Source organism: Myxococcus sp. CA039A (assembly GCF_013336645.1).
Taxonomy (GTDB): Bacteria; Myxococcota; Myxococcia; order Myxococcales; family Myxococcaceae; genus Myxococcus; species Myxococcus llanfairpwllgwyngyllgogerychwyrndrobwllllantysiliogogogochensis.
In genome coordinates this window covers 1-42,642 of record NZ_JABUMQ010000049.1, presented here as the reverse complement: position 1 = coordinate 42,642, position 42,642 = coordinate 1, and the positions used below count along the sequence as shown (strand labels likewise).

Sequence of the window (42,642 nt, the reverse complement as noted above, 5' to 3'; positions counted from 1 at the left end):
TCATGGTGCGGGTGCATGCCTACCTCGCTGCTCGCAACGCTCAACGCTCTGCCAGTCCATCCCTGCGCCGAGCCGACCTCAGGCGTGCCGTCTGAGGCCGTTCGAGAATCATGAACTCTGGTTTAGGAGCCCAGAAAGCCGAGAGGCCGGGTTCCCTGGATGGGAGCCCGGCCTCTGCGTGGCTTGGCGCGCCGATGACGGAGCGCGAGCTTCAGCAGGGTACGGGCGGAGGGCCGCCAAGCCGGTCAAAGCCCGCGGGGGACTTCGAGGCGAAGCTCACAAGGGAGCAGGAGGCGGCGCCGAACTGGGGCCAGAGGCGGTTGCGATAGCTGCGCTTCATCGGGTTCGTCCGCACCGTCAACGTCGTCATGGTCGCCGCTCCTTTCTCTGGGGACCTACGGTGATCGAATTTCGTCCCTGACAAGATGCGATCTTTTCCTGCGCTTCTGCGGGAGCTTGGAGCTTGGAGCTTGGAGCTTGGAGCTTGGAGCTTGGAGCTTGGAGCTTGGAGCTTGGAGCTTGGAGCTTGGAGCTTGGAGCTTGGAGCTTGGAGCTTGGAGCTTGGTGGACAGGGGGCCCGACTCTCTACAAGTCCCTACGTGCCGATGTTGTAGGTGTTCCTAGTTGACTTGAATACAGCGGGAGTGCGCAGAATGTGGCCCAATGTATGTCACGCAAAGTGCTGAACTAGCCGGCCGTTGTTCGGCGGATGTGGCGGACCAATCCCAGGAGCGGCTACCTTGCTGGCGAGGCTGGAGGTTCTGGTGAGGGGCGCGAACGGTGGGCTTCGTGGGGTAGGACGCTGGACTTCGCTCAGCGCTCATTCTCGTTACCGAAATGCGCTTCCTGCCGTGTGCGAGGGACTGCCTGATGCTTCTGAGCAAAATGCATGGGGGCGCTAGTGGGGCGTGTGGACGGGCAGGCGGACCGCTGGACTTCGACGTGAGGAGAGTCTGGCTCCGCCGCGCCGGACTATGCGATGCGACCGCATGCGTCATGCACTCCGCATGGCCCATCGTTCTCGGTAGGTCCCCCCGGCGGTTTCGCTCGCACTGATAGGTTGTCTTGCTGTACAGGCCTTCCCCAAGGAGTGGTCCTACGGTCAACTGGTTCCAGCAGACGTTCTTGCCCTGGTTAAGCTCCCTCACTTGGGCGGAGGCGCTGAGCCTCTGTGCCGACGTCCTTGCCGTGGTCGGGGTTCTCTGGGCAGCCAGCAATCGTAGTCAAATAAGGAAGGTACGGGAGACACTGCAGCAGCGCATGCGCCTGGGGGACCTCCGCAAACGGATAATGAAGGCAGAGAAGACAATCCGAACGCATCTCGAGGACCATGCTCAGTACTCAGACGTAATTCGCCAGCAAATTGAAGGTTGTGCTGCATGCCTGGCGAAAGTCCGAGAGCTGGTTGGAGCTGCCGACCACGAGACTATTGATGGTGTCCTTGAGGTCATTGCTGCCTACCGTGCAGCTTCTACTGAAACAACGGGGCGCGACGTCGTCAACAAGCTGACGTACTTGTGTACTTACTTAGGCGAGCGTGTTGCCGACATAAACTGGGAGAAATGACGTGAGCGTCACGCGTGACGACGCAGAAAAGCTGTATCTGGTTCTCATGAGGGCGACGCAGTCGGGAGAGGTCGCTTGGTCCCGAAGGCCAATCGGAAGCTTGGCGACGCATGTGGCTTCTCGAATCAACGGCTTCTTTACCACAACGCATGAGGAGGCCGACTTCGGTCTGCTGGAACTGGTGAGTCGTGCCTATAATGCGGATACAGACGAGTACTTCGACGTCGACGGGGCGGAACTAGTGCTGCTCGATGGCAAGCAGCAGGTCATCACGTACACGTTCCCATTTGCTGAGTCGCTCCCTCGCCTGTTGAGCGCGGTGAAGGCGCAAACATCAGACGCAGAGAATGTGCTGAAGCGTATTCTGAATGCTGCCAAGGGGCCGAAGTAGGCCTGCACTGTGTCCCGCATAAGAATGCTGCGGGCTTAACTGCGGAGTTTCTCCGTTAGGTCGGCTCCCGCTCGCTTTGTCTGGCGGGCCCCGAGGCGGAAGCGGCGCTATCCCCCGTGCCATGGAAGTCGCCTCAGTCGTGCGCGCCGCGAGCGCTCTAGTTGGCGCCCTGCCGGGAGCTCTTGGCTCATTCAGGACTCAGAGACTGTGCTTTGTAGGGGCGAGGCTGCTTGGTGCACCCGTTCTCATTGCCCAGCGTGTGAGAATACCAAGATTGATTCGAGATCCAACGCGGGTGTTCGGAACCAGAGAAGGCCTTTGTAGGGCCCGTTCATCCGTTCTGCTGATGGGCAGAATTGGAGTTTCGCGATGACGTGGTCTCTACCACTCTGAGCCGTGTGGAGATGCAATTCCGCCACGTCGTTTCCGGCCAACTCTGAACCATACGCAATGAGGTACCCACCACCCTCACCTGCGAGTTTCATTCGTCGCACCTCCCGGAACGAGAAGTCGCGAAGGTCCTCGCCCTGCTTTTTAAAGTCGTCGAAGAAGAGCCTCGCAGCGTCTTCCGATACGAACGCATGGAGAACCGGCGGCGATTGCTCCTCCACCATTGAGGGGACGAAGGGCACGTACAGAAACACTGTCGGACGATCTGCTGGAGGAGGTCGTCCTGGTCCGTGGTCCGGGAGTGCCCAAACGTTGAGGATGTCCTCAAACGCTGCCATGGCTCCCGATTCGATATCGCGAACCAGCGTGTCGAGCCATTTTCTCTCGCGATAGGTCCACTTGTCTGGGCGCGCACCTTGTCTTAGCGGACCTAGGTCGGGCACCAGCATGACGTTGTGGAATGGGTCATTTGCTTCCGGGGCGGTGTCGCTGCGGTCGAAGTATCCGAAGGACTGTTCGTGCCAGCCGCGATGAGCCATGCAGTTGCGGTAGTGGTTAAGAGTCTCGAACCAGTCCTTGTGTCGCCGAAGTGCGTTGATGTCAGATGTGTCATGTTTTTTCGGCGGCGAGGCTGGTTTGCTGCAAATTAGCTTTGTTGCCCCCCAGCTATCGGCGTTAGCAGCGCTTGCCCCAGTGCGACGTGCAGCTACGTACACGATGATGTCTACCGCTGTTCGTAGAGCGCTGAGGTAGCTTGCTGCCTCACAGTAGAGTGCTCGTGCAGGGGCTGGATCGCCAACAGTTGGACCGCCTACGAGCCTTCTGCGAGTTTTCAGGAGCTCTAGGACTGAAACAAACCGTTCGTGGTGATACTCGGCCCGCCTAAGCTCACCAGAAATGACCGAGAGGTGCGTCATCCATTCCTCAATCGGCATTCGGCCAAAGTTGCCCGACTCAGCAGGACTGCTCGTGCAAAAGCGCTTCCCTAATGAGGCTCGGACTGGAGGGACTCCCGGGATCGATGGGAAATTGAATCCTAACAAGTGGTCCCGTCCGCCAGCGGGATCAACGTGGAAGTTCGGCTGAGGACATTCGCTGGGGACGCCAAGAAGGACTAGTTCCCCAGTTTCAACCTTGGATTCCATGCCGTCTCTTCCTATGGGTACAGGTGAGGGTCGACCCATGACGGTGTGCGCTCCGCCCAACTGACACGCATGGGCAAGTGCCGAACGATGTAGTCAGTCCACTCTCATTGTACCGCAGTGGCCTGCGATGCCGGGCATCTCCGCAGTGCGCTCGTTTCGGTCACTGTCGTCCGCCCCCTGAGGTCGGTGCGGCACTGGGACTCAACCTCACCTTTCCGGAGATGAGGCGTCCCCGGCGCACAGCCCCGCGTTGACGGATGATGGTAAGTGCCTGAATTTTAAGAGGCTGCCGAGCTTCGGAACCTCCAAGCACGACTATCAGGGACTCCTAGCGTCAGTCGGAAATGCTACGACGTCGATGCGCCCATGGCGGCGGCGCTGGCCTACTTGGCAGGAGGGGACAACGTGGCAGGAGGAAGCAGAGGGAAGTGGCGTTCCCGAGGCCGACAGGGGTCGAAGAACCCGAGTGCCGCCAAGCAGCGGTTGAAGCAGGCCGCATTGAAGGGCCTTGCCGATGCGCCACGCGTGCTCATCGGTGAAGTCATCTCGACAGAGCCGGGTGACTTCGTCCACTTCCTCCTGGTTCGAGAAGACCACACCGAAGAGCTATGTGCGGCTCGCGTTCCACTTAATCCAGGCGCGCCTCAGGTGACCGCTCGAGTCCGTATCGAGGGGCAATGGACCGTGACGGAAAGCACCAAAGGTTCTGGCTTTCTGACTGCCACATTCGCGGGGAAGAGCTTTACGGTGCTGGAGGACCGCTCGGCCCGTGCTCGGGAATGGGAGGCCCACGCTCAGCCCTATTTTGAATTGCCTCGCGCATACCGCGCGCGTCCTATCCGCGGTATCGCCATGGTGACGGGGGAACGAGGGGTCGTGGTGGAGGACTTCAAGAACAACCTGCGGGACTCCGCGCTAGTCGGGGATCTGAAACTTGTTCATGTACGGCTGGACGATGCGGAGGATGTTGCGCGAGGCGTCCGGGACGCAGGCGCCCTACATGTTGACCTGGTAGTGGTTGCGCGTGGCGGTGGGGGACCTGCAGACTTCATTGTCTTCGATAATCCCACTGTCGTTACCGCCGTAGCCGAGCTGACTGGCCGGCTACCTGTGCTCGTCGCCGTGGGGCATCACGTCAATCGTAAGACGTATGCTGCACAAGTCGCGTCGTACAGGAGTAGCACCCCGGCAGATGCCGGGACGTTCGTGAGAGAGCACAACGAGAGATGTTCGGCTCGTGCGGTGCCTGCCGATGCATTGGTGAAGTCGACTTCCACTGCGCCTGTCGCACGACCCGCTCCGCTGCCTCCTCCTTCCGCTGTGCCCTCAGAGCGCCCCGCTCCGCCCCGCCCGTCGTCGTCACCGCAGTTCAGTTCGAAGGCGGAGACGCCCAGCGACTCGAAGCCGCACGCCTGGCGCCGTAGGTCCGTTGCGGTTGCGCTTGCGGTCGCTGTTCTTGCAGTCTTGGGGGCAGGGGGTCTTGTTGTGCATGACCGCCTTGAGAGCCGATTGGCTGAGCCGACGGCCACGCCTCCGCCGGTGGCGAGCGCGGCTGCGGCGGAGGTCGCCCCGACCCCTCCTGTGAAGCCGGTGCCGTCAAAACGAAAGAAGCGAAAGCCAGCACCAACGCCTCCAAAAGAAGCCGCGCCAACGGTCAGCCTGCCTCCGGATGCAGGCTTCGAGTGGCCGCCTGCTGCGACGTCAACTCCCCAAGAGCTGAAGCCGATAGACGTGTTTGAATGAGGAGAGGCACTCCTCATTTCTCCTGCTCCTGGGGTAGGGCGCGATGCGGCCAGTCTTGCTTGGCCCTTGGATTCACAGCTCGTGCGGATGACTTGGGCCTTCGAGAGGTAGGCGGAGGAAAGGTGAAGGCCGGCAGGAGCTGTTGGTGGAGGTGCTCATCCAACAGCGGCGGGGAGGCATCGCCGAACTCCAGTCTGCGGGCGCTGAGTGGCGCGCCCGGCTCACGCCTTCGCCACTTGTCATAGCGGGAGTCCGCGGAGACAAGCCTCAGCTGGAACTGTGCCAAAGAGCGCAGCAAATTGATCAGCCCGAAGCCCGTGGCGGACTCATCCGCCTCGTGAGTCAGGCGCGCCTATCTTACTCGCATTGTCGCGCTTCCGAACTGGCCGTGCCCGCACTCATGACGCAGCGACCGAGTTTGGGCAGGGACAGGGGCTACACTATGTATCCAGGTGCTATCGTCATTGTCTCTGAAGGAATCCGCCAAACTGAGCATGGCGCTTAAGGGTCGTACGTATTGCATCCTTGATGCTCGACGGCATGGTGTTCTCAGCGCTATAGGCCTTCAGTTCGACAATTACCTTGTGCTTGGGTTCGGAGGGGCGGTCGACAAGCACGTCAGCTCTCACCGTGGCATATCGCGACGAAACATCTTGCTCGTGCTGCGCCTGAACGCTGCAGTTTTGCAAAAGCTTTGCTATTCTGCGGCCCAGGCCAACAGGGTTTTGCGTAACACCTTCGTACCAAGCGCGCGCCTCGTCGGCTCGCTCCGATTCACGCTCGCGCAGAGGTGAGAACGTATTGGGGTTCCAGTTGCCAGTTACGATGTTGTAGAAGTGGGTCTTTTTGAATCGTATGAAATAGCTTGGTGCGAGGGTCGGATTTTCATCTTCGAGGTTTCTGCAGAGTGGATACAGGTCGGCCGCTGCGATTGGCACAAGTCTCAGATCGAAATAGAGGCGTGCCCTGTTGTACTCATGGACGGGTAGTTGCGTTTGGTCGTCACGATTCAGTTGTCGATACCAAGCAGGCCAGTCGACCTTGTAGCCCGCGCGTTGATCGGTGAACTGGCCTACGCGAGTAATTCGCTGGCCATCTGTTACTGGCCACAGCATAACGACCTGGTAAATTGAGAGATCCTGGAGGCCATCGACCGTTGCCGAGAGCATTCCACCAACCGCTCCGATGGCATTCCCAAGAGTAGGTCGCTCGACTGACACGCGCTCCAGGTTGTCCTGTAGAACCTGGAAGTCAGCAAGGTTCTTGTCTTGATTGTGAAAGTGAAACGTCTCCTCGATAATCGAAGGCCAATCGCTACGCTCAGGGCCAATCAGTTCAAAATTTTCCGAGAGCAAGATTCGTTCATTCCTACTTGTTGCCGCAGTGAGGCTTGCTTGGAACTCTCGCTTGGTCGTCAGCCAGATGAAGAGGATTGGGCGGCCGAGAGTTTTGTCTCTGTCGAGCAGTGAGAGTTGCTCTATGAATTGCGATGGAATGTTCCCTTGTCCTGCGACTTCTTCCTCGTACTGATCGACGATAGCCACCCAAAGCCTGTGTTGCTGAGGACTGCGCGCCTCAAGCTCAAGATGCCTTCGTAGTGTATCGCCAGACTGAATGGCGTCTCGCGGAAGTTCAAATACTCGGCACTCAGGCAGGTGAGTGGCCAGCTCGCGTGCGGCACAGCTCTTACCTGAACCGCTTTTTCCAAATACTGGTAAGAAGCGAATTCCTCCGCTTACCTGCATGCTTGCAAAGCCTCTCTTTACAAGATTGAGCAGAGGCTGATTCGGTCGCAGTCGACCACGAAATGCCTGATTAAGGTCCTCGTATCGCGACGGAAGGTGAACCATGCTGACTCTCGGGACTGCGATGGGGTAAAAGCTGCTGGAACATGCTTTCTGACGTGGTACTTCAGGGCCTAGCCTGCGAAGCTTGAAAGCGTATGGGCTCGCCGGCATTTCGTCATGATGGGTTGTTTTAGACCCGGACGATTGCGTCGACCTTGGCCGGCCCGCTTGACGCCTCGTCCCTCTTGTTCCGAGGCTCGCTGTCCGTCGTGCCTAGCGGTGCGTTTTCTATCCCAGCACGTGTCGGCGCCAGGGTGGGTTTCCACCAACTCCAGCGCGTCGCGCGCGCCCAGGTCCCCCTACAGCTGCCTCGTCGGCCGGTCAGTCGAGGCGACATTTCCCCTGACACAGGGGGGCAACACTCATCCGCTATAAAGCTCAGACCGTGCCGATCACATCAACTGCGTCCTGGGTTAGCAGGCGCAGGATATTGAAGGAAGTCCGTCGATGGTTAAGACTGAGGGCGAGTAGGCGACACCGGCTACGGTAGGCGCTGTTCAGTCGGCGGAGGAGACTGCTGTGCGCGTGATTGATCCTGATGATGTGGCAACTTGGCCAGATGATCTCAGAGAGTATGTTGACGAGCTTTCAGCGTCCGCCCCAGACGACATCGAGTATACGGCTGATTTGCGTCTGCTTGATGAGGCGAAATCCATTTTAGCCATGCTGGATGGCGCTGTGGTTCGCGCATACCATTGTACGCGACTGCTCCCTCATGAAGTTGTCGCTGTTCGGCAGAGTGGATTGAAGGCGCTTTCGGGCAACTTGATGGCTGGACGGATCGGCGATGCGCTCTTGGCTGGCTCTATTAGTCAGGCGGAGTCGATTGAACTGCTGAATGGGCATGTGTTTGCCAGGGGGATGGCGGAGAATCGGGAGGGAAGAGTGTGTCTTGTTGCTGGTCGGACTATGTTTGATAGCCATTCCTCGGGATTCAACGACCTGCTCTCAATTTGGGGCGGGGAAGCCATTTACTCTGCCATGGGGGAACGGTGGGAGCCGCGCCTTAGAGACCTCGGGACTGCATCGATTGTTGCTGTAGACTTGGATCTTGCACACACGGGCAAGAATAGGCACCACCTTGTTTTCCCGGGTATCGCTGAACTGTTCGTTGGTTGTGCGCTCCAGCTTGAAGACCGAGGTGTCGAAATTCATTATTTTGCTGATGTGCCTGGAGGACGTGTGGTTGGTGTTTGGCAGCCCGGTCATGCTGAATACGATAGGCACCCCGAGCTTCCTAGAGAGTAGCTCCATGCGTCAGGGAATTCGTCACCTAGGCGCGCGACTCGCTCACTCGCATTGACGCCCTCATGACGCAGCGGTCGAGCTTTAGGTAGGCACAAGTGGAGGAGGTGCCCGAAAACGTCGGCAGCGCTCCTGGTAATTTCGAAGCCATCGCGCTGGCCCCGGCCCGATCGCGTGAAACATATCGCGCAGCAGAGGCCATCGTCAGCACTGAGGGAGAGGGGGAGACGGACGGGGGCCAATGGGTGTCCGGTCGTGGGTGTGGAGGCTCCACCGCGTTGGGGCTCGATGCCGAGCGGACAGGTAGTCGGCTTGGTGGTGCGCGAGGACGGCCGTCGCCATGTCGAGGAGGCGCTTGTAGGGGAAACGAACCGAAAGTTGGAGTGGCGACGCATGTCGTTGCCCCTATCCGTCTTATGCTCCCAGCATGGACCGACAAGCCAAGCTGCTGTCCAGCGGCCACTATGGGGTCCGCTTCGCCGCCACCCGATGCGCGGACGTCATCTTCGCGGAGGAGGCCTCCTCGCCCGGGCCGGTGGAGCTGCGCTTTGAGGTCAATCACTGCGGTTGCTGGGATGACCTGTTCGAGCGTAGGACCGAGGACCCCCAGGGCAATCGCCATGTGTGGCAGGTGAAGCGCCAGACGGACGAACTCGCCGAGGAGGAAATGCGGAAGCTCATCCGGGACCTGACGCTGGACACCTTCGACATGGCCCACCTGGTGCTTCACAGCATCGTGAAGGTCAAGGGGGTAGAGCACCTTCGATTTTTGAGAGACCTCGCGGACAAGGTGCGGACTCCGGGCTTGGTGCTGACGGACCTCTCCATCAGCCTGAGCGAGGGCGAGAAGACTTGGTGCGACTTCATCTGCTCCGAGCTGAAGCTGCCTCGCCACGCGGACGCACTCTCCGTCCTCAAGCGATTGGAGATCAGAGCACTCGGCTCCGAGCAGGACCTGGAGGACGGTGCGTTCAAGGTACTTCGAGAGCGCTTCGTCCAGCCCGACATGGTCTGGAACGCAATGCTGGGCGTCCTGCACCGGTACCCGAACGCCGCCATCCCCATAACATACAGCTTCCTCGACGAGCGCATCCTTCGGAATTTCGAGCGCGCCACGAGCGTACGCGCGCGAAGCCTGGCTCGGCAGCGGGAGCGCTGCCTGGAGAAGCTAGAGCATGCGTGGGGGGAACTGCGCCCCCTGCGCGTGGGCCTAGGCCATGACGAAGCTGACGCCCCCGTCCGTTTGGAGGCGGTCTTCGTGATGCCTCCAGTCCGGGTACTAAAGCAGGTCTCGGCGCGGCCCCCAGGCGAGTCGACGGACAGGATGGTCGCGCAGCCCCCCTCAGCTTCGCCATTCGCACAGGCGGAGGTGGATGCGGGGCACATTGACCTCTACAGGCACCTGCAGAAGGAGCTGCGGCTCCGGACCCGGCCACTCATCGTTGTCGAAGGCGAGATGGGAGCGGGAAAGAGCGTGCTGCTGGAGTACCTCCTGCACGAGCTCGCCCGCTATGCACGGCAGGACGAGAAAGCACCAGTCCCCATCCTCGTCGACGCCGCCGCGCTCGTCTCCGGGAGGCTGGTGGACGCTATCCACCGGCGGACCCCGGAGACGTATGACGAGGCGCTGCTGAAGAACGACGACATGCCCAAGTTCTTCATGGTCGACGGGCTGGACGAGACCAGCGAGGCCATCCATCCGTCGCTCCAGGGGATGCTGTCCCACCTCCATAGCCGCCGGGACAGTGCCGGGCTTATCGTGGCCTCACGCCCACTTGGAGGCGCGGCGCCGCGGCCGGGGCGTCCGCACCTCAAGGTCAAGCTGGAGAAGTGGGACGAGGCCTCTCTGAACCGACATCTGGACCGGTGGTCCGAGCACCGTCACGGTCTCGTGGCCCGGTTGAAGCAGGACGTCCAGCCGGACCTGCTGCGTCCGCTTCTCCAGAATCCCCTGATGGCGACGTTCTGCCTTTACTTGGCCCAGGAGGAGCCGGCGGCGCTCAAGAGAGGCCGCGCAGGAATCTTCGAGTCGATCATCCGGCTGCTGTGCGAACGCTGGGTGGGCGGACGCAGCCTGGAAGCGGGCCTAAGCGGAGTTTCGTGGCATGAGGTGGCGCCCTTCCTGCGGCAGCTCGCCCTGGCGGCGCTACAGGGGCAGGAGCAGCAGGTGTCACGGGAAGACCTGCTCCGTCTGCTGGCGCGAATCGCCCCTGACCTGAAGGAGCGGCTGCTCAGACTGATGCAGGAAAAGTTCGGACTGCTGGTTCGGCAGGAAGATGGCTCCTACCGGTTCGTACTCCGAGGCGTGGCGGAGCACCTCTCAGGAGCGGAGCTGCGGCGGCTGGGCGTGGACGCCATCGTTAAGGCGGCTCGCGAGAAGTGGGCGGAGGAGCCTGTGCGGCACGCTATCGGGCTCATCGCCGAGCTGGACTCCCTGCCCCAAGCGCTGGCCGTTATCGACCAGTTGCTGGTGCCACAGGACAACCGGGATGGACTGCGCTTTCTCCGCTCTCAGCTGACCGCGGTGCGAACGGCAACCGACCTGCCCGTGCAGGACGGCCCCACGGTAGCCAGACTCACCCAGACGCTCGCAGGTATGCTGGCGCACGAGTCCTCCTCGTGGCTGCCTCGACGGGCGGAGCAGGTCCTGGACGAGTGGAGCTTGGCGCGTGACGCGCTCCGGCGCGCCGTGGGTGCCCGGCTGCTCGAACTGCTTCGCATCCCAGGCAAGCGCGCCAACTGGTGGGCGGCCCGCGAGAATGACTCTGCGAACTACTGGCTCCTGGTGCTGGAGGAGCGCGACCCAGAGGTGAGGCTGGTCGCACTCCAGCGGTTAGCCCGGTGGGTCGATGTCAACGCGGTCCGCAATGCACTGCTCGACTCCCTGCACGACTGGGAGGAGCCGTATCCCCGTTATCCCCCTGCCATCCTTGCCGGCCAAGTTCTGCGCTGCGCGAGCCGGGATGGCTACTTCGAAGCCACTTTGCCGGAGCTGCGGGACCTGATGCGAAGACAGCATTCGAAGTCGTCCCTCGCAGCCTCCCTAGCCCTCCGTCCGGGCGAAGCTCCCGCCGAGGAGCTGGCGGCACAGCTTCATACCCTGGCGCAACGCTACGGGTGTCCACTTGAGGTCGTGTCGGAGCTGGCTTCGAGGGATGACGGGCGTCGTGCGCTGGAGGCGGTCTGGGCCGACTGGCAGGGACCAATGAATCTGCTACCCCAGCTCCCTATGCCATCCGACGAGAGCGCCCGCGAGCCTATTCCCCCTCCGTCGAGCCTTGTCAAGGAGCGCCTCATTCACCTGCTCGGGGCGGAACTCTCCCAGCTCGAACTGGCAGAACGGGAGCGCCTTGTCCCTCTCAACAGCTTCGCGGCGGCCCCCTCCTTCCTTCGCGCCGCCAGCGATTACCCGGAGGGGACCCTTTGGCTCATCGCCCATCTCCGGGAGGTCTTCTTTCTGTGGGAAGATCAGAGGAGGTTGGGCGAGGCCGCAGTGAGGCATCCGTTGATTCAGCGAGCCCTCCTTGCGCACTGCGCAGGCATGGAGGACTCCAAAGCCTACAACTTTCCGGGCCTCGCTTTGGACGTGCTGGTCGCCGCGGACAATGAGGACGCCGCAGTGCACTTGGCCACGTGGATTCGCACGAACAGCCAATTGAGGCTGCTGCGCGAGCCCATGTCGCGAGAGGCGCTCCTTCATCCACGGGTCCGCGAGGCCGCCGTGGCGCGCATGGAGTCCGAGTGGGAGCAGGCCACGGTGCCGAATGAACGGGGCGGCGTCCGTCCGATTACACATGCCGCCGCTGTCTTCCGCGCCCTGCGGCCGGTACTCGAAGGGACGGAACTGGAGGCGCGCTGGGTCGTGCTGGCCCGGGAGTGGACGGCGCAGCTCACGGAGCGGGAGGAGGTTTCGTCCGTCAGCCGGTCAACCCTCGACCAGCTCTGCGCGGCAGCACTCATCATCTCCTTCTGGAATCCACCCCATCCCCTCGAGGTGCAGGACGCGCTGGCCGCCTACGTGGCGGTGCTGTCACGTGGCGACGAGGAGTTACAATCGGGCATCGCGGGAGGTGCGCACTGGGCCGCGGGGGCGGGCTGCCTCGAGCTGATGCGCCCCTCCCTAGAGACCTGCAGCACGCGGGAGAGCTGGCTTCGCTATACCTGCTCCGCGTTTCTGGTATCGCTGCTGGGGCGTGATGAGGCTGCAGTCCTGTCCGGAAAGCTCGCCTGCGAGTGGCCGGACTTCTGGAGCCCTGCTTTCAATGCCCCCGTGGAGTTGGAGCAGCTCATCGCAGCCAATCCAGAAGCCTGGAACCGGCGAGTGCACGAGCTGGGGGAGGAGTACCTTCGGGCCCTCACGTTGCAGGGGCTTCCTATTGGGCATGTCTCCCGCGCGTTGATGCGACACCTGTCCAGGGGCGATCAGCTCGGGCTTGCGCAGCTCCTTTTCTCCTGCATGAAGCACAGCCACCATCCCTGGCTCAATCCCGACTCGATGCGACCGGCGAATGCCTACCGCCCCGGAGAGCCCGTGCTTGAGCTGCTCTTCGACGTGGGGTTATCGCCTGGTTGATCTTCCATCGGGTTCCTACGGTGCCCGCACCAACCGTGTCCGCACGCGCCTATCCTCGTCGCACTGCACCGGGGGCTCTGGGATGACTGCCCAGGTAATCATCTGGGGCTTCGGTGGGGCCTATCGCTGGTTGCACCCGCTGCTGTCTCGTCATTACCTCCTCATACCCGGGCAACGCGAGGTAGCTGCAGAATTCATCCAGGAGGAAGACTAGTTGTGGTCGCCGATGCACTTGGTCCCATGGTCCGGACACATCCACTTCATGATGCACCCGCAGGGCACTTTCACCGCATTGGGACAGCAGCGGCCAACCTCATATTTGAAGGTTGGTGCTGACGGCCATGGTTCGGACCTCGATTCCTGAGCGGGCCTTTCCGTTCGCGTGGCTGACCGCATAGGTTCGACGCGATGCGGCACGCGGCTCGTTGTTGTAGGGGCTGTCATTTGAATGCTCACCGCAAGAGTGCGCGCGGGGACGTGACCACAGCATCCCTTCGTCTTGCACTTCGGGCACACGCGTCGCTTGCACACCACGCAGGCAGGGTGCTCCGGCTGATTCCTGGCGTTGCTCCAATCGCATAGTCCGCAAGGGGCGCGCATTATCACCTCCGAACTCAAGCGCTGTGCCTGAGCCTTCGTTCATACGCACAGCGCCGTGTTCTATTCACTGCAAGGCGCGTGACGCGTGGTGTCAAGCTTGAACTGCTCAGCATTCTCCCTGGCAGAGGATAGGTAGAACGGCGGCTGCGGCTGTCCCCGGGGCGCTCGCCTCTGATTCGATCCGCGAGGCGCTGGAGGCTCGAGTCCGCGCCACGCAGCCCCAAAAGCCGGCCATCCGGTGCTTGGCGGCGAAGGCGCTGGCGTTCGCCTCTGCTGCCTCCCTGAAGCCTCGGGAGTTCGAGCGGGTGGCGGAGGGTATTCGTCCAATCTTCAAGGCTGTGTCGTGCTTTTGGCGATTCCGACTTCTCTCCGCCGACACAGGAAACTGGACGGCCTCTGCGTGCCTCGCTCACTTGCAGTGACGCACGGTTCGATACGGCCTTGACGCACCCATGACTCGGCGACCGAACATTGGGTAGTGACAGCAGGATCTCCACGAGATCGATGCAACTCCGCGCCTCCGCTCGTCGCGCAGGCCTTCGATTCCGAACCGGCTCAGTTCTCGTTCAGACCGTAGGGTGTGTGCGTGTGCAGCCGGCGCTTCCACGTCTGCTCGAGGGGAACTACCTCCCGCACCGCCATGTCGGGGGAAGTGCGCTCGAGCACGCTGAATCGGAGATCGGCCGGTTGTGATTGCCGGAGTAGCTTGTTTCCGCCATGGCCGCTGGCAGCGTAGTCAAGCCAGCGGCCGAGCAAGTTCTCCGCCCCGGCCGCCGAGCCGACGTAGCCCAGGCGCCTGCGTTCGTCGTGAATGAAGTAGATCCCGCGCCATTGAGACAGCAGAGTTCGCCAGGACGTCGGAAGCAAAGCAAGCTGCGCCCACGTCAGCACCAGCTCCTGCCAGGGCGGAATTCTTCGCGTGATGATGCTCTCCTCGAGCATCGCTTCAATCGGAAAGCGGTTCCGGCCGGCGTAACGCCACCAACTGCGTGTGCCGCCGGGCCAACCGAACACCAGCTTCCCCTTCCATGTCTCCATGACGGGACGCGCCTGGAGGTCGAAGGCCCAAGCAGTGTCGGAGTCGGCGATCATTCCGTAGCCGTTTCGGGCGAGTTCCTGATGCTCCGGAAGGGCGTTGAACTGCGCCGCATCGATCAGCCGGCCGCCCATGATTTCGTAGACACCAACGAAGACGGCGCGGTCCGGCGCATGCCCAATGCAGGAGACGATGTACTGAGCACTCTTCATGGCGCCGGTGAGCTGCGGCCCTTGAGTGTGCTGATAGGCGCAGAAGAGTTCCGGACGTTCGTCCGCAATCCAGTAGATCGCCTCGCCGAGTTCAGAGACGGCGTTCCTTAGCACGAGGGTTCGGGCGGGCGGCAGGTGCAGGCGCTCAAGCGCATCGTTCAACTCGAACATGCGGCCGTTTTCGCACACGCTACGCGTCTCCGTCCAACAACGGTCTGCTCGGCGTGACGTGCCTGGTCCGTTCGGCCCATTAATTACGAGAGAAGTGCAGCGTGGGCCGGAGCTGCCCTCCTCCGCTGCGGGGATGCCGAACTGGCAGCCCCAAATGAGTGGCTGGCCCCGGCAGGCGCCCAATGCAGCCTGGCTCTCGCCTCCGCCACCTCGCCACCTCGGATGTTCGAGCGGTCGGAAGCCCGGCGCTCGAACCTCGAGGTTTTGAAGTGCCCTCGGTGTTTCCGACTCCGCTTCGGCCATCCCACGCAGAGCAAGGACTCTGCGCGCCTCGCTCACTCGTATTGACACGCAGCCGAACGTGGCTTTGACGCGCTCATGACGCAGCTGCCGTGTCTTGAGTAGGCGCAGCCGCGCGTTGAAGAAGTCGGCGTCCAATGGTGGCTGCGCGGCGTGCGCCGTGCCGAGTGGCCAGGATGGGCGCCACGCCCATCGCTCATGGAGCTTGGTGTGTCACGCATGACCCAGGGACGTCACAGGACGTGTGCCCCGGCCTCACCTACGGCGGACTCATCACCAGCCACGTAGGCGAACTTGCCCCTGATGTCAGTCCTCCTAGGTATGTAGGCGGTGGCCGAGCATCAGCTTGGGCTGCGGTTCGTTCTTCGAGGTGACCGAATGGCGAAGAAGCGAGGAGAGGAAAGAGTGCCGCAGTTGGATGGCTCCCTTTTGGGCCAGCGTGCAGATGAAGCTCTGCGACCAGCAGCGGAGGGGCATCCATCAAGAGGGGACAACCTGCCCCGGAGATACACGCAAAGTACTGTGTCGCGTCTCTACGGCTTGTCTGGAAATAGATGCGCGTGTCCTGGTTGTCCAAATAAGATTGTCGCCAGCCCAACCGACTATGATGATGAGGCCGTTCTAGGAAATATTGCTCATATTTACTCGGTTTCTGCTGAAGGCCCAAGGCCATGGCCAGGTCCTGGGGTGCCTACCGTTAAAGAGATTAATGACATAGGGAATCTTGTTCTTCTTTGCGCCCACCATCACAGAGAGGTTGATGCCCAGTCCAACACGTTTACCGCCAAAGAGCTAATGCAATGGAGAGAGAATCACTTCGCGAGGACGCTCGCTAGGCGAACTTCATCTGTTCCTTTGGAGTGGCGAACCATAACTGTCAAGGGAGTGAGGTTCGATATAGTTACTACCGATGCAGTTCTTCGCGCGGTCAGTCACCCTCGCACAGACATTGTGAGCACAAAGGAGGCCCAAAGGGTGACTACTTCCGTAGACTACTTTTTCGAGCGAGACCGTGGTGGGGAGTTTTCGTATACCCTCACGGATTGTCGAAGCCTAGGGTACGTAGGGGGGAGATTTACGTTTCTCAGTGTACGCAGTGAGGGTGGGGTTTATTTTGATTTCAGTGTCTACTCTCATGCGACGAACGAGTGGGTTCGTCTGGATTCAAGAGGTCCGGCAGGATTGTTTGATGTGGAGAAACCAAGTCGATGGAAGAGGGGCTGGCTCATCGCAGTGCCGTTGTGGGTAAGTGGGATGGTGGCTTCTTGGGTGTTCGATTTTCATGTCACGCTGATTGGAGTGGGATCCTGTATAGCGCTGGGGGCTATTGGTCCTGTCTATTCGTTCGTGGGATTTGTTAGGGAGCTGGTCCTGAGAAGAGCCCTCAGTCGGGTTCAATGGGCCGTCAGCATTTCCTAGCTCGAGCACGACTGACTGGCGTCTGGCCTGCCTGCAGAGGCAGCAGACTCTTTGGGGCCGCCTGCTTGCGCGCGTTCATGTCGAGCACCCATTGAGCCTCTTTCGCGGCAGATGACACCACCACCACACGCAGTGAGGGCCCCCTCAGACCAGTAAATACGTCCCGTTACAGCTCGGTCACTTCAGGTCGAATGCCCTCATCTCACGATTGAACGTTCGATAGCTGATCGGGATGTTGAAGGTTGTCCTGAGGAGCCTCACATACGCCTGCTCATCCTCGTCAGCGAAGGCAGGAGCCACGACGATGAGCTCCGCGGAATCGTTCTGAGAAGAATGCTGCCGAAAATAGGAGTACTCGAGCAACTGCCCGAGGGCAGCTCTGACGGCAAGACGGGCGCTAGGCAAGGTCTTCAACTCGATGAAGACCGTCTTTCCAGGGAGGCGAACCTTCAGGTCTACGTGGTCCTCCTCCATCGTCACAGCGCTAGCGCCATGAGCCTTTTTCAGGATCTTGTACAACTCCTGCTGGAGGATGTTGTGCACTGGGTCATACGATGAAGGAGCAGTACCTGGACGGTGGACTGTGCCCGTGTTCTTGCCCGTGACCCCTGTTGGCCCTATCGGCACCAATCGCGCGGAGGACGAATCTTCGAAGTCGGCCGCAAGTTCGTCCGTCCAGTTGTAGAGCCGGTACCGGAGGTAGGCATCCTTCAGGAGTGACGACGTAGCCTGCTGATGGGGCACGAAGTATGTCGCGTCACTTGGGCGAAAGCGGAGGTTGAAGCGGCTGATTGGGTCGCCGAGGAGTCCTTTAGGCCTGCCTTCCACAGCCTCCACCTGCTCACGCATTTCATCAATCCAACCCCGCTTCTCGTACTCCCTTGCGGCAACCTCCGCCTGCTCTTCGGTCAGCACCTCACACGAGCGAAGCTCCCCAACGTAGAGACGCTCTCCACTCGGGGCAATTGTGAAGAGTCGAATATGAATCACCCGCCCCCTATGCCGTTCCCACGCAGAACGAAGGGGTTGCAGATACGCATAGTGGAAGCCATTGTCGAGCACCCACCCCAAGTTGAAGAGCCACTCCTCATGTCCGAAGCCGTATTCGGTCACATACGTTCCGGTCTCGAGCATTCGAGACTCCCCCGTTGGGCGCACCCAATGAGCTGAGTTCCAGCATATCCGGGCGAGGAAGGTAGGGGGCTGTCCCAAAGCGAGTGCATCCTCGATCGCGCCGAGGGATGAAAACGTCGTAGGTGGAAACGTGAGTGTGAGGCGCATCCGTTTATTTGGGTTGCCGCCCCCCTTGGCGCCGGGCTTCCGACCAACCCCCGTCTGAGCGCTCATGAGAGCAATGCGCAACTTGGCGACATCGCTTTCGGCATCGAGCGAGATGGGATAGCTGCGCCCTCGGGGATGTATGCGCCGTTCCGACTCTGAGAGTGAGTCCCGGGTGGCCTCAGTATCGATGACGGCATCTTCAATAGTCGCTCCGCCTATTGCACGAAGTCGCTCGAGGAGGACCTTCAGCCCATCCTTGTACTCGGTATTTCGCGTGCCTCCGCCGCGGCTCTCGAACACGAGCTCAACAGACTCAGCGCTGGATTCAGGATCGAGGTGGAACGTTGCGTCCATCTCCCTGCCATCTGCAGCGACAACCTTCCTCAAAGTCGGTCCGGATGTTGGCATAGTCTACCCCCGTTAGCGGAGAACCATACCTCGCTCCGCATGTCCGCAAAGCGCCCATAATGGAGCGTACTTCGGCCGATGCGCGCCGTATATCAACCTCCGCTACCAGCGTCCTCCCCCCTCGCCGCTGGCATACACGCTGGATGAAGCGGGGAACCTCGTGGTGGGGACGACGAATCAGCGACTCGATGAAGTCTTCTGCGGCCGAGCTGGCGCCTTCGCACCCGCCCATGTGCTGCGCGTCACGGCGGATGGGCGCCTGGCCCCCGTCGAGCCGGACGGCGCCCCTGACGCCACTACGCGGGAAGGGGTGCCCCTCCCGAGTCTTCATGGGCCGTGACGCCGGGTTGCTGTTGTTACCTCTGTCGCGGAGGTCTGCGTGACGGCCCGAGTCGGCAGGGCGCACCGGGCGAGGATGTGCTTCCACCCATTCCGCGCCGCCGCGGCTTCACGGACGAGTTCCACCATCTCGCTGACCGAGACACGCTCATCGGATGGCGCCGCGCAGGCCGCGTACTCCTCGGCGAGCGCTATGCGCGCCTGGCGGTTGCTGCCGGCCGCGAGGACGCGGCTATATGCCTCGCAGGCGTATGCGAACGTCTCACGCTTCCGGAAGTCGATGTCGAGGAGCCACTCGCGTCGGCGCGTCTCGGGCAGGCCCACCGTGCGGCGCTTGCAGTTGTGGAAGACGTGGGCCGCCTCGTGCACGAGGTAGTCGGCGAAGGGGGACGCCTCGTCGAAATAGGCGAGGGAGACGTAGCACGTGGTGTGTTCGCTGAGGCCCAGGAGTTGGGGAGCCTCTGGCCCCAGCAACTCGGCGCCGACGCTGAGGAGGTAGAGGTTGGCCAAGTCCCACGCCGTGCTCAGCCAGGAGGACTCCCGCAGGACTCGGGCAATATTGGCCGGCGTGAGGAAGACAACGGACTTCTCCAAGAGGGAGAGGACCGCGCCCTGTTCCGAGGCGGGGAAGAGGCCGCGCACCATGGGCTCCACCTTCAGCCGGGTGAGGGAGACGATGTCGAAGCCCCGGAGTCGCTCCTCGGCCCCCAATGCCACCGTGCGTCGCTGCACCTCCGCCACGAGGGACTGGCGAAGCTCTTCATGCGCGCGGCGCTCCCTCTCAATGCGGTCGCCTGGCCAAGCTCGGCAGTGCGCGTCGTGCTCACCTGTGCTCAGGAAGTGCTGAACCTCGTCTCCCGTTCCCATGAAGGGACGTAGTTCAGCCCCTCGCGACGAAGGTCGCAACTTTCGAAGCGAGGGTCCATGAGGCCTGTTGGCATGCCCCCTGCTTTGCGACGCCTGCATGGACATGGAGAAGCGGCGGGCGCTCTCGGAGCGATTGGGATGGGCGGAGATGGGGCTGCAACTCGCACGTGCGATGATGGACGGCAGTCCGGAGTCCCGGACGTTGTTGGCTTCGGCCAAGCGGGAGTATGGCGACGCGGAGGCGGCGGTGCTGGCGGAGCTGGGTGCCCGGGCGGCCCTCGCGCTCGTGGAGGAGCGCCATGCTGTAGGCGAGGTGGCGCCGCAGGATGCATACGAGCTTGAGGGCTTCCTGGCTCGTGGACAGACCGCCACGTCACACCGCGTCCATGAGGCCCAAGACGGACGAGGACCTCACGGCCCTCGAGGGCCGCTACCTGCGAGGGCTGAGCGATGCCCCCGCGAAGAAGAGGCCGCCGCCGCGGTGTGCAGGTGAAGACATTCTTCGCCTCCTGGGTGAGGTGCACCTGCTGAGGGAGTCCCTGCGCGTGCCCATTCGCCAGGGCCCGGTTGGGCAATAGCGCACGCGCGAATGAGGCGGTGATGGTTTGCTGGGCGGACCCACCCTCACCCCTTCGTCGCCAAGCCCTCGCGCAGCATTTCATCCACGAGGGACGCGGCCTTCTCCTCGGCGGTTGCGCCCTGCACGCGCAGCGCGACGGATTCGAAACGCTGGGTATTGGCAACCACCCATGCGATGTACTCGGGAATGGAGAGGCGCTCCACGCCGAAGGCGATGTCCTGCATTCCCTTCACGATTTGGATGGCGGTGCCCTGGAAGACACGTCCGTCGCGCATGATGATTACCATGACTTCTCCTTCAGATGTGTGCGCCAGCAGCCGGACTTGATGATGGGGCGGCCTGCCAGTCGCACCTTGGGGAACAGGTATGCCTCGACGCGGTCGGCACCGTCGAGGGCAATGGACGTGCGCTCGTAGAAGCGAGGGTGGCCCTCGAGCCTGTCGAGCGCCGCCAGCATGAGAGCGTCGACTTCGTACACCTCGCCCTCGACGGCGTCCGTGCCCCTGGAGGCGAGGGCAGGGAAGGGCCCGTAGTCGTAGAGGGTGAATCGAGGCTGCGTCCGCGCTGGGCCGATGAGGCGTGCGCCGCGCAGGAGGTGGTGATTGGGCTCGCCGGACAGCAGCGTCCCGTAGACGAAGACGCGCGTCGAGGTTGAAGCGTGCTTCACGCCGCACCTCCCAGGGCGCACGCGAGCGCTGCGCGGTTGAAACCCAGGCGCCCGTATGCGTGCCAGAGGACGCGGAAGTAGCGGCCAGCGGGGGGCCAGGATTCGAAGTCTTCCTCGGGCTGGAGATACACCAGCGCGCGGCGGCGGTGGCCGGCCTTGTCCGTCACCAGTCGGGCGGCGCGCCGGTACGCGAAGGGGTGCCCCTCGAAGGCGTCGAGGGCGCGCAAGTCCTCGGGCGTGAGACGATACAGCAGCCCTTCGACGTGGGTGCCGCGCACGCGCTGGAGGCTGGCGACGGCGCCGCCCCAGCGGCGGCTGTAGCCGCCAAACACCAGGGTGTGGCCGGGAAGGGTGGCGCGGGCTTCGACAGTGGCGTCGGGGCAGCGCGCGCGCATCTGGGCACTGTCGAGGTTGGAGCCGTAGGCGAAATAGAGCATGGGGTTTCTCGCGTTGAAGGCGGGCGCGCGGCCCGCCGTTGTCCGTGTCGACCAGGGCCCCGAAGAGCCCTGGCGTGAAGGCCGCTTCAGGCGGCCAGCGCCTCGTTTGTGTTGCCCTGCGCGCCCTCGCTGCCGCCCTGTGCGCCCTCGCTGCCGGGGGTGCCTTCCCCGCCCGAGCCGCGCCTGTCGCGGCGCTGGCCCTTCCAGGCGGCGCTGCCCTCCAGCTTCTTGAGGAGGTGGGTGCGGGCCGTCTTGAATTCCTCACCGATGAGGCCCAGGTGGAGGAGGAACACCCGGAAGTCGTACTTCGCGGTGGCGGGGTTGAAGTCGCGGCGCTTGCTGGAGGCTGCCTTTGAAGCCAGGGCTCGGGCCGCGAGGGCCAACACCAGTTGGACATAGGCCTTCACCTCGCCCGCGTGCACCGAGCCGTTGAAGTAGCGGAATTCAATCGTGCCCCGGAAGAAGAGGCTGTTGAGGTTGAGGCCGTGGTAGCGGCTGGCGTCGTAGCGCTGCGGCGCGAGGTTGCGGCGCCCGTACCAAGCCTCATTCACGTCCTGAAGGGTGCGCGGGCGCCGGGCCTCCAGCCGCTGGAGGAAGGCCCCGTCGATGGGGCGGCAGTACCGGCTGAGCCGCGCGGCGCTCACCCCGAGGGCTGTCTCCAGGAGGCGCTCCTGCTTGTGCACCATCTTCACGAGGTTGGTGACACCCTTGGCCGTGAATCGGCTGCCGTCGACGTGGATGTGGATGCCGGTGGAGGCGTCGGCGCGAGCGCCAGCCTCGCGCGCGGCGCGCACCACGTGCTGTAAGGCGTCCATGTCCTGGTAGGTGAGGATGGGGGAGACGATTTCACCGCTGTACTCCCCTCCGCTCAGCGAGCCGTCCGGCACCACCTTCCAAGTTCGGCCCTGTGAGTCCGTCACCTGCCAGCCCTGGTAGTCGCCGGAAACGCGCCCGCCCACCGCGCCCTGAATCGCGTGGGCCAGCTTCTGGCGGCTGGCGCCCACCGTCTCAATCTCAATCCCAAACCGGAGCGTCTTCATGGAGTTTGCCTCTCGCATTCGCGCGGGGCTGTGGCGCCCGTCGCGAAACACATACACGCTCTTGTGTGCGAATGAGGCAAGTCCACTTCGACGCCCGGAAGGGCGGATTTGGACGTCTGAAATACTTGCGAGAATACGCGGGGTTTCACGCCAGCCGTCTGCTGATGGGGCGCCGACACCCTGCCTGGGCTGGGGCAGTAGGCGGAATTCCAGTGTGTGTAATTGCCTCTGCGGCGGGGCTGGGGCCTGGCGGGTGTGCCCACGCGGATTCCCTTCGCCCGGCCCGCTGGTTCAGCCGGAGGCGCCTCCCATCGGCGCCGGGCTCCTGGGTGGTGCGCGCCGCACGCGGCGCCGGCCGAGGGCGTCGGTGGCTTGTTCTTTTACCGCCATGGCCGTCCTCACTCGTTCTCGTTCAGGGCGAAATGCGCGGCGGCCTCGGTAGCGCCCATTGCCGTGAGTTCGCGGTGGACCGCGCGCATGAAGAAGCGAGTCCGGCTCGGGATGCCCGCGTCGCGCCAGGCCTTGTCCAGGGCCGCGAGGTCCTCCGCGTCGAAGGAGAGGGGGATGACGCGCTTGCCGTCTTCGCGCACCTTCACCTCGCGCTCGGGGCGGGGGCCCACCGGCACACGTCCGGCCTCCGCCTCCCGAATCTTCCACTGGAGGTAGGAGGGGTTGCTGCTGCCCGTCGAGCGCCCGACGACTTCACGGTACTTCGCCTGCAACTCGCCAACCGTCATGGAAGCGAAGCGCCCGCGCTGGCGGGCAGGCTGCGTGCCCTCGGCCGAGGTGGCGCCCCGTGCGGCAGTCGCCGGAGGAGCGGTGGTGGCGGCGGCCGTCGCCCGGCGGGAGGGGTTGCGCTGCTTCTGTGTGGCGAGGGCCTCCTCGATGCGACGGATGAGATACTTCTTGTTGGGGCTGCGCGTCTCCTCGCCCAGGACTTCGCGGTACCGGGCGCGCAGCTCCGTCAGGTTCATCGTCTCCAGCGTCTTCGTCTTCGGTGCGGCGGTGCGGGGCATGGTGGTGTTTTCCTTTTCGGGCCGTGGGTACACGTCTGCCGTTCACGAGAGTGGCCCGGCGGCCCTCGTGCGCTGCTGCCCCGCTGGGCGGGGCATCGGTAGTGGTTGGGGGGCTACTTGGTGGGGGCGTTGCTGGCGTCGCGCTTGCCGGCTTGGTAGGCCGCTTCGAGCGCAGCCTTCACTCCCCAAGCCGACACGTTGTGGAAGTCGAGGCTGTCGCTCCATCGCTTCTCTAGTGTTTCGATGTCCATTTCCTCGCGCGCAATGCGCTCAAGGGTTTCTTCGTGCGCCGGGGCGGGCTTCGTGGTTTTGGCAGGGCGGGGCTTGTGGGGTGTCATTGTTTCGTCTTTCCGTGCGCCTTGGGCGGCGCGCGTGAGACATACACGCTCTGTTTCGCGCGGATGGCAAGTCATTGTGCGCTGGGTTTGCCGAGGTGCGAGAAGCACCCCAAATCAATGGCGCGCGGGTCGACATGCACGAAGGAAGTGGTTCCGTCCGGGCGAATGGGAGCCGCGTCAATGCAGTCCTCGGCCGTGACGCCCCCGAGGTGTGCCAGCTTCTCGTTGTCATTCACGTAGTAGTCGTCCGCGTCCGGGTTGGCGTCGGGGCGGAGGCCGCCGCGCAGCACCGCGAAGATGCGGACCTTTTTCCCTTTGAGCCCGGGGATTTCATTGCCGATGTAGGTGGTGTCAGTGCCGATAAACATGCGTGTCTCCCTGGCGCGCAGTGGGCGGCGCGTGAAGACATACACGCTCTGTCTTGGGGACATGGCAAGTCGAGGGACGGGGGATTCGCGACGCCCCGGGGCCTCTCGGTGCGGGGGGGCTGTTTTGCTGGCAGTGGATGTCTATTAACTGGACTCTTCAGGGGCGCGGGGCTGCTCGTCGGGAGGCATCTCGATACGCAAGCCCTGCGGAAACCAGCGCTCGCGAGCCTCCTGCGACAGGGGCCGTACCGCCACCTTGCCGGCGCCGCCCCCCTTGGGATTGAGCACCGAGTGCAAACGCCCTCGCTCGACGAGCTTCGCGTGGACGTGGCCGACGAGGAGTCGGTGCAGGTGTCCGAAGCTTCCTGGCGCTGGATGTTCCGGCTCGCTCTCGGCCGGGCGGATGAGGAACTCGGTGGAGCGGCACGCAGGACAAGGGGGCAGTTGGACGAGGCCGTCGTCTATGTCCTCCCGGCGGGCGACGCCCACTTCGAGGGCTTCGAGGGAGAGGCGATTGCCGCTGCCGCACCGGGCGCAGCGCTGAAGCACGTCCTCAACGGTGACTTCGTGAATGGCCATGAAGGAGTCCTCACGCGACAGCGGTGTACGAGCCGAACCAGTACGTGGCGGCGAGGGGTTGGAGATTCTGGTGGCTGTAGAAGGCGAAGCCGTCTCTGTCCGGCACCATGACGGTGGGATTGCCGACGAAGCTGCCGCTGGTGGCGTAGGGGCTGAGGGTGATGGAGGAGGGCGCGGTGGGAAAGCGACTGCGGAACGTCACCGAGCCGCCTCCGGCCAGGTTGTCGTGCGCGGCGGTGTCGCTGTTGCTGTACTGGAGGCCGAGCCGGCCCACCTCGCGCACGCTGCCCGCCAACTCGAAGGAGGTGTTGCTGGCGGTGCTGCTCAGGGGGAGTCGCAACGTGCGCGTCCAGGAGGCGAAGGTGGCGGTGAGGCTGGCGTCGTGGAGGAACTCCGCCTCGTTGCGTGAGAGGCGGAAGCCACCTGCAGCGGCCCCGGTGGTGTCCCGGGCCCAGGCGCTCTCATTCCAGGCGGCGTTGAGGGTGAACCACACCGAATCGCCGTCGGCGTAGAGTCGCAGCCGCGCGGCGGCGCCCCCTGCGCCCTGGGCGTCGAGGAGAAGGACGCGGCCGGCGCCGAGGACGGGCTGGAGGATGGCCTTGTGCTGCCCGGTGGCCGTCTCGTTGCCGCGGAAGTGCCCGCCGCTGAAGGCCCCGAGGACTTCGGCGAGGGCGGCTTCCACGGTGCCTGCCGAGAGCAGGTTGCCCGTGTCCGCGACAGAGACGGCGGAGGCCGCATGGGCCGCCGCTCCCTGGGTGACGTGCCCGTTGAGGAAGCCCAGCAGCGCGGCCAGCTGCTGCCGCAGGCTGCTGGCAGGAAGGGCATGGGGAGTCCCGGCCAGCGCATCTCCACCGACACGAGATGCACCGGAGCTTCCGGCCGTTGTCTCGCCGAGGCGAGTGACGGCCTCCTGCAACTGGGCTTGCACGCTGGTGCTGCTGACGTAGCCATGGGGCGAGGCGCCAATGGCGCTGGCGTGGTGTGCCCCGGTAGCCGCGCCCTGGTGGGCATTCACGAAGCCCAGCAGAGAGGAGAGCTGCGCGTCCACGGTGCCCGCCGGCAGGAGGTTGGGCGTGCCGGGCACCGCGTCTGCGCCCACTCGGGAGGCGCCCGGTGTGCCAGCGGCGGCCGAGGAGAGCTCGTCGACGACTTCGTCCACGGCTTCCTGCACGGTGGTGGAGGTGATGAATCCGTGGGGCGCGTAGTCCACGGCACCGGCCTCGTGTCTCCGGGCGGTGCCGGAGAAGTGCCCCGCCAGCTCGGCATCCACCTCGTCCAGCGTCGCCTGCACCGTCTGCGCACTGGGGCTCAGCACGTCCCAGGTGCCGCTCTCCACGGCCACGGAGGTGCCCCGGGCGAAGATGAAGGCCTGCCGGCGGGAGGTGTCCAAGTCCGCGGCGAGAATCTGCGTCTGCCCCGGGCGGCGCCGGACGTCACACAGCAGCAGCTCGTCGGGCTGGAGGGCGGGCTTGGGCGCTTGGCCGACGGGGCCCTCCGGCGCCTGGCGCACCACCAGTTCGAAGGACTCGTCGCGGCGGAAGTACACCTGCTGGGAGTTGCCGTCCGTGCGCGGCTCGGACAGCAGGCGGGTGAAGCGCAGGAAAATGCCCACCCACCGCTCGCTGCCCGAGGTGGAGACGTCGGTGGGGATGCCCGACAAGTCCACCGCGCAGTCCACCGTCTGCCCGGTGCCGAAGAAGATGCGTTGGCCGAGGTTGTCGTAGGCGCGGCCCGGAGCCGTCAGGTCGACGGAGAGATTGGGCACGGGCGAGTGCGGTGCGGGCACGGCCCCGGAGATGACGCCGTGGACGCCCAGGTCCGAGGCGAGGTTGCGGTCGGCCTTCTCGAGGAACGCGAAGGCAAGATTTAGCTCGGCTTCAGTGACGCGCTGACGGAAGTAGAATTGTGTCCTGTCGGACATTGTGTTCCCGGGTGTGGATGGCTCTCTGCAAGGGCAAAGTCAGGGCGCTATGGGCCGGGGACAAATCAGGAGGTAGCGTCTCTTCATATGAACAGTCCTGCCTCTAATACGTCTGTCCTGGTCTCTCTTCCTGAAGCAGTTGGCACTCTGCGGGAGCAGGTGGACGTGTCTGTTTTGGTCTCTCCAGCCGAAGCAACAGATGCTCTGCGGGAGCTGGTGGCGTGGGCTGATGAGATTGTGCTGGCCTATGCCTGGATGGCCGGTGCGAGTGCAGCACGCGAGCATTGGCGCCTCCTTCCGCTTTCGAAGGTTGCTCAGGCGGTCGTTGGAATTCATTTTGCTCAAACCGAACCAGATGTCCTCCGCGCGTTGAGGGGAACTGGCGTTCTTCGGGTGATTCCAGATACTGGCGGTGTGTTCCATCCCAAAGTCCTGTTTGCGCGTCGTGGCGACGAAGCGCGAGCCCTACTTGGGTCCAGCAACTTCACTGCAGGGGGATTTGCTGGAAATACTGAAATCAACGTGCTCTTATCTGGGGCCGCTGCCTGTGGCCAGATGCAACGCATCCGAAGTTTCATCGGTGAGCAGTGGACGCATCCGCGATCATTTGAGCCTGATGATGACTGGATGGAGCGTTACGAGCGAATGTTCGCGTCGAGGCCTCTCCCTCCAATAATGAGGGAGCCGCGCCGGGCACGACAACCAACTGTCGAGAGTCCTAAGGACCTCGACATTGAATGGTCGGACTTCGTCGATCTCATTGGGAGGCAAGAACGACGGTCGCTTAACAACGGGTGGTCGATACACGTCTTCGATTTTCCTGATGGGTCGTATCTGCAGGAAGTTGAGGGTAGCCAGCTGGCGTTTGCTGCCGCCGCGCGATTTGCCGATATTCCACTTGATGGGCGCAAACTCATTGCAGGCTGGGGTGGAGGAAGCGCTGGGTACTTTGGGCGCATGACTGGAGCCGGCTGGTTTAAGAATATGACCTCTGAGCATCCGGAGATGATCGGGCGAGTACTTGACCGATTGCCAATGGACGGAATCGTGTCCTTGGATGATGCCGAACAGACGTTGGAGCAGTTGGTCGCCATTGAAGGCGTGGGGCTCGGTGTGGCGACGCGCCTCGTTTCGATGAAGCGACCCGATCTGTTCCTGCCGGCGAACAACGCGAGCGTGCCTCAGATTTCGCGTGTCTTCGGTGTGCGGCCAAATTCCGTTAATAGATTCAGAGAAGTGCTTGAGCAAATCTGGGAGTACCCTTGGTTCTCAGCGCCGGAGCCCCGCGGTAGACAGGAGCGGAGGATTTGGCGCGCCCGAGTGGCCCTTCTGGACGCAATCTTCTACGAACCCGTCTAACTCTGCAGGACGGTCGTCTCACTCAGCTCGCTGATGCTCAACTCCCAGTGCTCGGGGATGACAGGCGGGAGGGGCTCCACCAGATCCACGAAGTGGGTGTGGGCGGGTTTGAGGTAGTCGACGAGGGTGCGCAGGCGCTGGCGCTCCGCAGGCGAGAGGAGGCGTCCCGCCTCGACGTTGAACGCGTAGCGGGCGAAGCGCTCCGAAGGGCCCATCACCCAGTCGACGCCCAAATCGGACTCGCCCAGCACGAGGGTGTCCGAGGCGAAGGGGGAGATGGCCCTCACCTCGATGCCGAGGAAGAAGCGGATGGCGTTGCGCAGGCCCAGGGCCGTGCCCTTCTGCTGGTACATGTCCACGAGGACGGAGGCCAGCCGGCGCCGGGCGAGGACGTCCAGCTCGAAGGCGAAGGGGTTGCCCAAGTCCTGGAGGATTGCGTCGAGGAAGGCCTCGGGCGCGCGCTCCAAGTCAAAGACGCCGGGGAACGCGTCCAAGTCCGCGAGGAGCAGGTCCGTCATTTCCTGGAGGCATGCGATGAAGCGGTGCAGGTCGCCCGTCACGTCGTCGCGACGGTTGTGGCGGGGCAGCATGTCCCAGAGCTGGAAGCTCCGGGAGGGCGGCCGGGCTGGACGGAAGCCCGTGAAGGGTGCGCGGTGGTAGGGGGCGAGCACCGGGTTGCCGTGCGTGTCCGTCACGCCCTCCACGCGGACCTCGTACACCACATCCGGCGTCAACTCCGTGTCGAGGACGAGGTGGACGAAGGGGCCGTCCGCCGCGGCCTCGAGGGAGGCGACTGGGACTGCGGGCGAGCTGCGAGCGGTGAAGGTGAAGTGCGCAGTGGGCAGCACCCGCACGTCCTCGTCGAAGGCGAGGCGCACCGACTTGGGCCCCACGGCCTGCGCACCCACGAGGCGCGGGGCCGTCCTGTCCTCCACGGTGAAGGTGTACGTCTCGTCGAGGAGGTGCGCGCCGCCCACCGTGGCCGAGACGACGCGCACGGAGACGGCGGCCTGGCTGGCCAGCGGCACCGCCGGGTGGAGCACCACCCGCAGGGTGTCCGCCGTCTGCGTCACCTCCGCCAGCGGCCCCGCGAAGGCGGGTTGCACCTCGATGCTGTCCCCGCCCGCGAAGGCGAGGACTCCGTCCACCCAGACGCGGGTGGCCGCCCGGGCAATACCATCCGTGCCGACGTCCACCACCTCCAGCTCCAGCGCGGCATCGATGGGGACGTCCTCCTCCCCTGGGCCCGGAGCGCGGTTGAGGAGGAGGGGACGGCGCGTCTCGGTGAAGAGGGAGACGGTGTCGATGTAGAGAGCGGGCAGCTCAACCGTGGCCATAGAGGCACCTCACGAGGAGACAAGCTCCAGGCGGACGCCCACTGTGTGGACACCGGAGAGCTTCGAGACGTTGGCGGCCATGTCCCCGACGAGGCGCTCGCGGCCGGGGCGCCCGAGGCAGCGGGCGTACTTCACGCCGTCCACGACGAGGGATGCTTCCCAGGCCAGGCCCGCCAGAGCTGCTGAACGCACATGGAGGCGCAAGGCGGCGCGGACCAGAGCCACGTCGGTGATGTCTACCGGCTGCGTCACCTCGGCGAAGTCCCCAGGGGCCAACTCGAATCGGCGCCCGGGCTCCTCGTCGCCGAGGACGAAGAGGTACTCGCCCGAGGCGGGCGTGGTCCGCTGGGGCCGAATGCGCCCCTGGCCCAGTCCCAGGCGACTGGTGAAGGCGTTGAGGGCCATGGGCGTTACACCTGTCGGGATAGCTCGAGCGAGTCGAAGTAGGCCCGGCGGGTGACGTCCCGCACGGCGAAGCCGAAGCCGCCACGGCCCGAGGTGAGGGGCTGGCTGCCGGAATTGATGCCGAGGGCGTCATCGATGAAGGCGGCCATGCCCGGCAAGGGCTGCCAATCGGGAGGCGTGCCGAGCGGGTGCGCGGCCAAGTCATTGTGGAAGGACTTGAGGACGACGTCGCCGTTGGCGTTGACGATGACGTCCAGTCGCAGGTGCAGCCACGTGCCCTGGGTGAAGCTGGCCGAGGATTTCAGCAAGACGCCGGGGCCGTCCGCGTCGGGAAGCCCCGTGGCCACCGCGCCCTTGCGCAGCACCACCCGATGCGGCTCGTCGTCGGAGAGGCCCAGGAGGTAGGCAGCGTCGTTGACGGAGCTGCCCTGTCCGCAGAGGAAGAGGAAAGGGGCGAAGCCGGTGGGGCCGCCGCCGGGCCCGCGCTGGATGCAGCCGCGGATGCTCCCGCCCCTGGCCATGGGGGCGAAGTCCGGCAGGTTGGCGAAGAGGGCAACGGCGCCCTGCGCGGCCGACAGCGAATTGAAGGCGAAGAGGAAGTTGCCACCCCCTGGGGGCCGGGCAATGCCCGCCGTCACCCCCCTGTCCACGGTGGCAATGTCCAGTCCGCCATTGAGGTAAGTCCAGTCTGCGTTTGCCATGGTGTCCTCACTGCGTGGTGGCCGTGGGCCACCCGGTGTTGAAGTCCTCGGTGGGCTGGCTGGTGTCGAAGAGGGCCGCGCGCGCCGTCACGCCCTCCCAGCGCCAGGCATAGGCCTCGTGGGTGTGCCAGGGCTGCTCGAAGTCCTCCCGCGGCGAGTCGCTGAAGGGGCCCGCCACGGAGGTGACGTCCGCCCAGTCCGCGAGGAAGAGTCCCTGGACCCACGTCTCGACGGGCTGTCCCTCGAAGAGGTGTGGGACGAGCTGAGCGGGCGGCAGCTCGAAGAGGAAACCGTCGTTGTCCCAGCCCCGCGAGTAAGCCTCGAAGCCCTCGCGCTGCCCGGAGAAGAAAGCGAGGGCCACGGAGACGTCGGCGAGGGTGGCGCGCCACACGTACCAGCGCTCGAAGTCCTCGCAGGACTCCTCCGGCACCCCGAAGCCCGCGAGGACCTCAAGGCGCGCTACCGCCGTCAGCGTCCAGTGCGCCGCCTCGCCAGGCCAGGCGCCCGCGTCTTCGAAGCTGGGATTGAGAAGGGCCATGTCAGAAGCGCCCTCCGGTGTCCCCGTCCTGGAGCGTGACGTTGCCCAGCACCGGCAGCTCACGCATCGTCAGCTTCACGTCCGCGGGCAGGCCGTTGAGTGTCAGGTCCATTCGCGAGTCGCCCAGCTTTCGAACTCCCGCCACGTCGCGGACGGTGTTGAAGACGTCCGACCAGGCCACCTCGCCGGCCGGGAAGCCCTGGGCGTTCTTGAGGTTGAAGCCGAAGTCGATGCGCGGGTTGGGTGTGCCGTCCGGCTCACTGACACGGAAGTGGACAGTCAGCGCATGGCGGACGCGCGTAGCGACTTCCTGGGGCGAAGCGCCCTGGCGCAAGAAGAGGCGCGCGGAGACGTCCACGTGTCGGTACACCGGCTCCTGGACGCTGACCTGGAAGGTGAGGGTGCAGGGGTAGACTTCGGTGACTTGCCGCAGCACCTGGGCCTTGAGCGCGGGCGTGGGGACTCCGCCGCCTTGGGGCACCACGTAGAGGATGCCGGCATTCTCCCCAATGGTGGCGTCTTCGTTGGACGTCAGCATGAGGGCGCGAGCCACTCCAGGCAGGCGCCGGGCGTTAATTTCAAAGTCCTCGCGGGAGACGGTGCGTGTCAGCGCGCGAAGACTCTCGGGGGCAAGCAGCTTCGCGGAGGCGACGGACTGCCTGTCCACGCCGCCCGAGGCGGGGGCTGGGTTGTGGACGGACACCTGTACCGCGTGGCCGTGAGCGTCCCGGAAGCTGCCCTCCACGACGACGAGGCGCCCCGCGTCCACGTTGCCGGCGGCGCCGCCACCCGTCTTGTACACCACCGCCACGGTGCCAGCTGGCGGTAGGCCGTTGGTGCCGGTGCCGAAGCGGATGGTGGCCTTGTCTCCTTGATCGACGCTGACGAGGAAGTGGGTGTCGGAGGCTCGCGAGTTGAGGAGGGTGTCAACCTCGATGAAGGCGCCCTGGGCGGTGGACACCCGGGCCGAGCCGTCGAGGTACGGGCCGAAGTCCAGGTGCGCCTCGAAGTCGGCGAGGCCGCGGGCGTCGAAGAGCTGGGTGTGCGTCTTCGAATGCTCGGCCACCGCGGCGATGCGCGGCGGGTTGGCGCCGGCCGGAATGGTGGCGGACGAGAGGAGCTGGAAGCGGACAGCCTCCGTCACCTCCTGGGTGCGGACGACGGTTCCAGCGGGGAAGGTGAGGGGGGCTGCGGGAGGTTGGGCCAGGCGCAGCTCCACCTCGGCCGTGGCAGCCTGGGCGCCGTGAAGCCGGTAGCCCAGCATGCGCGCCAGGGCGATGACGTTGCGGCGCTGAGTGGCGGTGGAGAGGCGTGACTCGCGGGCGAGGTTGTCCTGGTAGCTGCTGAGGACATCGCCGACGAAGGCGTACATCTCCAACAGGACATTGCCGAAGCTGGCGACTTCGAAGTCGCTCCAGTCGGGGAAGATGCTCTTCACGAGCGCGATGAGGCGCCCACGGAGGGCGTCGAAATCGCGGTGGGTGTAGTCGGTGGACGCAGGAAGAAGTGGCACGTCGGCGATGGCCTCCAGCAGGAAGCAAAGGCTCGTGGCTCACCAACCAGGGGACATGTGGCTCTCGTTTGTTCCCTGCGCCAAGCGTAGGGGGCTTCCGCAGGAGGTGCGGCGAGAAGCCCTTCTTATTTTTGTCTGTGGGCGTACGACTGATGTGACGGGTGCAATGATTAGGGTCTTAGAACCACTGAATTCTCGATTTGATTGCCGTTCGCATCGAAGAGGAAACTGTACCTACCCGCTCTGACTAGTGCTGAGATGTGATCACGGTCAGGGTGAGTGTGCAATGTGTTCTCAAGAGCCGCAAATAGAAATTCTCCGAATGGTGCTACCGGCGGAGAGATGAGTCGCACTTCGCGCGGACGGCTTCCTTCAATGGTGTGGCCATCTTTGTTGAAGATGGAGTGGAACAATGGCCGCTCTTCTAGGTTGGCCGATATGAAGGAAATGTGAGCGAAGATCTCGCGTAGTTGTGCAGGCGCTAGCGGCGCACGAATCCTGTCGAGGTCATTCATGAATGAACTCAGTGCCGCACAGCTGTCATCGAGTACGGCAATGAGGCAGAAGTCATTGATGCGAAGGAGGATTGATTTTGAGGTGTAAATGTCTGCGAAGTCGAATGGCTCAATGACTCCGTTCGCCTGTTTGGCGGGGAGGAGTATCAGAGAGCCAAATACCTCTCTCTTCAATGTGGCGCGTGTGAAAAAGGAGCGCGCGACGGCATGAATATGGTGGAGTTCGACATGGTCGTAGGCATCGGCAAGTCTACGGAGGTCGCCTGATCGGCGATCTCTTGTCTGGAATAAACTCCCGTCTTTCAGATGGGTCTTGAGGAAAATGAGAGAGAGCCAGCAGAAAATTAGCCCGGGGCCGTCATCTCTGATGAATTGCTCAATCTGCTCGAATCCGCCTGTGCATAATTCTCGGATGGGGTTCTCGAAAGTCTGCCCCATTAGCGAATTGCAACTTGTGCAACACGGGAGTGTGTATTGTCTGTATGTGAGACTGGTGCGATTGGGGAGTGTGATTGTGTTCTGAAATAGGTTGAATTCCCGCAGCAGCCATTTGGGGAGAATGTGCTCGTCGTTGAATGGATTTCCTGTGGTCCGACTGGTGCCGCAAATGAAACAGAAGTCTCCCCTTACTATGTCGCGGTCAAAGCGCTCTGGGCTGAATAGTAGAACGCGGCCATCGGTTGACTCTATGGAGCCATCTGGCGCTTGGATGATTAGGTCGGTCATTGTTGGCTGGTGTGAGGGCCTGTTGGCTGGTCCAATTGGAGTCCTAGCTCCGTGCAGCTTACTCCCTGTGGCCTCTGCGTGCCTACTCGGTCCGACGAGGCTTCATGTTAGCTCTCGGCTTGGGTATTCCGCCTGTTGAACGTGCTTGAGATGTCGGTGCTGGTGCGTGGTAAGCGTTCTGGGGAGTAGCGGGTTGTGGACTGAGATGGACTTCATTCTTCGAGATGCACGTCCGCGGCTGTTGTCGTGTCATGTTCATGTACCCGAAGATGAATCCTCAGGCTTGTACTGGTTTGCTCAACTCTAGTTTGCATGAGCTGGACGCCAGGCAGCCAGCGAGCGAGGGCGTCACGGACGTACACGCGTGCCAGTTCCGCCAGCACGGCGTCGTTGCGCTGGTGTCGAAGTCGCGCGAGCCCGGCCCCGAAGCTGGTGCGCCAGGGCAGCTCGCCATAGGAGTGGGGCGCCGCCCCCTCCGTGAGCAGCACCTGCCGCACCTTCGCGGCGAGCAGCTCGGCCCCGGTGCCGGAGGCGAAGTCCCGCTTCTTGTCGCGCCTGAAGGGGACGAGGAGGTTCTGGGGCTCTCGACTCATGACTTCCTCCTCACGGAACCGGGATGGCCGCGCGAACCTGCTGCAGGGTGCGGACGATGGCGTCGAGGGGCGCAATGGCCTCTTCCAGCGCACTCCCCTCGAGGCTGGAGAAGTCCGGCACCTGGGGACCGCCCACCAGCCCCAGGAAGACGTTGAGGAGGGCCATGAGCTGGGAGAGAGCGGCCAGGGCCTTGCCGACGTTGGCGGCCTCTTGCGCGACGTTGGCCTCCGCGCAGCCGGCCACCGCCAGGAGCCCCGCGTCTCCAAGCTGGGCGGCGCGCAGTCGGGCCCGTGACACACTCGACAGGCGCAGATGCAGGTGGAGGAGCTGGCCACGGGCCTGACCAAGCTCGCCCAGGACGATGTCGATGACACCCACCACTGCGAGTGGCACCGAGAGCTGGGGGACGAGGCGGAGCAGCTTGGACACCTTCTCGGACAGCGCCGGCAGGGCCGCGGCGATGGCTGTCGGGTCCGGCGGCGGCCCCAGCGCATCCGGGATGGCCTTCACGACTTCGACGAGAGCCAGCACCGCGCCGATGATGTCGAAGAGGGGCGTGAGCGGCGCGAGCGCCGGCTGGACGGCCTGCAGGAGTTGGTGGTGTTGCAGGGTGGCGCCGCCAGGCAGGGTGAGCGTGGACGCCTCGGGCAACGGGGAGATGTGGATGCAGATGGGCAGTGCCATGGGCTTCCTCAAATCGGCTCGGCGATGGGGCGCACCACTCGCCCGGCAATGGTGACTTGGGCGGCCTCCAGGGAGATGGCGCCGAGCGCGCGCAGGGTGAGGGCTGTGGTGGCCTCGAGGGTAACGGTGTTCTCCTCCGCGTCGAAGGTGAGGCAGTCGCCCGTCTTCCGGTTGGTGAGCTTCAGCTTGCGGTGGCCCGCGGACTCGTCCAACTCCACGCGGAAGGTGGGGGTGGCGAGGACGCGGTTGTCGGGCGGAGACACCTGGGCCTCTTCGGGCACCTCATTCTGGCCGCCCGGCTTCCCCCAGTTTCCGGGTAGGAAGTACGGAGCGTCCACGTCCCCCTGATTGAAGAAGACGGCCACCTCGGCGCCCACGTGCGGCACCGCGAAGAAGCCCGTGTCCTTGGCCCCGCCCCCGGAGGTGCCCAGGGGCCATGCCCAGGCGGACTCGGGCTCGACGACGCCCGGAATGCACACGCGGACGCGGCCGAGTCTCTCCGCGTCCTCGCGCTGGGTGACGTAGCCCACGTACATGCCCAACAGGCGAGTGTCATGGGTGTGGATGTCATCGTCGAAGGTGCTCATGGTGTGTTTCTCACTGGGGTGGGCTGTGGCTCGCCTCGGGGTCACCCGCGCCAAGGGGCTGCCCGTCATGGCGGTACTCGACGTGTGTGCGTCCCGACTTCTCGTCGACGACTTCCAGCTCCGTCAGCACGCCGCCCGTTGCGGGCGCACAGATGTTGGGTTGGCCGCCTTGGGGCTGTCCCTGCTTCTCGGCGCTGGCTTGCTGACGCTGGCCCGTGCCGTCGCGCGACAGCTTCAAGTCCGTTGTGTAGCCGGAGAAGGAGAGGACGTGCTTCGCCTCGGTGACGTAGTACTTGCCGGACAGGAAGCTGGAGATGCCGCGCACTTCGACCACGGACTTGGCGCGCAAGCTGGGATTGCCCACCACCTGAAGGGACAGCTTCACGGTGCCGGCCTCCGCGCGTCTGAAGCGGGCCTCGGCCTCGCGCTGGGCCTGGGCAGGCGTTGAGGCGGAGGTGGGCTGGACGCTGGTGGTGGCGTTGCGGAGCTGCAGCGAGGTGGTGCCTGTTTGCTTCTCCACCACATCGAGGAAGTCAGCGAGGGTGGTGCGCGGCACGGTGCCACTGCTCGCCTGGGCCTCGATGTTCGTCTTCGACTTGGCGTCCCGCCCGCGCACCTGCGCTTGTCCCACCCGGCGGCCCAACTCGGATTCGACGTTGACGGAGAGGATGTCGCCCCGGCCCGCGTCGGAGTACCACCACAGTACGTGAGTGGGGGCGGAGGCCTGGTTTCGGGAGGCGAAGGAGAGGCCCCTGTCATCGACGTGGAACTCGAACTCCTCCCGGGCGGCCAGGCGCCGCAGGAAGCGCGCATCCGTCTCCCCGGCTTGGTGGATGGTGTCGAAGGACTCCCCCGTGTCCTCGACGCGGACGGAGTCCCCCTCGTAGCCGTATTCAGCGGCCACCTCGCGCACCACCTGTCCCCTTGTCTTGCCGGCCCAAGTGCGCGTCTTCGCCTCTCGGTGCATGAGGGTGCTGAGGGCCTGGCCCTCGACGGTGAGGAGTTGGAAACCCTTCAGCTTCGTCACCACGACCCGACGCACGGGCGCCATTTGGCCCGGGTAGCCCCAGGACACTTCCAGCACCGCGCCGCCCACCAGCTCCGCCCTGTCAAAGAGGGACAAGTCGAAGTTGTCCAACTGGAGGGAGAGCTTGTCGGCCTTCGTCGCGGATTCCTCGAAGGTGAGTCCGAGGACGCGGCCCTCAAGGTAGAGCGGCTCGCCTCCGCGGGCCCTCTCGTGCGCCAGCAGTATGAGGCGCACGCCAGGCGCGCTCCTGTCGAGAGGCCGCTTCATTCGCTGGCCCTCCGCCGCTGCTCGCTGAGGATGACGTCGGTGAGGACGCGCAGTGAGGGGATGTAGACGCGCCGCCCCGCCTCCAGCTCCAGCGTCGCGTCGATGATGGGCTCCGGCTGGAAGTCAGCGATGGCCCACCAGAAGCCGCAGGCGCGCGGGAGGGAGGCGAAGTAGCGGCCAGCCAATCCCCAGAGGGAGTCGCCCTGGGCGACGAGGTGGACGCGCGTGTCCGCATGCGGCTGGAAGCCGTAGGGGACTCTCTCCGTGAGGTAGAGGCGGCCCACCTCGTCCCGGAGGCCGAGGGAGAAGGAGTAGCGACTGCCAGCGTGAGGGGCCACTACGGCACCTCCTGGCGGAGCTGCTCGGAGGTGACGCGGGTGTCCAGCACCTCCTCGAAGGTGACGGTGGCGGTGTAGACGAGGACTCGGCCGTCGACGGCGAGCTGGCGGTAGTTGAACTCCACGCTGGCGACGACGCACTCCACGGTGAGGACGCCGGGCCAGAGGACAAGGACGCGCGGAGGCGCCGTCGCCAGCACACCCTCGGTACCCGCCGGAGGAACGGTGAGAGCGCGGAGGAAGGCGCGGAACGCCATGACGTTGCTGGCCCCCGCCTCATGGGCGGCGAAGAAGGCGTCCAGGTAGAACTCGACGCCCGAGAGCTGCCGGTTGGAGGTGCCCTGAAACTGGAGCACCTGGTGCGAGAGGCCCGGCACCGCCAGGCGATTCCAATTCACCTGGAGCTTCTCGATGAGCTGTGACGGGTTGAAGAGGCACTCCATGGCCTCACCAGTGAGGACATTCACGAGGACGCACCGGGGACTCCGGGTGAATGCAGATGCGAGGGACATTGCCGAGGCTCCTCCGTGCCTCATGCAAAGTCCTCAGCCCTGTGACGGGGACACCAAGCCGTGCCTTTTTCTTTCCTGGAGATGCGCGGAGCTGGCGGTCGCCAAGGCGTGTCAGTTTCCGCGCAGGGCTGGCGTGAGTCCCCCGTTTGGCCCTCCACGTTGCTGCGGGCCGTGGTGCTGCGACTTTGCATGCACCCTGGTGTGTCGGGGTAGCTTCGGCTGTGGCGGGAGGCTTACGGAGACATGGGATTTGCTGCGTGCTGCATCGGCTTCGAGGGGGCAGTACCTTCCTTCGAGATGCTGCGGGACATGCTGGCTGAGCGGTTGGGAACGCCCATTGACCTCCTTGAGACGCCACCGGGCTTCTGGGTCGGCATGGGGCTGTCCCGCGGGCGATTGAGGGGATTCTCGATACTCCGCCTTGAGCACGCGTTAGAGCCCGAGTGGGATTTCGAGACGCCCGCGGATGAACTCCTTCTTCAAGTCCTGGCCGAGCTCGGAGGCAGGCGGGAACTCGTCAATTCTCCCGCGCCTCGTCGAGTGAGGAACCGCTTCTATTTCGCAGGCGCGTTGCCGACACCCGCGCAAGTCGAAGCGCGCCTCACGCTGGCAACGGGCATCGCCTCCTCGAAGCCGGCCTATGAATTCCCCATGGACCATGTGCTGTGCGCACCGATGCTGGGGAGCGAGTATGGCGTGGTGTCACTCTCCGTCGAGCCCTATGGGATTTGCCTGACGACTGGGCCTGACGGCGCCCTCTTCACGGAGGCGTGTTCCGCGTTGGAGTCGCTCGGAGGGCGCGAACTGGAGGATGCTCTCGGGCCATAAGTGCGTGGGGGTAGTTGGACTTCGTCAACGCGAGGTCAGGCAGAGAGGATGCCGACCGCGCTCCGTCAAGAGGCTTGAGCGGTAGCTGGTAGTGGCGGCCCCGTTGAAAGAGGAAACAGGCGGAGCATGTCAGTAAGCGGGCATGGGGGAGAAGCTGCGGGAGGCGGCGTCTCTCTCGGCGCGCGCCGTGGCCTGGGCGAGTACCTCCCCGTCCACCTGAACACTCACGTGGACGGGCGGACTGGACGACGAGGCCGGCTCCGAGGAGAGCACCTCCGCCTGGGGCAGTGAGGCCTGGAGGGCAGCCACCGCCGGCATGGACGAGGACTCCAGGGGCCACTCCACGGGCGAGGAGGAGTCCACGGAGGTGACGGGCGCGGCGGTGGTGTTGCCGGAGTCCTCGAGGCCGAAGGCGACAGACAAGTCCCGGTGGAGGCTGAGTCGGGCCGTCCGCAGGGACTGCTGCAGGCCTGTGTCCGCGCCGAAGAGGCTCGCCACCGCGTCCACCACACCGAGGAGGGTGCCCACCAACTCCAACAGGACGCCGGAGATGCCGTCGACGACGCCGAAGACGATGAGCTTCAGGCCTCGCCACGCCTCGGCCCAATCACCGGTGATGGCGCCGCTGAGCAGCAGCACTACCCCCCAGAAGACGTCGACGATGGCGGAGAAGGCCGCCATGGCGGCGTTGAGGACGCCCCCCACCACGGACACCACGAGGGAGACGGCGGACACCAGCACACCCACGACGGTGGTGATGTTGCCGATGGCAAAGCCGAAGGCTTGCCCCATGAGTGTCCACACGCGGGTGCCTTCCTCGGCGGCGGTGGAGGTGCCGAAGATGCCGGAGAGGGCACTGCTCAAGACGCGGCCCAACTGCTTGAGGCTGCCCATGAGGACGTCGACGCCGGCCTTCATGTAGTCCCACTCGCCCGCCAGGCCTTCCACCACCTCCGCAGCGGCCGTCATGCCCATGACGACGAAGTCGAAGACGCGGGCGAGGGCGTGTCCCACCGTGGCCCCCGCGTCGCCGAAGGCGGCGAACTTCGCCGCTGCTGTGGCCGCGTCGTTCCTCTCGGAGAGGAAGCCCAGCGCTTCGCCCACCCGCCCTAGCGTCGCCTGGAAGGCCTCGAGGGTGGGGCGCGCGGCTTCGAGCCCTGAGGAGAATCCGTCGACGAGGCCCGAGAAGAAGCTGTGGAGGCGATGGCCCCACAGATAGAGGTTGATGAGGAAGTCCTTCAGCCCGGCATTCTCCGCGAGGGCAAGCTCCGCCCTCACCGCGCCAGAGAACCCCCCGTCGGTGAAGAGCTGGACGAGGCCGCCGAAGGCGAGTGTCACCCGCTCCTTCACGCGCTCGACGAAGTCGCCCAGTCCGCCGAGGTTGTTGCGGACGGCGTAGGCGAGGCCAGCCACCGCGACGCCGAGGAGGATGACGGCGCCCACGGCCGGAAGCACCGTGGCGAGCAACCCACCCACGGTGAGGCCCAGCACCTTGAGGCCCACCACCAACAGCGCCAGGCCCACCTGGCCGGAGACGACGGCGCCGACGAGGGCGATGACGCCCCCGGCAGCCAGCGTGAAGGCCGCGAGGGCACGCTTCACGGGGCTGGGCAATGCCTCGAAGACGCCCAGCACCGTCTTCACGGCGTCTGCAAGGAGGGCAACGAGCGGCTTCAACACCGCCTCGAAGGGTTCCCCCAGAACGATGGCCAACGCCTTCATGCGCCCGGCCAGCAGCTTCGTCTGCCCCTCGTAGGTGTCGAGCATCTGCTGGCGGAACTTCTCGGCTGTGCCCCCTGCATTCGTGAACTCGTCGCGCAGGTACTCAAGGGCCGCGCCGCCGCGGACGACTTCGCCGGTTTGCTTGCGCACGCCGTCGGTGAGCTGCTTGAGGATGGCATTCACGCCACCCAACGCCTCGCGGCCGAACGTCTTCAAGAGAAAGGCACTGCGCTGGGCCGCCGTCATCCGCTCGAGAGCAGGGGACAGCTTGTCGAGGATGCCGAGGAAGCTGAGGAAGTTGCCGCCCGCGTCCGTGACGGAAACACCGACGCTGCGCAACTGCTGCTGCACCTCCGGGTCCGCCATGCGCTCCATGGCGACGGCCACGGCGGTGGACGCGCGCTCCACGCCCGGGACGACATTCTTGACCAGGCCCAATGCGATGAGCGTCTCGGGCAACTCCTGGTTGAGGGCCTGCGCGCCTCGGGCTGCGGTGCCCAAGGCCAGGGGCAACTCATTCGCGGAGAGGGCGAAGACGTTGACGGCCTGGAGCATCTGGTCGACGGAGAGGGAGGCCTTGTCGGTGGAGAGGCCGAAGGCCTTCATGGCCTGGGACGCGAGGCCCGCCGCACCCTGGGGCGTCAGCTCCCCCAACGAGCCACCGGCCAGGTCCAACACGGGCTCCAAGAGCTCAATGGCCTCGGCGGCGGTGAAGCCGGCTTGGGTGAGCTCTCGCAGGCCCAGCACGGACTCCGTGGGGGTGAACTGCGTGGCGAGGCTTGCTTCGAGGGCCGCGTCACGTAGCTGCCGCAGCTCTTCGGCCGAAGCTCCGGAGACGGCGGCAACCCCCGCTACGGCCTGCCCGAACTCGCCTGCGGCGTTCGCCAGAGACAGCGACGCTCCGATGGTGACGGTGCCGGCAGTGAAGAGGGCCATGGCGACGCCGAGGCGTTGGAAGGCACCCTCGATGCGGGCAGTGCCCAACCCCACGCGCCTGTCGAGGGACATGAAGTTGCGCTCGACGCCTTGAAAGGTGTTGGAGGCCAAGTCTCGTGCCGTGAAGACGAAGCCCATGCCGAGGTTGTTGAGCACGCGCTACCTCCGCTTCGCGGACTTCGCCAAGGCCTTCGCCTCGTGGCTGCGTTGTTGACTCATGCGCTCCAGGAGCCAGTCCCTGTCCGAGGTGGGCAGCTCCAGGGCGTCACCGAGGGGGGCGGCGAGGCCGCTTCCGCCGTGCTGCTGCCAGCACAGGTTGAAGAGGCCCTCGCGCCACGTTTCCAGCGTCACGCTGGGGAAGAGGTGGAGCGCTCCCGGCGCCTCGCCGTCCGGGCTTGACCCGGAAGGAAGAAGCCCCGGTCGAAAGGGAGTTCCACCTCCTGGCGGATGAAGCACTCGGGGCACTCGACTTCGAGGGTGGTGTCCACGCCGCAATCCACGCGGTCGAACTCGTCGACGAGGTAGTCGGCGTCGCGCAGGGTGAGGTCCTCAACGAAGCGACGCTTGTCGCGCGCGTCCACGCCGTCGACGTCCAGCACCCGGTAGGCGAGGACGGAGGACAGCAGCTTCTCGGGCGCCGCACGCTGCAACTGCGGCAGCCGCCGCTCGTCCTCTCCCGTCATCAACTTGAAGCGCACGCGCTTGCCGGCTTCGGGCAAGGTAACCTCGAGGCGGTTACCCGCCATGAAGGACGCGCGGCTCGCATCCGAGAGGGCGCGCACGGGGAGTTGCGTCAAATCCAGCTCCCAGTCGATGCGGGCCCGGCAGGAGGCCGCCTGACAGGGGACGGCGAAGACATACTCGGGGCCGTAGGTGAGAACGCGCACCTGGAGCAGGGCGAAGAAGCGGTCCCCCTGCAGCACCTGGCCCCAGTCCACCTTCCCTTCGGCGAAGGAGTAGGGTCCTGGCTCCAGCAACTCCTCCCAGCAGGCAGAGAGCAGCTCATCCACTTGGCCGCCGCTCTTCGCCAGCTTCCTGTCAGCGAGGACCCGCTCTTCTCTCACTCGCATGCCGCGAATGCGGCCCGTCAGCCCCGAGGGGCACGAAATGATGTCCGCCATGTCCTTCCTCCGGGAAGGACAAAGGCCTCGGGCGGGAAATTGGGGACATGGTGTTTCTGTCGCTCAGCGCTTGAGTGCGTCATGAGCCACGACCACCTCGAGACTATGTCCTCCGTCGCGAAGTACTCAGTAGTGACCCGAATTCAGTCATTTTAGATCGGATGAGGCAGGGAGAGCCGCGGCTTTGCGCCCTCTCATTTGAGAGTTGGTCGTGGGCAACGGAATATGATGCTCCTGGTATGCTTGGCACTTGAAGCCGGCATCGGTCACGATAAACGAAGTGGGAAGGTACGGGTTAACGTGGTGATGCGTATTTGATGTCGCTTAGAGCCTCTATCAAATGTGAGGATAGAGGCTTCGGAAGAGCATGACGCAGCAGCCGAGGACGAGGAAGCCGAAGTGGATGTCGTCCCTGCGCTCGTCACGGACACGGAGCCGACGAAGTTGATTCTT

At 64.3% G+C, this 42,642-nt stretch carries 39 protein-coding genes and 1 pseudogene; 10 read left to right on the top strand and 30 right to left on the bottom strand.

Translation table 11 applies throughout. The annotated features are described in order from the left end of the window. Window positions 1-211 precede the first annotated feature (211 nt). Complete coding sequence (locus HR086_RS11110) at window positions 212-370, bottom strand: hypothetical protein (RefSeq protein ID WP_174465587.1); 159 nt, start codon at window positions 368-370, stop codon at window positions 212-214. Window positions 371-1,260: 890 nt separating this feature from the next. On the opposite strand from HR086_RS11110, the gene HR086_RS11105 reads away from it, so the two are divergent. Continuing rightward, the gene (locus tag HR086_RS11105) at window positions 1,261-1,566 is read left to right on the top strand and encodes a hypothetical protein (protein ID WP_174465586.1); all 306 of its coding nucleotides are present in this window, start codon (window positions 1,261-1,263) and stop codon (window positions 1,564-1,566) included. A gap of 1 nt (window position 1,567) precedes the next feature. Then, window positions 1,568-1,957: a hypothetical protein gene (locus tag HR086_RS11100; protein WP_174465585.1), complete on the top strand. Its 390-nt coding sequence runs from the start codon at window positions 1,568-1,570 to the stop codon at window positions 1,955-1,957. 245 nt (window positions 1,958-2,202) lie between these two features. On the opposite strand, the gene HR086_RS11095 is transcribed toward HR086_RS11100, so the two are convergent. Further along, window positions 2,203-3,264 (bottom strand): hypothetical protein, encoded by a 1,062-nt coding sequence (locus tag HR086_RS11095; protein ID WP_174465584.1) that lies wholly within the window; start codon window positions 3,262-3,264, stop codon window positions 2,203-2,205. Window positions 3,265-3,858: 594 nt separating this feature from the next. Here HR086_RS11095 and HR086_RS49750 point away from each other — a divergent pair. Then, window positions 3,859-5,235 (top strand): exodeoxyribonuclease VII large subunit, encoded by a 1,377-nt coding sequence (locus tag HR086_RS49750; RefSeq protein WP_373564285.1) that lies wholly within the window; start codon window positions 3,859-3,861, stop codon window positions 5,233-5,235. A gap of 461 nt (window positions 5,236-5,696) precedes the next feature. On the opposite strand, the gene HR086_RS11085 is transcribed toward HR086_RS49750, so the two are convergent. Beyond that, window positions 5,697-6,980, bottom strand: coding sequence for a hypothetical protein (locus HR086_RS11085; protein WP_217441751.1), 1,284 nt, complete (start codon window positions 6,978-6,980; stop codon window positions 5,697-5,699). 627 nt (window positions 6,981-7,607) lie between these two features. On the opposite strand from HR086_RS11085, the gene HR086_RS11080 reads away from it, so the two are divergent. Continuing rightward, a complete protein-coding gene (locus HR086_RS11080; RefSeq protein ID WP_174465581.1) occupies window positions 7,608-8,330 on the top strand; it encodes a hypothetical protein in 723 nt (240 codons plus the stop codon). A 532-nt stretch (window positions 8,331-8,862) separates the two neighbouring features. Then, complete coding sequence (locus tag HR086_RS11075) at window positions 8,863-12,900, top strand: NACHT domain-containing NTPase (RefSeq protein WP_174465580.1); 4,038 nt, start codon at window positions 8,863-8,865, stop codon at window positions 12,898-12,900. Between the two features lie 1,155 nt (window positions 12,901-14,055). Here the strand turns inward: HR086_RS11075 and HR086_RS11070 are convergent. Beyond that, entirely contained in the window at window positions 14,056-14,919 is an 864-nt protein-coding gene (locus HR086_RS11070) for a GIY-YIG nuclease family protein (protein ID WP_217441750.1), read from the bottom strand. Window positions 14,920-15,597: 678 nt separating this feature from the next. Here HR086_RS11070 and HR086_RS49745 point away from each other — a divergent pair. Beyond that, complete coding sequence (locus tag HR086_RS49745) at window positions 15,598-16,638, top strand: HNH endonuclease signature motif containing protein (RefSeq protein WP_373564284.1); 1,041 nt, start codon at window positions 15,598-15,600, stop codon at window positions 16,636-16,638. Window positions 16,639-16,815: 177 nt separating this feature from the next. On the opposite strand, the gene HR086_RS11065 is transcribed toward HR086_RS49745, so the two are convergent. After that, entirely contained in the window at window positions 16,816-18,306 is a 1,491-nt protein-coding gene (locus tag HR086_RS11065; RefSeq protein WP_174465579.1) for a hypothetical protein, read from the bottom strand. A 142-nt stretch (window positions 18,307-18,448) separates the two neighbouring features. Between HR086_RS11065 and HR086_RS49740 the strand changes: the two are divergent. Beyond that, window positions 18,449-18,667, top strand: a pseudogene (locus HR086_RS49740) (hypothetical protein); the annotation flags it as partial. On the opposite strand, the gene HR086_RS11060 reads toward HR086_RS49740, so the two are convergent. Next, on the bottom strand, window positions 18,655-19,407 hold the full coding sequence (locus HR086_RS11060; RefSeq protein WP_174465578.1) for a hypothetical protein: 753 nt from the start codon (window positions 19,405-19,407) through the stop codon (window positions 18,655-18,657). The pseudogene HR086_RS49740 and the gene HR086_RS11060 sit on opposite strands and share 13 nt — an antisense overlap. Before the next feature lie 223 nt (window positions 19,408-19,630). Here HR086_RS11060 and HR086_RS11055 point away from each other — a divergent pair, with 223 nt between their 5' ends. Then, window positions 19,631-20,026, top strand: a complete 396-nt coding sequence (locus HR086_RS11055; protein WP_174465577.1) for a hypothetical protein — start codon at window positions 19,631-19,633, stop codon at window positions 20,024-20,026. 131 nt (window positions 20,027-20,157) lie between these two features. Here HR086_RS11055 and HR086_RS11050 read toward each other — a convergent pair whose 3' ends face one another. The 9 genes from HR086_RS11050 to HR086_RS11010 all read right to left on the bottom strand — a co-directional run bounded on the left by HR086_RS11050 (window position 20,158) and on the right by HR086_RS11010 (window position 26,479). Beyond that, complete coding sequence (locus tag HR086_RS11050; RefSeq protein ID WP_174465590.1) at window positions 20,158-20,388, bottom strand: hypothetical protein; 231 nt, start codon at window positions 20,386-20,388, stop codon at window positions 20,158-20,160. A 5-nt stretch (window positions 20,389-20,393) separates the two neighbouring features. Next, the gene (locus tag HR086_RS11045; protein WP_174465576.1) at window positions 20,394-20,780 is read right to left on the bottom strand and encodes a gamma-glutamylcyclotransferase family protein; all 387 of its coding nucleotides are present in this window, start codon (window positions 20,778-20,780) and stop codon (window positions 20,394-20,396) included. Next, window positions 20,777-21,217, bottom strand: coding sequence for a gamma-glutamylcyclotransferase family protein (locus tag HR086_RS11040; protein WP_174465575.1), 441 nt, complete (start codon window positions 21,215-21,217; stop codon window positions 20,777-20,779). Before HR086_RS11040 ends, HR086_RS11045 begins: the two co-directional genes overlap by 4 nt. A gap of 86 nt (window positions 21,218-21,303) precedes the next feature. After that, window positions 21,304-22,257: an amidoligase family protein gene (locus HR086_RS11035; RefSeq protein WP_174465574.1), complete on the bottom strand. Its 954-nt coding sequence runs from the start codon at window positions 22,255-22,257 to the stop codon at window positions 21,304-21,306. Between the two features lie 398 nt (window positions 22,258-22,655). After that, a complete protein-coding gene (locus HR086_RS11030; protein ID WP_174465573.1) occupies window positions 22,656-23,273 on the bottom strand; it encodes a DUF2924 domain-containing protein in 618 nt (205 codons plus the stop codon). A gap of 113 nt (window positions 23,274-23,386) precedes the next feature. Next, window positions 23,387-23,611, bottom strand: coding sequence for a hypothetical protein (locus tag HR086_RS11025; RefSeq protein ID WP_174465554.1), 225 nt, complete (start codon window positions 23,609-23,611; stop codon window positions 23,387-23,389). A 71-nt stretch (window positions 23,612-23,682) separates the two neighbouring features. Then, complete coding sequence (locus HR086_RS11020) at window positions 23,683-23,979, bottom strand: hypothetical protein (protein WP_174465589.1); 297 nt, start codon at window positions 23,977-23,979, stop codon at window positions 23,683-23,685. A 144-nt stretch (window positions 23,980-24,123) separates the two neighbouring features. Next, complete coding sequence (locus HR086_RS11015; protein ID WP_174465572.1) at window positions 24,124-24,558, bottom strand: hypothetical protein; 435 nt, start codon at window positions 24,556-24,558, stop codon at window positions 24,124-24,126. Between the two features lie 10 nt (window positions 24,559-24,568). Further along, window positions 24,569-26,479: a hypothetical protein gene (locus HR086_RS11010; protein WP_174465571.1), complete on the bottom strand. Its 1,911-nt coding sequence runs from the start codon at window positions 26,477-26,479 to the stop codon at window positions 24,569-24,571. Window positions 26,480-26,644: 165 nt separating this feature from the next. Between HR086_RS11010 and HR086_RS11005 the strand changes: the two genes are divergently transcribed. Continuing rightward, window positions 26,645-27,838 (top strand): phospholipase D family protein, encoded by a 1,194-nt coding sequence (locus HR086_RS11005; protein WP_174465570.1) that lies wholly within the window; start codon window positions 26,645-26,647, stop codon window positions 27,836-27,838. Here HR086_RS11005 and HR086_RS11000 read toward each other — a convergent pair. From HR086_RS11000 to HR086_RS10945, 12 genes are all read right to left on the bottom strand, one after another. After that, complete coding sequence (locus HR086_RS11000; protein ID WP_174465569.1) at window positions 27,835-29,175, bottom strand: Ig-like domain-containing protein; 1,341 nt, start codon at window positions 29,173-29,175, stop codon at window positions 27,835-27,837. The genes HR086_RS11005 and HR086_RS11000 overlap by 4 nt on opposite strands. Window positions 29,176-29,184: 9 nt before the next feature. Further along, window positions 29,185-29,580 carry a hypothetical protein gene (locus HR086_RS10995; protein WP_174465568.1) on the bottom strand — a complete coding sequence of 132 codons (396 nt, stop codon included), beginning with the start codon at window positions 29,578-29,580 and terminating at the stop codon, window positions 29,185-29,187. Window positions 29,581-29,585: 5 nt separating this feature from the next. Next, a complete protein-coding gene (locus HR086_RS10990; protein WP_174465567.1) occupies window positions 29,586-30,281 on the bottom strand; it encodes a hypothetical protein in 696 nt (231 codons plus the stop codon). Window positions 30,282-30,288: 7 nt separating this feature from the next. After that, on the bottom strand, window positions 30,289-30,819 hold the full coding sequence (locus HR086_RS10985) for a hypothetical protein (protein WP_174465566.1): 531 nt from the start codon (window positions 30,817-30,819) through the stop codon (window positions 30,289-30,291). A gap of 1 nt (window position 30,820) precedes the next feature. After that, the gene (locus tag HR086_RS10980; protein WP_174465588.1) at window positions 30,821-32,350 is read right to left on the bottom strand and encodes a baseplate J/gp47 family protein; all 1,530 of its coding nucleotides are present in this window, start codon (window positions 32,348-32,350) and stop codon (window positions 30,821-30,823) included. Between the two features lie 152 nt (window positions 32,351-32,502). Then, window positions 32,503-33,285, bottom strand: a complete 783-nt coding sequence (locus HR086_RS10975; protein ID WP_174465565.1) for a hypothetical protein — start codon at window positions 33,283-33,285, stop codon at window positions 32,503-32,505. A gap of 500 nt (window positions 33,286-33,785) precedes the next feature. After that, window positions 33,786-34,166 (bottom strand): hypothetical protein, encoded by a 381-nt coding sequence (locus HR086_RS10970; RefSeq protein WP_174465564.1) that lies wholly within the window; start codon window positions 34,164-34,166, stop codon window positions 33,786-33,788. A gap of 10 nt (window positions 34,167-34,176) precedes the next feature. After that, window positions 34,177-34,851: a hypothetical protein gene (locus tag HR086_RS10965; protein WP_174465563.1), complete on the bottom strand. Its 675-nt coding sequence runs from the start codon at window positions 34,849-34,851 to the stop codon at window positions 34,177-34,179. 8 nt (window positions 34,852-34,859) lie between these two features. Next, window positions 34,860-35,438: a phage baseplate assembly protein V gene (locus HR086_RS10960; protein ID WP_174465562.1), complete on the bottom strand. Its 579-nt coding sequence runs from the start codon at window positions 35,436-35,438 to the stop codon at window positions 34,860-34,862. Window positions 35,439-35,448: 10 nt separating this feature from the next. Further along, a complete protein-coding gene (locus HR086_RS10955) occupies window positions 35,449-36,699 on the bottom strand; it encodes a phage late control D family protein (RefSeq protein WP_373564283.1) in 1,251 nt (416 codons plus the stop codon). 29 nt (window positions 36,700-36,728) lie between these two features. After that, entirely contained in the window at window positions 36,729-37,070 is a 342-nt protein-coding gene (locus HR086_RS10950; RefSeq protein WP_174465560.1) for a hypothetical protein, read from the bottom strand. Then, a complete protein-coding gene (locus HR086_RS10945) occupies window positions 37,070-37,582 on the bottom strand; it encodes a peptidoglycan-binding protein (RefSeq protein WP_174465559.1) in 513 nt (170 codons plus the stop codon). The genes HR086_RS10950 and HR086_RS10945 overlap by 1 nt, the downstream gene beginning before the upstream one ends. A gap of 309 nt (window positions 37,583-37,891) precedes the next feature. On the opposite strand from HR086_RS10945, the gene HR086_RS10940 reads away from it, so the two are divergent. Further along, a complete protein-coding gene (locus tag HR086_RS10940; protein ID WP_174465558.1) occupies window positions 37,892-38,410 on the top strand; it encodes a hypothetical protein in 519 nt (172 codons plus the stop codon). 129 nt (window positions 38,411-38,539) lie between these two features. Here the strand turns inward: HR086_RS10940 and HR086_RS10935 are convergent, their stop codons facing one another. The 3 genes from HR086_RS10935 to HR086_RS10925 are packed head-to-tail and all read right to left on the bottom strand — an operon-like array spanning window position 38,540 to window position 42,189. After that, entirely contained in the window at window positions 38,540-41,224 is a 2,685-nt protein-coding gene (locus HR086_RS10935) for a phage tail tape measure protein (protein ID WP_174465557.1), read from the bottom strand. Between the two features lie 3 nt (window positions 41,225-41,227). Further along, entirely contained in the window at window positions 41,228-41,419 is a 192-nt protein-coding gene (locus HR086_RS10930; RefSeq protein ID WP_174465556.1) for a hypothetical protein, read from the bottom strand. Next, window positions 41,416-42,189: a hypothetical protein gene (locus HR086_RS10925; RefSeq protein WP_174465555.1), complete on the bottom strand. Its 774-nt coding sequence runs from the start codon at window positions 42,187-42,189 to the stop codon at window positions 41,416-41,418. The genes HR086_RS10930 and HR086_RS10925 overlap by 4 nt, the downstream gene beginning before the upstream one ends. Window positions 42,190-42,642 lie beyond the last annotated feature (453 nt).

Excerpts from the sequence above, each read along its gene's own strand:
- HR086_RS11040 (WP_174465575.1), bottom strand. The coding sequence starts at position 21,217 with ATGCTCTATTTCGCCTACGGCTCCAACCTCGACAGTGCCCAGATGCGC.
- HR086_RS11095 (WP_174465584.1), bottom strand. The coding sequence starts at position 3,264 with ATGACGCACCTCTCGGTCATTTCTGGTGAGCTTAGGCGGGCCGAGTAT.
- HR086_RS11025 (WP_174465554.1), bottom strand. The coding sequence starts at position 23,611 with ATGACACCCCACAAGCCCCGCCCTGCCAAAACCACGAAGCCCGCCCCG.
- HR086_RS11015 (WP_174465572.1), bottom strand. The coding sequence starts at position 24,558 with ATGGCCATTCACGAAGTCACCGTTGAGGACGTGCTTCAGCGCTGCGCC.
- HR086_RS10990 (WP_174465567.1), bottom strand. The coding sequence starts at position 30,281 with ATGGCAAACGCAGACTGGACTTACCTCAATGGCGGACTGGACATTGCC.
- HR086_RS10995 (WP_174465568.1), bottom strand. The coding sequence starts at position 29,580 with ATGGCCCTCAACGCCTTCACCAGTCGCCTGGGACTGGGCCAGGGGCGC.
- HR086_RS11000 (WP_174465569.1), bottom strand. The coding sequence starts at position 29,175 with ATGGCCACGGTTGAGCTGCCCGCTCTCTACATCGACACCGTCTCCCTC.
- HR086_RS11035 (WP_174465574.1), bottom strand. The coding sequence starts at position 22,257 with ATGAAGACGCTCCGGTTTGGGATTGAGATTGAGACGGTGGGCGCCAGC.
- HR086_RS10925 (WP_174465555.1), bottom strand. The coding sequence starts at position 42,189 with ATGGCGGACATCATTTCGTGCCCCTCGGGGCTGACGGGCCGCATTCGC.
- HR086_RS49750 (WP_373564285.1), top strand. The coding sequence starts at position 3,859 with ATGGCGGCGGCGCTGGCCTACTTGGCAGGAGGGGACAACGTGGCAGGA.
- HR086_RS10945 (WP_174465559.1), bottom strand. The coding sequence starts at position 37,582 with ATGTCCCTCGCATCTGCATTCACCCGGAGTCCCCGGTGCGTCCTCGTG.
- HR086_RS11105 (WP_174465586.1), top strand. The coding sequence starts at position 1,261 with ATGCGCCTGGGGGACCTCCGCAAACGGATAATGAAGGCAGAGAAGACA.
- HR086_RS10960 (WP_174465562.1), bottom strand. The coding sequence starts at position 35,438 with ATGAGCACCTTCGACGATGACATCCACACCCATGACACTCGCCTGTTG.
- HR086_RS10940 (WP_174465558.1), top strand. The coding sequence starts at position 37,892 with ATGCTGGCTGAGCGGTTGGGAACGCCCATTGACCTCCTTGAGACGCCA.
- HR086_RS49745 (WP_373564284.1), top strand. The coding sequence starts at position 15,598 with ATGGCGAAGAAGCGAGGAGAGGAAAGAGTGCCGCAGTTGGATGGCTCC.
- HR086_RS11020 (WP_174465589.1), bottom strand. The coding sequence starts at position 23,979 with ATGTTTATCGGCACTGACACCACCTACATCGGCAATGAAATCCCCGGG.
- HR086_RS11110 (WP_174465587.1), bottom strand. The coding sequence starts at position 370 with ATGACGACGTTGACGGTGCGGACGAACCCGATGAAGCGCAGCTATCGC.
- HR086_RS10970 (WP_174465564.1), bottom strand. The coding sequence starts at position 34,166 with ATGAGTCGAGAGCCCCAGAACCTCCTCGTCCCCTTCAGGCGCGACAAG.
- HR086_RS11030 (WP_174465573.1), bottom strand. The coding sequence starts at position 23,273 with ATGCCCCGCACCGCCGCACCGAAGACGAAGACGCTGGAGACGATGAAC.
- HR086_RS11050 (WP_174465590.1), bottom strand. The coding sequence starts at position 20,388 with ATGCGCGACGGACGTGTCTTCCAGGGCACCGCCATCCAAATCGTGAAG.
- HR086_RS10965 (WP_174465563.1), bottom strand. The coding sequence starts at position 34,851 with ATGGCACTGCCCATCTGCATCCACATCTCCCCGTTGCCCGAGGCGTCC.
- HR086_RS10975 (WP_174465565.1), bottom strand. The coding sequence starts at position 33,285 with ATGGGGCAGACTTTCGAGAACCCCATCCGAGAATTATGCACAGGCGGA.
- HR086_RS11055 (WP_174465577.1), top strand. The coding sequence starts at position 19,631 with ATGGACATGGAGAAGCGGCGGGCGCTCTCGGAGCGATTGGGATGGGCG.
- HR086_RS11085 (WP_217441751.1), bottom strand. The coding sequence starts at position 6,980 with ATGCAGGTAAGCGGAGGAATTCGCTTCTTACCAGTATTTGGAAAAAGC.
- HR086_RS11070 (WP_217441750.1), bottom strand. The coding sequence starts at position 14,919 with ATGTTCGAGTTGAACGATGCGCTTGAGCGCCTGCACCTGCCGCCCGCC.
- HR086_RS10985 (WP_174465566.1), bottom strand. The coding sequence starts at position 30,819 with ATGGCCCTTCTCAATCCCAGCTTCGAAGACGCGGGCGCCTGGCCTGGC.
- HR086_RS11010 (WP_174465571.1), bottom strand. The coding sequence starts at position 26,479 with ATGTCCGACAGGACACAATTCTACTTCCGTCAGCGCGTCACTGAAGCC.